The sequence below is a fragment of the Serratia sp. GW822-FHT06E05 genome, from assembly GCF_058799445.1.
In genome coordinates, this window is sequence record NZ_JBXALM010000012.1 from 113559 (window position 1) to 170232 (window position 56674).

Sequence of the window (56674 nt, forward strand, 5' to 3'; positions counted from 1 at the left end):
CTCGCTACCTTGCAGCAGCAGGGGCGAGTGCTGGCGGTTGAAATGGCGGAACGCCTGAACACCACCGAAGCCACCATTCGGCGCGATCTGCGCCAGTTGGCGGCACAAAACCTGTGTAAACGCATTTATGGCGGTGCGCTGGCACCCACGCCGGCAACCGGCCCTATCAGCGCAAGGCTGCAATTGAGCGGTGACGAGAAGCAGGCACTGGCGCTGGCTGCGCTGGCATTGGTCAAGGAAGGGCAAGTTATTTTCCTCGATGCCGGCAGTACGCACCTTTATTTGGCCGAGCTGTTGCCGCGTGATTTGCGGCTGACGGTGGTGACTAACGCATTGACTATTGCCGGCAAAATGCTGGAACAGCCGGGGATCCGCACGATTTTAATCGGCGGCGAGCTGGATGCCGACATTGGCGGCTGTGTGGACGCCAAGGCGGTACAGGAAATCGACGATTTTTACTTTGACCTCGCTTTCGTCGGCATTTGTGCTTATGACCCGGGCTGCGGTTTCTCGGCGCTGAATTATCAGGATGCCCAGTTCAAGAAGCGTCTGCTGGCGCGGTCAGGCAACTTGGCGGTGCTATGCACCGGCGACAAACTCAACACCTATGCCCCCTACAGCTTTTTGCCCGCCAATCGGGTCGATTATTTAGTCACGCCACCTGGCCGTCATCCGCAGCTCGAACAGCAGATCACGCACAGTGGCGGCAAAGTGTTGTACAGCGATTCACCCATTGGAGACTGAGATGAAAATAGCCCATGTTGCACTCTGGACCCGCGATATTGATGCCCAGGTGACGTTCTGGCAGCGGTATTTTGACGGCGTTGCCGGGGAACAATACGTTAGCCGGAACCGTCCGGGGTTTGTTTCCCGCTTTGTCAGCCTTGCGGCGGGGCCAACGCTGGAAATCATGAGTTTGCCGGATCTGCTGTCAGCGGAGCAGGCCAGTGAACGTGTGGGTTGGGCGCATATTGCTTTGTCGGTGGGAGAGGAAAGCCGTGTCGATCAGTTGGCGCAGCGCGCGCAGCAGGAGGGGATCCTGCAGGCGGCGCCACGCTGGACAGGGGACGGTTTTTATGAGGCGATCATCCGTGATCCGGACGGTAACGCCATCGAAATCACCGCCTGATCACTCCTCTTCGATGCTGGCGAACTGATGCCCCAAATAGTCAAGCAGCAGCCGCACCGCAGGCAGCAGGCCGCGGCGCGACGGGTAAACCGCATGCACCACGCCGCCCTGCGGTTGCCAACCCGGCAGCAACTGCACCAACTCACCGCGCAGCATATCGTCACGCATCATCATTGACGGCAATTGCACGATGCCTGCACCGGCAATCGCCGCAGTTCGCAGCATCAGCATATCGTCCGTCACCAGCCGTGGCCTGTGTTCCCATTCCATTTTTTCTCCCTGCGGCCCGGTCAACTGCCACAGGTGCTGTGCGCGTGCCGGACCGAGATCCAGGGTGGGGTATTTATGCAGCTCTTCCGGTTTTTCCACTGGGCCCAGGGTTCGAACCAGCGCCGGGCTGGCGGCGATGCACCAGGTGCGCTGCGCCAAAATTTTCAGTACCAGATCGCTGTCTTCCAGCGGCGGCGGCCGCACGCGGATGGCCAGATCCAGGCCTTCACCCACCACATCTACCCGGCGATTAGTCGCTTCCAGATGCACTGTGACCTTCGGGTAATCGGCCATAAAGGCCGCCACCATGCTACCGACCCGGGTGTGCAGAATGGCCACCGGGCAAGTCATGCGCACCGTGCCACAGGGTTCGGCGCGGGTTTGTTCGATGGCTTGCTGTGCGGCATCGGCTTCTACCAGCATGGCCTTGCAGTGCGCATAGTAATTCAGACCGACGTCGGTGACGGAAAACCGTCGCGTCGAGCGTTGGATCAGGCGTACGCCCAGGCGTTCTTCCAGTAGCGCTATGCGTCGACTCAGTTTGGACTTGGGGATACCCAGCGCCCGGCCGGCGGGGGCGAAGCCCTGATGGTCGACTACGCTGGCGAAATAAAACAGATCGTTCAAATCGGTGAACATTGCCTGCCCTTACCATCGTTCTATATCTAGAACACTGAGTGTACATCTTGCCTACTACTGCGGCAAACGCCGCAGGATTAAACTTCTGACATCAACTTAAGGTCGTGAGACCTGAAACAGGAGTTCAAGATGAAAAAGATCCTCGGTATTTACAACAGCCCTGAAGCCCACTGGGTCGGCAACGGTTTCCTGGTGAATTCGCTGTTCTCCTACAACGATTTGGGGGCAGAAATGAGCCCGTTCCTGCTGTTGGATCACGCTGCGCCAACCAAGTTCCGCTCTGCCTCCGGCACCCGCGGTGTGGGTCAGCATCCGCATCGTGGGTTTGAAACGGTCACCATCGTCTACCAAGGCGAAGTGGAGCACCGTGATTCCACCGGCAGCGGCGGGGTGATTGGTCCCGGTGACGTACAGTGGATGACCGCCGCCTCGGGTATTTTGCACGAAGAGTTCCATTCACGGGATTTCTCGCGCAACGGCGGCACCATGGAAATGGTTCAGCTGTGGGTAAACCTGCCGGCCAAGGACAAAATGGCTGAGCCGGGTTACCAGACGCTGCTGAATGCGGATATCCCGGTGGTTCCACTGGCGGATGGCGCAGGCCAGGTGCGGGTGATTGCCGGTAACTTCGGCGGCCACGCCGGTCCGGCGCGTACTTTTAGCCCGCTTAATGTCTGGGACATGAAGCTGAATGCCGGTCACACCACCACGTTGACGGTGGAAGAAGGGCATACGCTGGCGCTGGTGATACTGCATGGCGCGATTCATGTTAACGGTGAGGAAGTGGTGCGCGAAACCCAAATGGTCAGGTTTGACCGTGCAGGGGATTCAATCACCCTCGAAGCCAACAATGATGTCAGCTTGCTGGTACTGAGCGGCGAGCCGATCGATGAGCCTATCGTCGGTTATGGCCCGTTCGTGATGAACAGCGACGCGGAAATCCAGCAGGCTTTCCGTGACTTCAACGGCGGCAAGTTCGGCAGCATGACGGCAGAGAAGCACGCCGGCTAAGCCCTCACCGCATATCTTAGAGCCGATCCGGAAAAACACCTCCGGATCCGGTTCTACACTTAGGTAACCTCTGCACTTTGGCCTCTTGGCCAAGGCAACCTTTAACCGCAATAATCAACACCCCACAGGAGTAAACCATGACTGCAAATTACAAACGCCTCGATAAGGATCAGGCTGCCGTTTTGCTGGTGGATCATCAGGCAGGGCTGCTTTCACTGGTACGCGATATCGATCCCGATCGTTTTAAAAACAACGTACTGGCACTGGGTGATTTAGCGAAGTATTTTAACCTGCCGACTATTTTGACCACCAGCTTCGAAGACGGCCCCAACGGCCCGCTGGTCCCTGAACTCAAAGCTCAATTCCCCGATGCACCCTTTATTCCACGCCCTGGGCAGATAAATGCCTGGGATAACGACGACTTCGTCAAGGCAGTGAAAGCCACCGGCCGCAAACAGTTGATTATCGCCGGTGTCGTCACCGAAGTGTGCGTGGCCTTCCCGGCGTTGTCTGCCCTGAGCGAAGGTTTCGAAGTGTTCGTAGTCACCGATGCTTCCGGCACCTTCAACGAGCTGACGCGTCAATCGGCCTGGAGCCGTATGGAAGCCGAAGGCGCGCAACTGATGACCTGGTTTGGCGTCGCTTGTGAGCTGCACCGTGACTGGCGCAACGATGTCGAAGGGCTGGGGGCCTTGTTCTCCAACCACATTCCCGATTACCGCAACCTGATGACCAGCTACAGCACGCTGACCAAAGGCAAGTAATCAAAATAGATAGAAAGAAAAGCCGAACGACCTTTACACAATCCTTAACCTTTCATCACGTTAGCGGAGGGATGTAAGCAAAGATCATCGGGATGCAAAGGTCGTGAAAAGCGGCTTTCTCATCGGCCGGGGGCGGGGTAGGTTAGGTCCAATCCCGGCAAATGAGATCGACAACATGAAAAATGCAATCAAAGTACTGACGCTTCCTGTGCTGGCTGCCGTGACGCTGTTCAGCGTTAGCGCACTTTCCGCTCCGGCTCCGGTAGAAAAAAACGTCCCCCCTGCAGAACAGCAGTTCCGATTACCTCCTTTCCCTGGTGGGCATATGCCTAAACCGGGCTTCTGCCACGGCGGTGAGCTGTTCTGTGCGACTTCCGCCAGCGATAATCCCACTGAAACCATCAATAAGCTGACTTCGGTGATCCCCGCCGGTAACGCCAAGCATTACGAAGTACGAATCTCGGTAGTGGCATTGCCGGATACGCCACCTGCGTCCCCAGCGCCGTAAGCGGCCCCGCTGGTTCTGAAGGGGAATGCGCGTTAGTCTGGGGTAAACCTCAGGAGGCAGGATGAATCCGTCAACGCTCCCCCCTTATCTCCAGCCCGGTGACCGGGTGCTGTTATTCGATGGCGAATGTAATTTGTGTCACGGGCTGGTGAGATTTTTGATCCGTGCCGATCGGCAGGGCAAGATCCTGTTGGCCACGGTGCAATCCGAAGAAGGTCAGGCAATCCTGAATTGGCTGGCCTTGCCCACCGATCGTTTTGACTCCATCGTTTATCTTGAACCGGGCCGACAGTGGTTGCGTTCGGCGGCGTTTTTTCAGGCGTTGCGTCAGCTTGGCTGGCCATTTCGCCTGTTGGCGCTGGCGCGCTTTTTGCCGCAGCGGCTGGCGGATGGGTTTTACAATGCAGTGGCGAGCAATCGCTATAGGTTATTTGGCCGCAATGCTGGCACGGCGTTGCCTGGAGAGGTTTTGCCGGGGCGTTATCTGCGTCATCGTCGTGAGCAATCTCGCTGAGCTTTACGCTTCTTTACCCTTTAATCGATTGAATTATCATCATTCCGCCCCAATATAGTGGAACGTTCAGCTAAAAAGGAGCGCGTATGGGGATCAGTGAAGAAGAGTACATCCGCCGTTTGAGTCAGGAGAAGAATGCGGTGGGAAATACGGCAAAATGGGTGGCGATTGTCTCCGCTATTTATTTCGCCCTTATGGTGTTTTACGGCCACCCGATCGGCGTGCTGACCATGTCCGGGCTAATTTTTATTGTCTCAACCACCACCTGGTTGAAGAAGCGCCAAAAGGTTAAGTCCTACCGTCGGGCGCTGGCGAAGATCAATGATGAACCGCCGGTTCAGCAGCCCTGATACTCACTGCGCGTAATGCTGTAAACCAGGCTTGGCGTATCGCCGGGCACGTCATCCAGAGTATCGACCACACGTAACCCCGCTTTTTCCAGCACGCGGCATGAGGCCAGATTTTTTTCGCGCACAATAGCCGAAATTTCTGTCAACTGCAGATGCTTGAAACCATACTCCAGCGAGGCCTGCGCCAACTCAGTGGCCAAGCCGCTGCCCCAAACCTGCGTATCAAAACGATAGCCCAAGTTCACCGTGCGCTGTGCCCCTAGCGGCCGCCAGGACAACCCGCCAAAGCCAATGACCCACTCCGGCTGCTCACGCAGTGCAATTGCCCAGGATCCATAGCCGTGTTGCGCCCAATTTTCGATCCGCCCCGTCAGCGCCAATCGTGCCTGTTCTTCGCTGGCGATGGGGCCTGCGGGATTAAATCGCTGGGTGTCGGGATCGCCAAAAATGGCGTAAAAACGCGGCAAATCGTCGGCCACCGGCGGACGCATCAACAGGCGAGTGCTTGCATAGGGGGCGATAGGGTTCATCTTCGGCATAGCTTGCGTAACCTGCTGTGATTGGACAGGTTTAACTGTAGACCAGCGGTGCGGAAGAAGAAACAGAAACCCCCTCTCCGGGTGGAAAGGGGGGAAGGATCAGATAAACGAATCGTCGTCGCTGTAGTCGTCGTCGGCGAAATCGGTGTTATCGTCGTTTTGATAATCCGCGTTCTGGAAGCCGTTATCTTGGTTGAGGAAGCGGCTATCACCGCCGTTGTTAAAGGTATCGAGATTGTTGGACGCGTCGAAATTATTCATCGCGCTGTCATCCACCGGTGTTGCCGGCGTTTCATCGATAATATTAACAATTTCCTGTGGTTGTGAATGGCGGAACATACCGGTCAACATGTCGGCCAGCACCACACCGCCTGCCACGCCGGCGGCAGTCTGCAATGCCCCGCCGAGGAACCCGCCGGCACGTGAAGGTGCTGCCTGCTGCGGTTGGCTGTAGGCCGGTTGCTGCTGTTGAGCATAGCCTCCCTGCGGCTGGTTGTTCCATGCCGCGTTATTCTGCTGTTGCGCCTGATACTGCTCGCGCGGGCTTGGCGCGTTGCGATTACCGCCACCAAACAGCCCGGCCAGAAAGCCGCCGCTGTTTTGTTGGTTAGCGTTATTTTGCTGTTGTTGGGCAATCTGGCTCTCCAGATCCTTCACCCGCTGGTCGAGCTGTTTCAGCGCCGCTTCCTGAATGATCATCGCCTGAGCCATGTAATAAGGCGCGGAAGGCTGTTCGCGGATGTGTTGGTTGATTTGCTGCTCTGCCTGGAGATCCCTCTGGCCCGTCTTGGTCTCGGCTTCTTTCAAGCGGCCAAACAGACCATCGATAAGACGTTGTTCTTCGGATTGCATAGGATTACCTCTAGGAGATGAATAACGATACTGGATGATAGATATCATCGGTAACTGTCACCCTAGCGCGTTTAGATGAACCAATAAATAAATGGCAGGTAAACCTGTTTATGAATTTGTTACCCGTTACGTCAGAGGGATCAGCATCACCAGTTTCAGACCGCTATTTTCCGATGGGTTAAACGTCAGTTGACGATAGCGCAGCTCCCCGTGTTGCACATGAGAGAAGGTACGCTCGCCCCCCTCGCGTGCCAGTACGTCATGCTGTTTCCACCAGTGATGGAAGGCTTCGCTGTTGTGCGTCATGTTGCGGACGAAAGCGCGCATCTCTTCGGTATTTTGATGGTGGCTGGTTTCGGCACGAAACTCGGCGACCACGCGGCGTGCCCGTTCCTCCCAGTCGCTGACCAGCGTTTTGGCTAACGGGTGGAAAAACATAAAGTGCAGCAGATTGGGCGTAGCGGCTTGGCCCAGCCAACCACAGAACAGGCTTTCCGCCGCCGGGTTCCAGGCGACGACATTCCAGGTGATATCCAGCAGGTAGCAAGGCACCGTCACCTGGTTAACGCTTTGCAGCACCGCGCTGTTGTCGGCTTCGTGAGGCTGTTCCTGTTCGGGGTCTGCGACTCGCGCCAGGGTAAACAGGTAGTGGCGCTCGGCATGCCCTAACCGCAGTGCTTTGGCGATGCGCGCCAGCGTATGCGGCGAGATGGATACCTCGCGGCCTTGCTCGATCCAGGTATACCAGGTGGCGCTGATACCGCTGATTTGCGCCAGCTCTTCACGGCGCAGACCGCTGGTGCGGCGGCGTGGTGCGGTGGGTAAACCCAGCATTTCCGGCGTGATGCGTTCACGGTGCGCACGCAGGAAAGCGCCGAGGGCTTTGGGGCCGGATAAGGCTTCAGATTGCATAGGCTGGTATCTGCTCATACTAGGATAACTGCTCATATTGTACCCGTATATTAAGCTGATTATAGTAATAAAAAAGCCATCCGGCACCGGCGCAAGCCAGACAAAAAAGGAAGCACATATGAGCAACAGCAACAGCCATAAAAATGCGGTCGACCGTCAATTTGGTGAGCAGGCCAGCGCCTATCTGACCAGCGCAGTTCATGCACAGGGGAAGGATCTGCAGCGACTGGCTCAGTTGCTGGAGCCTTATCCCGATGCCAGGCTGCTGGATCTGGGGTGTGGGGCCGGGCATGCCAGCTTTAGCGCCGCAGCGAAAGTGGCTCAGGTTGTGGCCTACGATTTGTCGGCGCAAATGCTGGCGGTAGTGAGCCAGGCTGCGGTAGAGAAAGGTTTCAATAATATTCAGATGCAGCAGGGCGTCGCGGAATCACTGCCGTTTGAGGACGCCAGCTTCGATCTGGTGATTAGCCGTTATTCGGCCCACCATTGGCATGATGTCGGCCAGGCGCTGCGCGAAGTGCGCCGGGTGTTGAAACCGGGCGGCAGAGCGATCTTTATGGATGTGGTCTCACCGGGGCATCCGCTGCTGGATATCTATCTGCAAACCGTTGAGGTGCTGCGCGACACTTCGCATGTCCGCAATTATGCGCCGGGCGAATGGTTGGGGTTACTGACTGAATCAGGGCTGCTGGTACGGGAAGTGACGTCGGACAGGTTATACCTGGAATTCAGCAGTTGGGTCGCGCGTATGCGTACGCCGGAGCATTTCGTTACCGCGATCCGAGCGTTGCAAAAGGGGGTTTCTGAAGAGGTGCTGCAGCATTTTGCCATTCAGCCGGACGGCTCATTCACCAGCGATATTATGATGTTTGAGGCGGTCAGAGGATAAATAATTTCAGGGCAGCCTATATACCCTTTATCTTTACGATTACCGCGTGATTAGCGATAACCGGAAGTCCATTGGATATAGCGGCTGCCCTGACAGAACATTACCGGGTATAAATTACTTCTTGTCTTCCAACAGGCAGCGATAAATCAGGCCGCCGATAGCACCACCGACTAATGGCACCAGCCAGAATACCCAAAGCTGTTGCAATGCCCAGGTTCCCTGGAATATTGCAACACCGGTACTACGTGCCGGGTTAACAGAAGTATTGGTTACCGGAATACTGATCAGGTGGATCAGCGTTAATGTCAAACCAATGGCCAGCGGAGCAAATCCTGCCGGTGCACGTTTATCTGTCACGCCATGAATAACGATCAGGAAGAATGCGGTCAATACCAATTCAATAACAATTGCGGATTGCAGAGAATAACCGCCCGGTGAATGTTCACCGTAACCGTTGGAAGCAAAGCCGCCGCCGGTAGGATCAAAACCTGCTTTGCCGCTGGCGATCAAATACAACACCGCCGCTGCAGCAATCCCGCCAATCACTTGAGCAATCACGTAGGGAATAACGTCTTTCGCGGCGAAGCGACCACCGGCAAATAAACCTACGGTAACGGCCGGGTTAAAGTGCCCGCCAGAAATATGGCCAACGGCATAAGCCATAGTGACTACAGTCAGACCAAAAGCGAGTGCGACACCAAGAAAACCAATACCCAGTTGTGGGAATGCAGCTGCTAATACTGCGCTACCACAACCACCGAACACCAACCAAAATGTGCCAAAAAATTCGGCAAAAAGTCGCTTTGACATAGATTCCATCCCACGGAAAATACTAACGGGCGTTAGCACTAAAAACTATAGAACACCTTTTTAAATTAATGCAGGTTTCTATAAGTAATTTCTTAATGCACCTTGAGTAACAGCGGGTATTAAATCCCCGGGAATTAATTTTGTCTATGCGACTTCATCCCTATTCTTAGGTTTTTCGTGCGTTTGCTGTTTTTTTTATCGCTGTTATAAGAATTTACCCTAAGCTTAGGTGGTATAGGTATTTTTAGCGGAAAATAGCTATGGTTAAATTTGATTTTCTATCTGTTTTTTCCATTCGAATTGTCTGCGTTAATTGCTAATTCCTATTTGCCATATTTAATTATTGCTGCAATTCATAGCATTAGGTCCGTTTGTCATCAGGCTGTCATGTAAGACTAATACCTTAGCAAGCTGCCAACTCTACCCCCATAACACTGAGCCAACATCATGAAAATAAAATCAGTTTCGCTGTTAATCAGCGCGTTGTTCCCCCTGTTTTCTTATGCTGCCACCGACGTTGAAGTGGCTCGTTATATTGTCAGTTTTCCGGGTGGCGAGCATGTGAGTTATCAGGGAGCATTCGCCAAGAATTTCCCGCAAGGATTACCGGTGGGTATCGGATCGGGCCTGGTATTCAATGGGCGCGAGGGTAAGGACTTGCTGTTAACGACGTTGACCGATCGCGGCCCGAATGCCGACGCGCCTGCGGTAGGCGATCAGGAAGCGAAAATCTTCGCTAATCCGCAGTTTGTGCCGTTGCTGATGGATATTCGCGTTGGCGACGGCAAGGCGGTCGCCAGCAACTTGCGTCCGCTGCATGACCAGCAAGGCCCTATCAGCGGATTACCGCTACCGGCGGGGTTGATTGGTTCAACCAATGAAGTAGCGCTGAGCGACACGCTGAAAACGTTGGAAAGCGATCGACGTGGGCTGGATACCGAAGGCATCACGCCGGACGGTAAAGGCGGCTATTGGCTGTGTGATGAATATGGTCCATTCCTGATCCATATCGACAATCAGGGCAAGATCCTCGCCAAATACGGCCCGACCCCGGAGCAGGGGGAGCAAGCAGTGGCCAGCGGGTTACCGAATATCATCAAGTGGCGCCAGCCGAACCGGGGCTTCGAAGGGATCACTCGTTTGCCGGACGGCCGTATTCTGGCTGCGGTGCAGAGTACGCTCGACGTCGATGGCAAGAGTAAAAACAAGGCGCAGTTTACGCGGTTGGTCAGTTTTGATCCGGCCAGCGGCAAAACGGCCATGTACGGCTATCCGATCGATATCGACAGCTATAAAAAAGCCAAAGACGCCAAGGTGGGTGACATCGTGGCGGTGGACAACCAACATATCCTGCTGGTTGAGCAGGGCAGCGATAAAGACAAGCAGATGATCAATAAGATCTATCTGGTCGATCTCAGCCAGGCGAGCGATCTGACGGCTTTCGACGGCCAAGGCAAGGCGCTGGAGTTTGACGATGCCAAAGATCTCGCCAAGCGCGGCGTGAAGCTGGCGCAGAAACGTGAAGTGGTGGATCTGCGTAAATTGGGTTGGCAACAGGAGAAGGTAGAGGGCCTGTCGCTAATTGACGATCGCACCCTGGCGGTGATTAACGATAACGATTTTGGCCTGCAGGCCAAGCTGGTGGACGCACAACCCAAGGCCAAGAAAATCGGCGATTATCAGCTGGATAAACAGGGCAGCCTGAGCCTGGACGGCAAAGCGGTATCCACCCGTATCGAGCTGCAACCGCTGGAGAAACCGGAATCGCTTAGCGAGCTGTGGGTGCTGACGCTACCGCAACCGCTGAAGTAAATAAGGCAACAGGGGGCGACGTCTCAATAGCGCGCTGCCCCCTGTTTTCTGGTTTATCAGTGAACGCCGCCGGCCTGTGGCGTTCTGCCGCGTGAAATACTCTCCCACACCGCGACGGCCACCATAATCAGCGTGGTCAGGCCATTCACCATCAGTAAATCGGTGAGGTAAGCTATCGGCGCCAATACCGCCAAAGCGATCAATCCCACCAGGTGCGAAAGCGGGAACCGACGATACACCAACCGCTTGTAAAGTGCGTTGGCGAGCAGGTAAATCGCCGGGCCCAGCAGCAGCACTGCTGCCGTCACATTGTCGATATGGCCGTCAGGGTGGGCGATCACCAGTTCATTGGCAACGGCGCAGACGATGATCGCGCCAACCAGCACCACGTGTACGTAATGGAAGTTAGCGCCCAGTTGGCCGGGGTTTTCCGCCTGGCTGATAGCATGGCTGCCGGCTTTGCTGCTGGTATCAAAATAGACCCACCACATCGCCAGGCTGCCGAGAAACGCCACCAGTGAGGCAATCAGCACCGGTGCGCTCCAGGACTCCATTTCGCTGAGGGTCGAACCGGTAATCAGAATGGTTTCCCCCAACGCTACGATCACGAATAGTTGGCAGCGTTCCGCCAGATGATGGCCTTCGATAGTCCATTCGCTGCTGCTGTCGGAGCGACCCAGCACCGGTAAGCGGAAACCGAACATCGGCGAAACGTATTCGCACAATACGGCCAGGGCCCACAGCACCAGTCGGTTATGACCTTCCGCCAGGCCGCCAAGGATCCAGAACACCGCTGAAATACACATCCAGCCAAGAATACGGCGGAAGTTTTGTTTCAGTGGATGGTCGGCGGGCAGCAGGTTCAGCACCACGCACGATCGGCCCACCTGGATCGCCACGTAAAACAGCGCAAAAGTCAGCCCGCGTTCGCCAAAGGCCTGTGGCAGAGCAGAAGAAGCGAACAGGCCCAACAACATGATGCCAAACAGCAGAATACGGATAGGACGGGTATCCGGGTTAAACCAGTTGGTGACCCAGGCAGTGTATTGCCAGGCCAGCCAAACGGCGAACCACAGCAGCAGCGTTTCCACCGCGCCGGTCAGCGTCAGATGGTGCAGCAGGTAGTGGGAAAGTTGGGTAACGGCAAAAACGTAAATCAGATCGAACAGCAGTTCCGAAAACGAAACCGAAGCACCATGACCATCACGAACACGCAGTAAGGTTTGCGACATAGGGAGTCCTTCCATAATGATAACCTTCAGAAATAGCGTAGTTCAGTCGCGGTTGCGGGGAGAAGAATCTTAAAAGGGGCGGTTTTTATATTCCCTGGCCAAACGGACTTTAAATTGTCATCTCTCAGGGGTAGAGTGACGGTATAGACCCGCTTTGTCCTGTCAGAGACATACCTGCACGTACTTCCTCCTTATTTTCATCACAATGATTGATGTTCTTTACATTGGATTACGTCTGCTTTCATTGCCTGGTAGATAATTAACTCCACTGATACGAGAAAATAAACAAAAACATCTGGAGTTCATTATGAAACTATTACCTGGCATCGCAGCAGTTCTTTTGGCAGCCGCTTCATTCTCTTCCTTTGCAGCGCCGCTGTCATCGGTAAAACAGATCAATACAGAGCAGGCCAGCGGTATGCAAAGCCTTGGCGTAGTGTCGGTTTCCGGCGTTAGTGGTTCTCCGGGCGATGCGGTTCACGCACTGAAAGAAAAAGCTCAGGCGGACGGCGCCAGCAGCATTCGTATTATCGGGTTGGACACCCCGGGGGATTCCAGCAACTGGCGCGGTAATGCGGAAATATACCGTTAATCGTCTGCAGTAAATAAAATTCGGCCACTGTAACAGGTGGCCGATAAAATAAACGGGTGTGGATAATAATCTGACCGGTAATGCAATTACTTGATTACCCGATGATGATGTCCACACCCTTTTTTATCTGCGCTCGGTTGCATTTTATTACAACTGTGTCGGCGGTTTTAGGAAACATGTTAATGAATACTTAAGGAATTGGGGTCAGATTGGTGACTACTCAACCTAAGGAGGCCCCAATGTTAAACGCGACACGGCTGCAACTGAAAAACCACTTTTCCTACCTCCAGCAGTTTATGGCTTCGCCGCGCACCATTGGTACGCTGGCACCTTCCTCCCCCTGGCTATGTCAGGCGATGTTGAATCAGGTTGAATGGACCGGGGCGCTGTCGATCGCCGAACTGGGCGCGGCGGACGGCGTGCTGACCAAGCGGATATTAGGCCGGATGCGTGCAGATGCTTCGCTCGAGGCCTTTGAAATCCAATCTCATTTTGTTCATCAGCTGCGGAAAATTGACGATCGTCGCCTGCAGGTGATGGATCGCTCGGCTGAAGAGATGGCCGGCGATTATGACGTGGTGTTCTCTTGCCTGCCGTTGCTGTCGATCCCGCTAAAAATCAGCATGCGTATTTTGCAGCAGGCCCAGCAGCGTTTGCTCGCGCGCAACGGAACCTTGGTGCTGTTTCAGTACAGCCACCTGTCGGAAAAGCTGCTGTCCCGCTATTTTCACTGGAAGCGGCTGCGGGTGGTGCGCAACTTCCCGCCGGCGTTGGTTTACATTTGCACGCCGCGTTAGCCTAGCTTTTTTTCCATCACCACCACTTCGCCATCATATTGCCGTCGGCGTTCGATGGTCTGCCAGCCCCAACCCGCATACAGCGCCTCGGATTTATCAGTGATCAGGTGCAATACGGGGTGATTGCGCTGGCGTGCCAACAACACGATGGCCGCCTCAAGCCGCTGTGCAATGCCCTGGCGACGGTGATCCGGGTGGACGAATACGCCGGCCAGCCAGGGAGAAAGGTCCATCCGATGATGATCGTCGCTCGGCCACAGGCTGGCCATGCCCAGCGGGCGTTCGTCCTCGATCGCCAGCAGGGTGGTGTAATCTTCGCTCGGCTGCGCGCACTGGGCAAAGCGTTGGCGCGTGCGTTCCAGTGAACCGCCGCGTTGCGAACCCCATTGACCAAACGCCCATGCGGCGCAAACGTCGCTGAACTGTGGGCACTCCGCCAATGGAATAATACGTTGGGTCATCTCGGTACCTCCTGAATTATCTGTAATCTGGCTTGCCACAGATCGCATTATCGACCGATTTTTTAACTTTATAAAACGGCATTTATAGCGATTTTTCACGTATCAGCGCCGAAATAGCGTGATTCAGCGGATTTAACCGATCCGCCAAGCGTTGTGATTGAAAGTGTTAATGAGAGTGATTATCATGCGCGCATATTTTACCGATCCGGCTTACCCATGCGCAATTCCCTCATGTTACTGCTGTTTTCCTTGCTGCTTGGCGTTTTTAACGTTCAGGCGAAAATGGTCACCGACATCACTGGTCGCCAGGTTGAGGTGCCGGATAATCCGCAGCGCATCGTGGTAGGTGAAAGCCGCATGCTGTATACCCTGGCGTTGCTGGAGCCGGGTAATCCTGCGCAACGCATTGTCGGCTGGCCGGAAGACATGGCGCGTTTCGATGCGCAAAGCTGGCAGCTGTATACGCAGAAATTTCCTCAGATCAAAGCCATACCCTCTATCAGCAAGGGCAACTTCCGCCAGGTTAACATTGAAAATCTGATCCAGTTGAAACCGGATCTGGTGATCCTTGCCCGCTATGCGAAGGAGGAGGGCGACAGCGATTTGCTGCTAACGGCGCTGAGTAAGGCGGGTATTGCCGTTATCTACGTCGATTTACGGGTCGACTTGCTGCATAACACCGTACCCAGCGTTCGACTGCTGGGTGAGGTGCTCAACCGTCAGCAGCGTGCGGAGCAGTTTATCGACTTCTACCAGCAGCATATGGGGGTGATCCAGCAGCGCCTGGCTGGCTATCGGGGGCCAAAGCCCAAGGTCATGCTGCATTTGCACCTCGGGCGGCGTGAAACCTGCTGCACCACCGCGGCTCATGGCAATCTCGGCGATCTGCTGGCCTTTGCCGGCGGCGACAATATCGCCAGCGCCAGTATCAAAGGGGTTTATGGCGAACTGAACCCCGAAACCATTCTGACCGCCAATCCTGATATTTACATTGCCACCGGCATGGCCGGTCCACAGGGTAAGCGCTTTTCCGATTTGCGTCTGGGGCCGCTGGTTACCCAGCAGGAAGCGGATGAAAGCTTCCGTCAGATCATGCAAAAACAGCCGATGCTCGCCAACCTGAAAGCGATAAAAAATCATCAGGCCTGGAGTATCTGGCACAACTTCTATCTCAGCCCGTACCACGTCGTGGCGGTCGAAATGTTCGCCAAAGCGTTTTACCCGGATCTGTTTGCTGACATCAACCCGCAACAGACCTTTAAGCAACTCTATCAACAATTTTTGCCGTTACCTTTTTCAGGGACCTATTGGAGTCAGTTACAAAATGAATAATACCCAGCGCGGCTGGTGGTGCGCACTGCCTCTGGCGGCCTGTGCGTCTGCACCGGCGATCGGCGCCGACAAAACCGCCGAAAAAGAACCAGGGGAAACGCTGGTGGTGGTCGGCCAGGCCTCTGCGAAGGGCGTGCAAAGTTATCAGCCGCTGACCAGCGTGACCGGCACCCGAACCGAGACCAGCCTGCTGAACGTGCCGCAGGCAATCGACGTGGTGCCGCAGCAGGTGATTACCGATCAGGCGGTCAGCAGCCTGGATGAAGCGCTGTATAACGTCAGTGGCATTACCCAGGCGAACACCTTGGGCGGTACCCAGGACGCGGTGATGAAGCGCGGTTTTGGTGATAACCGCGACGGCTCCATTTTGCGTGACGGCGTTCGTTCGGTGCAGGCGCGTAATTTTACTCCGACCACTGAGCGGGTTGAGGTGCTGAAAGGCCCGGCTTCGATGCTTTACGGCATGGGGGAACCGGGCGGGATGATCAACATGATCACCAAAAAGCCGCAGCTGCAGCAGCACACCCATGTGGAAGGCTGGGGCAGCAGCTTCAAGGGCGGCGGCGGTCAGTTGGACGTCACCGGTCCGCTTGGTACCTCCGGGTTCGCCTACCGGATGATTGTCGATCACGATGAAACCGATTACTGGCGTAACTTTGGTCGTAACCGCCAAACGGTGATTGCGCCGTCGCTGATGTGGTATGGCGAGAGCACCACGGTACGCGTTGCCTACGAACATATGGAATATCTGGTGCCGTTCGACCGCGGCACCATCATTGATTCGCGCACCGGCAAACCGGTAAATACGCCGAGCGACCGCCGCTTCGACGAAAGTTATAACGCCACGCGGGGCGATCAGGACAGCGTCACCCTGCAGGTTGATCAGGTGCTGAATGAAAGCTGGAAAAGCTCTCTGACCTACGCCTATAGCCGTAACAGTTACAGTGACAATCAGGCGCGCGCGCTGGCTTTGGATCCTGAAACTGGCGTGCTGTCGCGCCAGGCCGACTCCACCGCCCATGCTGTCAGCCATGCCAACGCGGTACAGCTGACGCTCAACGGTGACGTTGACTGGGGCAGCATCAACCACCAGATGCTGTTTGGCTTTGATTTTGAAGATAACCGTACCTACCGCGGCGATATGATCCGTGGCAAGAAGAACAGCGATTTCAATATCTATGATCCGGTGTATGGCCTGATGCCAACCTCGAACGCCGTCAGTGCCAAAGACAGCGATCAGCGTGAAAACCTCACCAGCTACGGCTGGTTTATGCAGGACTCCGTTCAATTGACCGATAAATGGTTGGTGATGGGCGGGCTGCGTTATGACGCTTTTGACGTTTTTGCCGGTAAAGGGCGGCCGTTTGTCACCAACACCGACAGCTCCGACGGCAAATTAGTGCCGCGCGCCGGGGTGGTCTACAAACTGACGCCCTATGTGTCGCTGTACAGCAGTTACACCGAGTCCTTCAAGCCAAACTCGTCCATTGCCAGCCAGATTGGCTCATTGCCGCCGGAGCAGGGTAAGGCCTGGGAAGTCGGCAGCAAGGTCGAATTGCCCAACGGCGTTACCGGGACCCTGGCGTTGTTCGACATCACCAAACGTAACGTGATGGTCAGCGAACTGGTGGATGGTGAAACCGTCACCCGAACCGCCGGACGCGTACGCTCGCAGGGCGTGGAGTTGGATGTTGCCGGCAACATCACTGATTCGTTAAGCATGATCGGTTCTTACGCATACACCGACGCGCGGGTGGTAGATGACCCGGACAACAAGGGTAAGGAGATGACCAACGTGGCGCGCCATACCGCCTCGCTGTTCCTGACGCAGGATCTGGGTTCCCCAGGGCTGTATAGCGGCGACAACGTACGCATTGGCGCAGGGGCGCGTTATGTTGGCCGTCGTCCAGGCGACGCTGCCAACAGTTTCAGTCTTGATAATTACACCGTTGCCGATGCCTTCGCCGCTTACACCATGCCGGTGCAGGGTTATCGGGTGAAGTGGCAATTGAACGTGAAGAATCTGTTCGACAAAACCTATTACCCTTCCAGCGGCGGCAATTTGCGCGTGGCGGTAGGGGAACCGCGAGAAGTGGTGCTGCGCGCCAGTGTCGACTTCTGATTTTTCGTACAGGAATACGTCCCGGCGAGCAGGTATCTGCCGTCGGGGAAATCTGGTTAAATAGCCGGCCCCGTTGTTAAGGAGAACCCGATGAGCCTGCAAATCCGTTTGGCGCAGCCGCAGGATATCGCTCAACTGATAGCCGTTGAGCGCTCGGCGGCGCAGCTGTTCCATCAACAACCGGCCTGGCGTTTTATCGCTGAAGGTCCGGTGATGAGCGCAGAGCAGCATGCTGATTTTATTCAGCGACAGAATGAATGGCTGGCGGAAGGTGCGGCGGGGGAGGTTGCCGGCTTTATCGCCGTCGTGCCACAACAGCAGGATTGGCATATCGCCGAACTGTCTGTGGCTGCCAACTGGCAACGTCAGGGCATCGGGCGCCACCTGCTCGTTGAGGTTGCGGCACTGGCCGCGTTATCGGGCGCGCAGCGCCTGACGCTAACCACTTTTATTGACGTGCCCTGGAATGCGCCTTATTACCGGCGTCTGGGGTTCAGTCCGATAGCCGCCGAACGGCTCAGCCTGTCGTTGAGGGCAAGGTTGGCGGAAGAGGTGGCGCAGGGTTTTGCTGCAGGCAGCCGCTGTGCCATGGAATTTACACTATCGTAAATATTGAAATACAGGCTGATGGCGGTATGATGCAGCAACTACGCCATCGCACGATCTGCACGCTGGATTTTGGCGTGCTAACGCATTCAAGTCACCGTATAAGGGACAACCCGTAATGACACAAACCATTTTTATGGTGGGCGCGCGCGGCGCCGGTAAAACCACGGTGGGCAGTGCACTGGCGTTGGCGCTGGGCTATCAATTCACCGATACCGATCTGTTTATGCAACAGACCACGCAAATGAGCGTGGCGGAAATGGTCGCAAATGAAGGCTGGCTGGGATTTCGCCGCCGTGAAAGCATTGCTCTGCAAACCGTCACCCAACCGTCAACTGTAGTTGCCACCGGTGGCGGTGCGATCCTGGCGGAAGAGAACCGTCAATTTATGCGTCAGCACGGCACCGTCATTTATCTGCGCTCACCGGCCGAGGTGTTGGCGCAGCGGCTGGAAGAGTACCCGCAAGACGCGCAACGCCCCACGCTGACCGGTCGTCCGATCGCTGAGGAGATGCTGGAAGTGCTGGCCGCCCGCGAGGCCTTGTATCAGGAGACCGCGCACTACGTGATGGACGGTACCGGTAACCCACAGCAGGTGGTTGAAAAGATCCTCGCCGTACTGCAATTGGAAACGGTAAAGTAATCCCCTCTGACATTTTCGGGCACCGTGCCGCGTGCCCGAGCGCTTCGTATCTTCCCTTGGTTTTTGCCTTCGCCGCAGATTGCGCTTGCTTTTATAAATGATGAATGACATATATAAAATAATGATGACCATCATCTATTTTGATAAATGCAACGTAATCGTGAGGTTTTACCATGAAATACACCACCTTTGGCCGCAATACCGGCCTGCGCGTTTCTGAACTGGCATTAGGAACCGGCAACTTTGGCACCGGCTGGGGCTACGGTTCGGAAAAAGAACAGGCCAAACAGGTTTTCGATCGTTATGTCGACGCCGGCGGCAACTTTATCGACACGGCTGATACTTACCAATTCGGCCAGTCAGAACAGATGGTAGGGGATTTCATCGCCGCCGAACGCGACCGTTTCGTGGTCGCCACTAAATACACCTTGGGTGCTGCGCCGGACGCGGGTATTGCCTCTACCGGCAACAGCCGCAAAAACATGATTGCCTCGGTAGAGAGCAGCCTGAAGCGGCTGAAAACCGATCGTATCGATCTGCTGTGGGCGCATTTTTCCGACAACCTGACGCCGCTTGAAGAGATCGTTCGCAGCTTTGACGATCTTATCCGCGCCGGCAAGATCCAATATGCCGGGTTGTCCAACTTCCCAGCCTGGCGCATTGCCCGCGCAGATACGCTGGCAGAACTGCGTGGCTGGGCGCGCATTGCAGGTATACAGGTGGAATACAGCCTGGTAGAGCGGACCGCAGAACGTGAATTGCTGCCGATGGCCGAAGCGCTGGGGATGGCCGCCACCCTGTGGTCGCCGCTGGGCGGTGGTTTGTTGACCGGGAAGTATCGCCATAGCGATGCTGGTCGATTGAGTGAGTTGGGGCGCCTGGTGCATCGCGAAAAAGACACCGCGTTGCTGGATGAAGTGCTGGCGATTGCGCAAGAACACCAGGCCCTGCCGACCCACGTTGCTATCGCCTGGCTGCGCAACAGGGCCGCGCATTCCAGCACCAGTCTGATCCCTATTCTGGGTTCGCGCACGCTGGACCAGTTAGAGGATACGCTGGCGGCGCTTGATTTGACGTTGGACGAGCAGCAGATGGCGCGTCTGGATCGGGTCAGCGCGATTGAACCGGGCACGCCTCACCGGCAGATTGCCGACACGCTGGCGCGTGCGCAGGGCGGTGACAGTTCCCGCTTTGCCGCGCCGCGTACCCCGCGCGCCTGACTCTTTGGATGAAAGGCATCATCTATTGAGCGCTGTCGGTGGATAGCCTAAGATGATGCCTGATTGATAAGGAGAAAATGCCATGGCACGGGTTTCAAAGCAGCAGATGGAGCGCAATCGCGAGGCGATTGAGCAGGTGTCTTCACAGCTTTTCCGCGAACGCGGCCTGAATGGCGTCAGCGTTAACGATCTGATGGCGGCCGTGGGGCTGACGCACGGTGGTTTCTATGGCCATTTTGCTTCCAAGGACGAACTGGCGGCGGTGGCCAGCCGCAGGGCGGCAGAGGAATCTGCTCAGCGCTGGGAAGCAGCCAGCCGTCAGCCCGACCAGCACAATTTACAGACTCTGGTTGACGCCTATCTGAACGTCAGGCACCGCGACTGCCCGGGCGAAGGCTGCATGGTTGCCGCTCTGGCCGGTGACGTGGCGCGCGAAGAGGCGGATAAACCCGTGCATCAGGCTTACCTGAGCGGTGTGAAAGCCATGTTGGCGCGGCTGGAGTCGCTTTCGCCAGATGAACAACAACCCCAACGACAACAGCAGGCGCTGGTGCAGATGGCGATGCTGGTGGGGGCACTGACGTTGGCAAGGGCAACGCAGGGCGATGCGCTGTCAGAACAGTTTCTTAACGCGACGCGTCAGGCGCTGTTACCGACTGAGGCTGACTAAAATACAGCCCCGGCGTGGTGCCAAAACGCTGACGGAAGGCGGCAATATAGGCGCTGACATTGTCATAACCGTATTCGCCGGCGATTCGACCGACCGATTCACCACGCGAAAGCGGCTCCAGCGAGCGAATCACCCGTGCTTGCTGGCGCCAACGGGCGAAGGTCACACCGGTTTCGCTGATAAAACGGCGGCTGAGGGTGCGTACGCTCACCCCGGCCCAGGCGGCCCAGTCACTCTGGGTACGCGCGCTGGCGGGTTCATTCAGCAGGGCGCGGGCGATTTTCAACAACCTGGCGTCCTGCGGTAGCGGTAACTGCAGCGGTACGCTCTCTTCCACAGAAATCTCATCCAACAAGACCCGCAATAGGCGTTGTTGCGCCGGATCCAGCTCTTGTCCGGCAAAAGGAGCAATACGTTCCATTAACGCCTGAATCAACGCGGAGGCAGGGCTCAGATGCGGCTGCGCCGGCAGCGTCGCACAGTAGGACTCCGGCAGATACAGACTCCAGCCGACGACGTTGCCGCATGCCAGTGCCTGGTGCGCACAGTTGGGTGGCAGCCAGCCGATACTGCCGGCGGTCATTGCCCATTGGCGCTCCCGGGTTTCCAACGCCATCATGCCATGGGTCAACAGGTAGATCTGTCCGCTGGCATGCTGGTGCCAGGGCGTCAGGTGTTTTTTCTCATGCCAAAGTCGCTGGCTCTGCAGGATCATAATGATTGGCCGATTTGCAGTATTAAAAGTCCGAGTGTGGTTATTATGCCATGCCTTGTTCGTTTTATGATCTCCGCGTCATTCACTTCTGGAGATCAACCATGACCCCGAAAACCCCCACAGCCCTGGTGCTCGATGCCTTGCAAAAGGTTGTCGCCGCCCCGCAACATCAGCCGACGCTGATCGCTGAGCTTTTCAGTGCGGATTACCGTCAACAGGTGGACGGCAAGACGCTGGACTACATGCAGTTTGTGCAACACATGGCGTTGCTCAAGCAGTTGACTCGCAGCATGACGCTGGAGATGGTCGCCATTGCCGGACAGGACGATTCGGTGTTGACGCATCATAGGGTGCGGGTGGAAAAGCGCGATGGCAGCCTTAGTCTGGTTAAGGTGCTGGCGCATTTCACCGTACGTGACGGCAAAATCTGCGCCTGCGATGAACTGACGCAACTGCTGGAAGGCGATCACGCCGATCGCGATCTGGGGTCACGCATGTCGGTATAAATCGCGCTGCTATACTTAATCCTGTGGAATCACACGGGAGATCAACATGCGCGAAAATAACCGACCAGGCTATCCGAGAACCGCCCGAGTGGTCGCCGTTGACCGGGGCGATCCCAGCTTGCATATGCACCGTTTCGAGGTGCGCACCGACGATATAGAACCCAATACGCTGCTCAGCGAGCACGCAACCGAGCAGGAAGCGTTGGATGCCAAGCACCGCTATGAGGACCCTGCGTTGGAAGACTAACCGTTATCCCTCAGAAACCGGCGTAAAGCCGGTTTCTTGTTTTTACCGCTATAGTCTCTGTTTTCCAGTCTTTTATTGATCATCATTTTGTGATTTTTATCGCCCCTATGGGTGTTTCACTTCTGGGAAAAGAGATGTCCAATTCCGAGTTACAGGCGTTGTTTCAACGCCATATGCTGATGTTGTTGCAGCAGGCGTAGTCGTCTCAACCGCCTTAAACGTTACCCCAAAGACGCGTTTCGTTTTGCCTACGCTGCCGGGCGACACTTTCTATAACGGTGTGGTGGAGTTAATTGTGCCGATCGATTTCAGTCTGCATAACGCTCGCTTCTGATTCTGGGGCGGCAAAGCGTATTTTGTTTGCTCAGGTGAATGGCGTTTTCAGCAGCTTGTGCTGATATTTCCCCCAGCTTAAGTAGATGTGCAAATTAATTTCCCTCATGACTTTGGCGATCTTTCCGCTATTTTATTTTCAAAAGCATCATTCTCTTTAATTTTCCGCAGCGTAAAAAATAAACTGCTTGACGATAAGTTGTGCGAGTTTTAGTTTCTAATTATCGAACAGGAACTAAGTTCCATATAGTGGAACAAGGCGTGCCATGACAACCCTGGAAAATGCCGCAGCGGTATTAAAGTTATTTTCACAACAACGAATGATGCACGGACAACCCGGTATTTCATTCAGCGATGTGGTGAACCAACTGGCGCTGCCGAAAAGTACCGTATCGCGCCTGCTGCAGACCATGGAAACACAGGGCATGCTGGAGCGCGATCCCGACAGCAAGCTGTATAAAATCGGTCGCTTGCTGTTATCGGTTTCCAGCCATTATTTGTCGACACCGCTGGTGGACAGCGTGGCGGCCAGCATGGTGCAGCTCAGTCAACTGACTTGCTGCACGGGTTATGTTTCGGTGCTCGAGGGGCAGGAGATCATGGTGATGCGCATGTTCCCGGGCCGTCACTTCCTCCAGGTAGTGACGCCGGCGGGCAGCCGTTCACCGGCGGCGGAAACGTCGGTGGGCAGGGCAATTTTGGCGCGTGACAGCGATGAACAGGCTATTGCGCGCTATGCCGCGGGTTACCGTGTGGCTTCGCCCAATGCCCCGCAATCGCCGGATGCGTTGTTGAGCAAGCTGGCGCAGATTCGGCGGCAGGGCTGGTCCCTGGCGCGTAACGAAACCTTGCAGGGTATCAGTTCGTTGGCGACAGCGGTGACCAACAAACACCGCAATGAGACGGTGGGGCTCTGTTTATCCTTTGCCACCCAAGCGGACGAACAACCGTTTTCTCCTGCCGTATTAGAAGCGTTGATGACGGTATCTCGGCAATTAGCGGAAAAGTTCGGTGATGATTATTGGCAACAGATCAAATAACGCATCGAAATAGTTCTGCTAGCACGGAGTAATTAATGAAAGCCAACACCAGGGAATTCGTTAGTTATTTCACTTAAGGTTACGGGTCAAAAAATTATTAATTCAAATCGTAGTTCCAAATACCGGAACTACGACGGCAGCCTGACGCCGAAAAATGACCTTTGCCATGCGCCAGCGAATATTCAGGGAAATTGACTCTATGAAATCCAATACCACCATAAATCCGTTGAAAGATATCGGTACGCTGCTGGTGATGGTGATTCTGTCCATCGTTGGGGCGATCATCGGTGTGCAGCTAATCACTACGTTGGGCGTGACCCCCAATACGTCGATCATCGGGGCGCTGTTCGCGATGCTATTGGCGCGCATTCCGCTGCAAATGTTCCAGCGTTATCGATCGGTACATACGCAAAACCTGGCGCAAACGGTGATTTCCTCCGCCACCTTTGGCGCTGCCAATTCATTGCTGATGCCAATTGCCGTGCCTTATGTGATGGGGCAGCCGCAGCTGATCCTGCCGATGTTTTGCGGTGTGGCCGTGGCAATGTTGCTTGACGCCTATCTGCTGTATCGCATGTTTGACACCAAAATCTTTCCTGCCGCCAACGCCTGGCCGCCTGGCGTTGCGGCGGCGGAAGCCATCAAGGCCGGCGATCGGGGGGGCAAACAGGCCTGGTTACTGGTGGTGGGCGTGGCGGTGGGGATCGCCGGGTCGATGCTTAAAATCCCGATGGCGGCCTTCGGCACCGCATTTATCGGCAATATTTGGGCTTTGGGGATGTTTGGCGTCGGCCTGCTGCTGCGCGCCTACGCAGAACCTATGGCGGGTTTCGACATCAATGCGCATTTTATTCCTCATGGGGTAATGGTTGGCGCCGGATTGGTGGCGTTGATCCAGGTGGTGCAGGTGATCCGTAGCAAAAACGTCGACGCAGCCGGTTACAGCCAGGCAGATAGCGAAGTCAGCAAGGCGCTGGGGCTGGGAGCCGTTGGCTATATCGTTATCGCTGCGTTGCTGGCGTTGGCCGGCGGGCTGTATAGCGAGATGTCGCTGACCATGCTGGTGTTGTTTGTTATTTATGCCGCGTTCGCCGCCTTTGTGCATGAGTTGATCGTCGGTATCGCCGCCATGCACTCTGGCTGGTTCCCGGCCTTTGCGGTGGCGCTGATCACCCTGATCATCGGCATTTTGATTGGTTTTCCGCCGGTGGCACTGTGCGTGCTGACCGGGTTTACTGCCGCCACTGGCCCGGCGTTTGCCGACATGGGGTTTGATCTGAAAGCCGGCTTTATTCTGCGCGGCTACGGCAAAGATTTGCAGCAGGAGCTGTTGGGGCGTCGCATTCAACTGTTTGCCGCCTTGATCGCCTTTGTTATTGCCATCCCGGTGGTGTACTTCGCTTACAGCAGCTACTTCCTGCAGGACCTGATCCCACCGGTAGCGCGGGTGTACGCCAAAACCATCGAGGCGGGCGCTCAGCCGGGCATTGCCTTCAGCTTGCTGATCTGGGCCATTCCCGGGGCCATCGTGCAGCTGATTGGCGGGCCCAAACGCCAGCTCGGCGTGCTGTTAGCTACGGGCCTGCTGATCAACAACGCGTTGGCGGGGTGGGCGGTGCTCCTTGGCATTGCGCTGCGCATCCTGATTATCCGTCGCTGGGGCGACAAGGGCCGCACGCCGATGGAGATCATGGCGGCCGGTTTTATTGCCGGTGACGCGTTGTACAACTTTTTCAATTCGATTTTTTCCAGCAAAGGGAAATAACCCCCCGGTTAAATTGTGAGGTCAGCCGATTATGAGTTTGCAACAAACGCTGCAGGTTTTTGAATTAATAGATAATGCCTACGTGAGCGGTCAGGACGTCGTCGATCTGTTTGCGTCTTATCCCGGCATCCGGGCCAGTACGTTGCGTGCCAGCGGACCGAAAGGCGCCACCGATTTCGTGCGCATCGATATCCCCGGCAGCGCCGGTAAAAACCAGGGTGGGGATGCGCCAACCCTGGGCATTGTCGGCCGGTTGGGCGGCATCGGTGCGCGGCCTACGCGCATCGGCTTGGTGTCCGACGGCGACGGGGCAATTGCCGCGATTGCCAGCGCGTTGAAGCTGGCAGAAATGCAGCGTAAAGGGGACGTGTTGCCGGGGGATGTCATTATCACTACCCATATTTGCCCTGACGCGCCAACCCGCCCGCATGATCCGGTCGATTTTATGGATTCGCCAATCGACGACGTGACGATGAACGACAATGAAGTGGTGGCGGAAGCCGATGCAATCTTGTCTATCGACACTACCAAAGGCAACCGCATCATCAATCACAAAGGTTACGCGCTGTCGCCGACGGTGAAAGAAGGCTACATCCTGCGGGTGGCGGAAGACTTGCTGCGGATTATGGAGATGACCAGCGGTCGTCCGGCGGTGACGTTCCCGATCACCACGCAGGACATAACGCCGTACGGCAATGGGGTGCATCACCTGAACAGCATCCTGCAACCTTCCACCGCGACTTCTGCGCCGGTGGTTGGCGTAGCGATCTGTACCGAGTCGGTGGTGCCGGGCTGCGGTACCGGTGCCAGCCATGAAGTGGATATTGCGCTGACCGTGAAGTTTGCGGTGGAAGTGGCGAAAGAGTTCGGGCGCGGTACCTGCCAGTTTTACCAGGCCGATGAATACGCGCAGCTTCTGGCGTTGTACGGCAGCCTCAGCCACCTGCAAAAAAGGAAATAACCGGATGAATGCCTCATTTGCCACGCTGACTATCGGCCAGGCGCCGCGTAACGACATCATGCCGCTGCTGTCGGCTTTTCTGCCCGCGGATCAGGTGAGGCATGTCGGGCTGTTGGATGGACTGAGCTTCGGCCAGATTGACCAAGGCTACGCTCCTATGGCCGGTGAGAAGGTGCTGGTTTCACGATTGTTGGACGGTACGCAGGTGAGGCTGGGCGCCTCGCGGGTCGAAAAGGGATTGCAGCAGAAAATCCGTGAGCTGGAAGCCGAGGGCTGTGAAGTGATCCTGCCGCTATGCACCGGAGAATTTGGCCGACTGCACGCCGAACGCGCGCTGTTGCTGGAGCCGGATCGCATTATTCCGCCGCTGATTTCCGCCATTGTCAGCCAGCATCGGGTCGGCATTGTGGTGCCGGTAGCGGAGCAAATCAGCCAGCAAGCAGGCAAATGGCAACGGCTGGCGACGCCGCCCTGTTTCGCCGTGGCCAGTCCCTATCTGGCGGACGACGCGGTGCTGGAACGGGCGGCAAGTGAGTTGCAGCGACAAGGGGCGCAGGTGGTTGTGCTGGATTGCATCGGCTATCACCGCCAGCATCGCGATTTCCTGCAGGCGCGGCTTGAAAGACCGGTGCTGCTGTCCAACGTGCTGGTCGCCAAGTTGGCGGCTGAGCTAATTAACTGATTTAATATAGAATAAATCCTTAGTCTGGCGAATGACAGCGGCTGTCTGGCGCGTTTTTATCAGCGGATCCAGAGTGCCAGGCTGAGGAGCCATTGCCCGGCAGAATTTTACTCTGCGTCGCGATCGCATTTCGCGTGAAAAACCAGTGACAGATCAACCACAATCCCCCAATATGGATTTCCCATAAAGTTGATTACGCGGGTGCCAGTCTATGCTGAAAGTGAACGAGTATTTTGCCGGAAAAGTGAAGTCTATCGGTTTCGATAGTAGCAGCATCGGCCTTACCAGCGTCGGTGTGATGGAAGAGGGTGAGTACACCTTCACCACCGCCCAGCCGGAAGAAATGACCGTGATTACCGGGGCGTTGAAAGTCCTGCTGCCGGGCTCGCCGGACTGGCAGGTGTTTATGCCGGGTGAGAAGTTCTTCGTACCGGGCCACAGTGAGTTCAACCTGCAGGTTGCCGATGCAACCGCTTATCTGTGCCGTTATTTGAGCAAGTAATTCATACCCTTCTTACTTGAAGCTGCTGCGTTGTTGGCTGCATACGCACACCCCAGTCACTTACTTGAGTAAGCTCCTGGGGATTCCCGCACTTGCCGCCTAGCTGCAACTCCAATTAATTTGGGTATGCTATCTGTGTTGCGAAGCTACTCATGTGGAACAAAGGCGCAGCGATTTGCGCCTTTGTGTACTTAACGCTGGGCTTCGCCACCCAGAGCTTCGATGGTGTTTTTGATTAACGCCGCCAATTCGCTGGTCATCAGGATGAAATCGGCATCAAAACGCTGGGCGAAGTCGTCACGATCGATATCGTCATTCTGCTCACGCAGCGTATCGGCGAACTTCAGACGCTTCAACGAGCCGTCATCCGCCAGCACCAGCTGAATGCGCTCTTGCCAGTCCACTGCCAGCTTGGTTACCAGTTTGCCGGCTTCAATATGTACCGCAATTTCATCGCTGATCAGGTTCTGCTTTTTGCAGCGGATCACGCCGCCGTCTTCCAGAATCGCTTTCAGTTCCGCCTCGTCCTGAATAATAAAGCCGGCCGGCAGCTCACCTGAACGCACCCATTCGGTCAGCGTCAGCTCGATCGGGCTTTCCATGGTCAATGGCACTACCGGCAGAGAGCCCAGGCTTTTGCGCAGCAGCGCCAGGGTATCTTCCGCGCGCTTGGCGCTGGCGGCGTCAACCATGATCAGATCGTTAACGGTGTCGATCCACATAAAGGTTTGGTTAAAACGGCTAAAGGCGCGCGGCAGCAGGCTGTGCAGCACTTCGTCTTTCAGCGCGTCTTTTTCGGTTTTCTTCAGTTTACGGTGCTGCTCGCCTTCGAGGCGTTCAATTTTGGCCTGCAGCTCTTGCTTGATGACCGGCGACGGCAGGATTTTTTCTTCCTTACGTGCGCAGATGACGATCTGGCCGTTAACCGCATGCGTCAATGCGTCGCTGTGGGAGCCCATCGGGGAGACCCAGCCGGTTTTCGCCATGTCCTGGCTGCCGCACGGGGTGAAAGCAAAAGCGCTGAGCTGTTTTTCCATTTCATCCGCGTTTAGCGCAACTTCGCGGCTCAAACGGTAAACCATCAAATTCTTAAACCACAGCATAATGTTATCCCTGGCTGGGCGTGCACCTGGCACGCTTATTCATCAAAAGCAGGGCGGCATAATAACGAATCAGAGGCGAAAAATCGCCTCATTCCCTCCGAATTGCGTCGCCGTCCGCGTTTGAACGTCGTGCTCGTTGCAGCGCCAACGCCAGTTGCCTCTGGCTGAAAGGCTTACGCAGCAGTTCAACGTTTGGCAGATTTTCTTCGTGCTGACGGCGGATGTCCTGGCCGCTGATCAGCAAGGCGGTAAGCAGTGGGTTAATCTCTCGCGCCAGCCCAATCACCTGCACACCGTCCAGTTCGCCCGGCAGCATCAGGTCGCTGATCAGTATGTCTATATCCGGCGTCTGGCGCAGCAGCGCCAAAGCTTCCTGACTGTCCGCGCTGTCCAGCGTCAGGTAGCCGAGCTGGTGCAAGTGTTCGCACAGCGTATGGCGAACGTCATTTTCGTCTTCCAGTACCAGCACCAGATTATCCGTGTTCTTGCATTCTTCGAGCTGCGGGGCGGGAACTTCCTCTATCGCCGCCGTAGGCGCTCGCGGGAGCTGCAGGCGCACCAACGTGCCTTTGCCCGGCGCGGTTTCAATCTGGACCCGTCCACCGGACTGGCGGACAAAGCCGTAAACCATCGACAGCCCCAGGCCACTGCCGCTGCCTACCGCCTTGGTGGTGAAGAAGGGTTCGAACACCTGAGCCTTCACCTCTTCCGACATGCCGCAGCCGGTATCAATCACTTCCAGCGCCACCATGTCCTGCTTTTTGCCGCCGCTGCGCACCACCCGTTGGTTGTAGATGCGAATATTCACCACGCCGCTGCGGCCTTCCATCGCATCCCGCGCGTTGACCACCAGGTTGATGAGCGCGTTCTCCAACTGATTGGCATCGATCCAGGCAGGCCAGCCAGGGCGCTGTGCCTCGATGCTCAGCGAGAGCGTGCTGGGCAGTGAATGGCGCAACAGCTCCTGCAAATTTTCCACCAGCGATTGCAGCGTGATGGCCTGCGGGTGCAGCGCCTGTTTTCGGGAAAAGGCCAGCAGCCGCTGGGTAAGCTGTGCGCCGCGTTCGGCGGCCTTCAGTGCCCGAATAATGCGCTGTTCGGTCTGTGCGTCCTGCGTTTGTTGAGTGGTCAGTTCCAGGCTGCCGATAATCACCGCCAGCAGGTTGTTGAAATCATGCGCCAGGCCGCCGGTGAGCTGGCCGACCGCCTTCATTTTCTGGCTGTGCAGCAGCGCTTCTTCCAGCGCTTTGCGCTCGGTGCGTTCCAGCACCACGTTGACTACGCCACGGTTCGGTACCGGACTGAAGCGTAGCTCTACGGTACGACCATCGCTCAGGCGCAGTTCCTGCGGCTGTGGCAGTTCGCTAGACAGGTTGGCCAGCACCGCTTCCCAACGTTGACCCGCCGGTGGCGTAACCTGTTGCAGTAGCTCGCGGTAGTGCAAGCCGCGGTGCAGCTGGTGTTCGTTGAGCCCCAGCAGCACGGGGTATTGCGGGTTCCACACCACCAGTTGACCGTCGTTATCAAACAGCGCAAAACCGTCGCGCATCGCCAGAAAGGTGGTTTCCAACTGGGTGCTTTTTTCTTTCAGCAGGCGGGAGGTCTGCTCCAGCGAGGCGGTGTTACGGGCAAAGACGTTAAATGCCCGAGCCAGCTCGCCCAGTTCGTCGCGGCGTTGCAGCGCCGGTACGCTGACGTCACGTTCGCCACGCGCCAGCCTCGTCATGGCACCGGCGATCGCCGTCAGGTTGGAACCGAGATTGCGGTAGATATACAGTCCGGCGAAGCCGGTAATCACCAGTGCCAGCAATGCGAACAGGCCGATAAACCAGCTTATGGAACTGAGCTCATGATGGGTCTGGTGGGTGCGCAGCTCCGACTCGTTGGCCACCTTTTGCACGTAAAGGTTGATATCGTCGTTGAGCATCGCGACTAACGCTTTGATATGGTAGGTGTAATAGGCCAGGGCCAGGTCGCTTTGCTCCAGCTCCAGCGTTTCGGGCAGCAGGCGCTGTTCGCTGAGCCGAAACTGCCGCATTTTCTCGTCTACCAGGACATCCGGGCTGTGTTGCGGCCAGTAGGCCATAACGTTGTCGAGCTGCTGGGCTGCGGCCTTGGGAGTAGGGGTCTGTATGGCGATCGCCAGCAACCGGTCGATCTGGCTAAGCAGCGGCTGCGAGGGCTGGTTAAGGTTATTGCGCTGATTGAGGGTGGCGATATGCCGCAGCGTGCTCTGCGACTGATACAGCCCGCTGAGCAGGATATTGCGCTGCAGATGCCGTTGGTGTCCCAGATCCAGCATGCGCGTTACGCTGCTTTCCAGCGCGTTGCTGCGGCTGATGATGCGCTTGACCAGCGCCGGTTCGCTGTGGGCCAACGGGGCGTCTGCCAGCCGGCTGAGTGAGGTTTGCAGCACCAGTTGCGTTTGCTTCAGCCGGGCGGATTCGCTCTGGTATTCCAGCGCACCCACCACTTGCGAGAGTCGAATAGCCGCGGTCGCCACGTTGGAGGTATCCCGGCTCAGCGCCATGCTGCCGTTCATTTCTGCCAGGGTTTGCGCCTGCATCTGTTCCTGCAGCTTGCCCGCATGGTAGAAACCGAAGATCGCCACGCCGCTGACCATCAGCGTCACCGCCACCACCAGCAGATTGAACATCAACAGGCGCCCACGCGCGCCGGCAAGGAAAGGCAGTCTGCGCATCGAATCCCCCGTAACTGACTGTTCGCAGTATAAATCCCCGTCCCATTAACAATATGACAAAGATGAACGGGCGCTGACATTTTGCATTTATTTATGCGTGGTTAACTGCATGCCATCCGAACCGCAACCTGAGGTATGACGATGAGCGCGACCCCGATTCTGGAAATGCACAACATCGCCAAGAGTTTTGGTCAGTTCTATGCGCTGAAAGGCGTCAACCTGACGGTGTATCGCGGTGAGATCCACGCGCTAATGGGGGAAAACGGCGCGGGTAAAAGTACCTTAATGAAAATATTGGCCGGCGCTTATATCGCCAGCAGCGGGGAAATTTTTATCGATGGGCAGCCGTTCGCCATCAAGGGGCCAAAAGATGCCCTGGCGGCAGGCATCACGCTGATTTACCAGGAAATGAACTTGGCTCCGAATCTGACGGTGGCGGAAAACATTTTTCTGGGCAGCGAGATCCAGCGTGGCGGCCTGGTGAAGCGCGGGCAGATGTTGCTGGAAGCGCAGAAGGTGATCGATCGTTTGGGGGCGCAGTTCAGCGCCGGCGATCGCGTGATGAAATTAACCATCGCCGAGCAGCAACAGGTGGAAATCGCGCGTGCGCTGCACCGTAACAGCCGCATTCTGGTGATGGACGAACCTACAGCGGCGCTTTCTTCACGCGAAACGCATCGACTGTTCGAGCTGATCAAACGGCTGCGCGATGAAGGCATGGCAATCATTTATATCAGCCACCGCATGGCGGAGGTGTACGAGCTGTCGGATCGCGTCAGCGTGCTGCGCGACGGTCAGTATGTTGGCAGCCTGATGCGCGACAAGCTGTCCGCCAGCGAGTTGGTGCGCATGATGGTGGGCCGCCCGCTGAGCGACTTGTTCAATAAGGAACAGGGCATCCCGGTGGGGGAACCTCGCCTGACGCTGCACGGCCTGACTGACGGCAAAAAGGTGAAGCCGGTCAGCCTTCAGGTCCGCGCCGGTGAAATTGTCGGCCTTGCCGGGCTGGTGGGCGCCGGGCGTTCCGAACTGGCGCAGCTGATTTTCGGCGTGCGCAAGTCCAGTGGCGGTACGGTGGAAGTCGACGGCAAGCCGGCCAGTATCCACTCGCCGCGCGATGCCATTGCTCTGGGCATCGGCTTCCTCACCGAAAACCGCAAGGAGCAGGGGTTGTTTCTCGATCTGGCCGCGCATGAAAACATCGTGATGGCGACGCTGGAACGTGACGGTCGCTATGGCCTGCTCAATCGCCGCAAGGCGCAGCGTATTTCCAGTGACGCTATCGGCCTGCTGAATATCCGCGTGCCGCATGCTCAGGTGCGGGCCGGTGGTCTGTCCGGCGGTAATCAGCAAAAGCTGCTGATTTCACGCTGGGTAGCCATTGGCCCACGGATCCTGATCCTCGATGAACCGACACGCGGTGTGGACGTGGGGGCCAAGAGCGAGATCTATCGCATCATGAGCCAGATGGCACAGCAGGGCGTGGCCATCCTGATGATTTCCAGTGAATTGCCTGAGGTGGTCGGCATGAGCGACCGGGTTTACGTGATGCACGAAGGCAGCATTGTCGGGGAACTGGGCGGCGGTGAGATCAGCCAGGAAAACATCATGACGCTGGCCACCGGCGTTGACACCACCCAACCGCAGGCGACTACCGCATGAATAATTCCATCCCTACGCTCAAGGAGCCGACCATGACTTCGAATCCATTGCCGCCAGGCGCAAAAAATCCGACGCTGAAACGGGCACTGTTGGGCGATATGATGCAAACCGTCGGTATCTTGCCAATATTGATCCTGATCGTCGCGGTTTTCGGCTTTGTTGCCCCGAATTTCTTTACCGATGCCAACCTGCTGAATATCGCCCGGCAGGCGTCGATCAACATCGTGTTGGCGGCGGGCATGACCTTTATCATCCTGACCGGCGGCATCGATCTTTCGGTCGGTTCGATGCTGGGCACCACCGCGGTAGTAGCGATGGCGGTGTCACTGATGCCTGGCATGGCTGAAATGTCGATCCCGCTGGCGCTGTTGGCCGGTTTGGGCATGGGGCTGTTTAATGGTTTTCTGGTGGCTTACGCCAGCCTGCCGCCGTTTATCGTCACCCTCGGTACCTACACCGCACTGCGCGGTGCCGCTTACCTGTTGGCGGACGGCACCACCATCATCAATTCCAATATCAGTTTTGAATGGATCGGCAACGCCTACCTGGGGCCTATCCCCTGGTTGGTGATTATTGCCTTTGCGGTGATTGCCGTGTGCTGGTTCATTCTGCGCCGCACCACGCTGGGGGTTCATATCTACGCGGTAGGCGGCAACATGCAGGCGGCGCGCCTGACCGGGATCAAGGTCGGTGCCGTGCTGCTGTTCGTCTATGGCATGAGCGGCCTGCTGTCCGGGTTGGGTGGGGTGATGAGCGCCTCCCGGCTTTACAGCGCCAACGGCAACCTCGGCATGGGCTATGAGCTGGATGCGATCGCCGCAGTCATTCTTGGCGGCACCAGCTTTGTCGGCGGCATCGGTACCATTACCGGCACGCTGGTAGGGGCGTTGATTATCGCCACCCTGAACAACGGCATGACGTTAATGGGCGTTTCTTATTTTTGGCAGTTGGTGATCAAAGGGGCGGTGATCATCATCGCGGTGTTAATCGACAAGTACCGCACCCGCAATTATCAACACTGATCTACCCGTCCTCTTTCAAGCCGCAGCGTTGTGACTTGCACTCGCTGCCACTGGAAATCCATAGGGCAAGGTTGAGTGAGAAAGAAAGGTTGGTTGGCGCCCACCGGGGCAGGTTTTTCGTATCTCAGAAAATAATGAGGAAAACACTATGCGTTTCAAACCATTGATTACCGCTTTGCTGGTTACCGCCGCGCTCGGCAGTGCTTCGTTGGTGCAGGCGAAAGAGTTGAAATCGATAGGGGTGACGGTGGGCGATCTGGCCAACCCGTTCTTTGTGCAGATCACCAAAGGTGCGGAACTGAAAGCGCGCGAACTGGCCGGTGACAAGGTTAACGTGACGCTGGTGTCGAGCGGTTACGATCTCGGTCAACAGGTGGCGCAGATCGATAACTTTATCGCCGCCAAGGTTGATATGATCATCCTGAACGCCGCAGATTCCAAGGGTATCGGCCCGGCGGTGAAACGCGCCAAAGACGCCGGCATCGTGGTGGTGGCGGTTGACGTAGCGGCCGAAGGTGCCGATGCCACCATCACCTCGGACAACACCCAGGCCGGCGCCATGGCCTGTAAATACATCAGCGATCGCCTGAAAGAGAAAGGCAACGCGGTGATCATCAACGGCCCACCGGTGTCCGCGGTACAGAACCGGGTAGAAGGCTGCATGACCGAACTGAAGAAACACCCGGAGATCAAGCTGCTGTCCTATAACCAGAACGCCAAGGGCAGCCGTGAAGGCGGGCTGGAGATCATGACCGCGCTGTTGGCGGCCAATCCGAAGATCGACGGCGTATTCGCGATTAACGATCCTACGGCGATCGGTGCCGATCTGGCCGCCAAGCAGGCGCAGCGCAGCGAGTTCTTCATCGTTGGCGTAGACGGATCGCCAGATGGCGAAGAGGCGCTCAAGCGCGGCAACTCGCTGTTTGTGGCAACCCCGGCACAGGATCCGCAGGTGATGGCAGCCAAGGCGGTCGAGATCGGTTACGAAATCCTGCAGGGTAAACCCGCACCAACCGGGCCGGTGCTGATCCCGGTCACCATGATCGATAAAAACAATATCGGCAGCTACAAAGGCTGGACGGTGAAATAACCTGCTATCGGCGGGGTCTGCTACTCAGGCCCCTCATTTCATCCCCACTTTCGGAGGCGATATGAACCGTTCCGCCGTGAACCAGATTCTGCAACAAACCCAGCATTTTTTTGCCCGCTTCGACGTCCATCTGCCGCCCTTTGCGCACTTTAGCCCAACCGTTTGGCGTCAGCTCGATCGTCAGCCGTGGCAGGAGGTATTCGACCTGAAGCTGGGCTGGGACGTCACGGCGTTCGGCGGCGAGGATTTTGCTCACAAGGGGCTGACGCTGTTCACGTTGCGAAACGGTTCGCCCGGCGGTCAACCTTATGCCAAATGCTATGCGGAGAAAATCATGCATTGCCGCGAAGCACAGGTGACGCCGATGCATTTCCACTGGCGCAAGCGGGAAGACATCATCAATCGCGGTGGCGGCAACCTGATCGTCGAGCTGCATAACGCCGATCAGCAGGAAGGGCTGGCCGACAGCCCGGTGAGCGTGACCCTGGACGGTTGCCGACAGACTCATGCCCCCGGTTCACGCCTGCGGCTGGCACCGGGGGAAAGCATCTGCCTGACGCCGGGTATCTATCACAGCTTTTGGGGCGAGGAAGGTTTCGGCGACGTGTTGGTGGGTGAGGTTTCGACGGTGAATGACGACGACAACGATAACCGTTTCCTGACGCCGCTCAGCCGCTTTAGCCAAATCGAAGAGGATCAGCCGCCCCAGTGGTTGCTGTGTAACGAATACTTGCGCTTTATCGATTAAGGAGATGCACCATGGCATTGATTTCACTGGCACAGGGGTTAGCGCACGCGCGTCAACACGGCTATGCGCTGGGTGCGTTCAACGTGCTCGACAGCCATTTTCTGCGCGCGTTGTTTGCCGCGGCGCAGGCCGTGCGATCGCCCTTTATCATCAATATTGCCGAAGTCCACTTTAAGTACGTATCGCTGGAGTCTTTGGTCGCGGCGATCAAAAGTGAGGCGGCGCAGCACGACATTCCGGTGGTGTTGAACCTCGATCACGGTCTGCATTTTGAGGCGGTGGTGCAGGCATTGCGTCTCGGATTCAGCTCGGTGATGTTCGACGGTTCCGGCCTGAGTTATGAAGAAAATGTGCGCCAAACGCAGGAAGTGGTGCGCATGTGCCATGCGGTGGGCGTCTCGGTGGAGGCCGAACTGGGTGCCGTCGGCGGTGACGAAGGCGGTGCTCTGTATGGCGAGGCCGACAGCAATAAATTTACCGACCCGCAGCGGGCGCGCGAGTTTGTCGAATTGACCGACATCGATGCACTGGCGGTGGCGATCGGCAACGCGCACGGTAAATACAAGGGCGAACCTAAGCTCGATTTCGAACGTCTGGCGGCTATCCAGCAGCAGGCAGGCATTCCTTTGGTGCTGCACGGCGGTTCCGGCATCAGCGATGCAGACTTCAAGCGGGCCATCGGCCTGGGCATTCACAAAATCAACTTTTATACCGGCATGTCACAAGCGGCGCTGGGGGCGATTGAACAGCGGATGACGCAGCGTCACGCGATTTATGATGAGTTTGCCGAAGTGCTGTTGGCGGTGGAGCGGTCGATCAGCGAAGTGGTGCAGCAGCAGATGCATATTTTCGGCAGCGCCGGGCGGTTGTGATGAGCCGGTGTGGCATTGTTTCTGCCGGTAACATGCTGGTGGATCATGTCCATCAAATTGCGCATTGGCCTCAGCCGGGCTGGCTGGTGGAGATTGAACATAGCCAGCGTGCCACCGGCGGTGCGCCGCTTAATGTATTGCTGACGCTGGCGCGCATGGAAACCGGGTTGCCGCTGGCGGCGCTGGGGCTGATCGGCTGCGATGCCGATGGTGACTATATTTTGCAAATGCTGGCGCAGTACCAAGTCGACAGCGGCCGGGTGCGTCGCAGCGAAACGGCGATGACCTCGATGTCGCAGGTGATGACCGAGCCGGGTGGACAGCGGACCTTTTTCCATGCGCCGGGCGCGAATCGGTTGTTGGACCTCGGCGATTTTGACGCGCTGCACAGCAATCATAAAATTTTCCACCTGGGCTATCTGCTGCTGCTCGACAGCCTGGATTGTCCGGACGAGGAATTCGGCACCTGTAGCGCACGCCTGCTGGCGCAAATGCAGCAGCGTGGTTACCAGACTTCGTTGGATCTGGTGTCGCGCCAGGGCGATCCTCGCTATCGGCCTTTGGTGTTGCCAGCGCTGCGCTGGCTGGACTATCTGGTGATCAACGAGCTGGAGGCCGGTGAGTTTACCGGACTGGCGCTGCGTACGGCTAATGGCTCGTTACAGCAGTCACTGATGGCGCAGGCCGCAGAACAATTATTGCAGGCCGGTGTGCGGCGGCGGGTGGTGATCCATTGCCCGGAAGGGGCTTACGGGCTGGAGAGCGGTGGCGAAGCGCGTTGGCAACCCTCATGGCGGGTGAGGCAAGCTGAAATCGTCGGCAGCGTCGGCGCCGGTGATGCGTTCTGCGCCGGCGTGCTGTACGCCAGCCATGAAGACTGGCCTTTGGTGGAGACTCTGCAGTTGGCGCATGCCTGTGCGCGTTTCAACCTGCTGTGCGCCAATGCTATCGACGGTGCTCGGCCGCTGCCGGAACTGCAGGATTTTATCAGGCGGCAGCCACCGGCTGGCTGACGTCGGCGGCAAAGACGTAACCCAGCCCGCGAATGGTGCGGATCAGTTCGGGCTGGTGCGGATTGATTTCGATCTTGCGGCGCAGCCGCATGATCAGCACGTCGATAGTGCGATCGAAGACCTCCAGCGTTTCGCCGTGGGTCAGCTCCAGCAGGCGATCGCGGGTCAGTACTTTACGCGCATGTTGTACCAGCGCCAGCAACAAGCCGTATTCGCCCTGAGTCAGATCGACAGCCTGGCGCTGAGGGTTGTGCAGCGTGCAGCGGTTGGTGTCCAGACACCAGCCGTTGAACTGCCAGCCCTCCGCTCTGGTCTGGCCGACAGCGGCAGGTTCCAACGCCAGCGCACCGGTACGGCGCAAAACCGCCTTGGCGCGAGCGACCACCACGCGTGGATTAAAGGGTTTGGCGATGTAATCGTCGGCGCCCATTTCCAGGCCGACCACCACGTCGGACTCGGCGCCGAGACCAGTCAGCATCACCACCGGCAGATCCGGACGCAGGCGGTGGATCTGCTGCAAAACCAGCAGGCCGTTGGTGTCCGGCAGGATCAGATCCAGCAGCACCAGCGCAATATCCGGCTGCTGGCTGAGTAGCGTCAGCGCCTCGCTGCCCCGGTGGCAGGCATGTACGGTAAACACGTGCTCATTGAGCACGTCACAAAGCAGATCACAGATAGCGGGATCGTCGTCGACGATCAATATGGCAGGTTTCATCGCTGCTCTCCGAATTTTATGATGCGTAAAAATGTTATCAATAGGTTAACTGATAAAATCCAGTGTACCCGATGGCTAATTAATAAGCGGCAGCCGGTGCGGTTCTGATGCGGAAATTGCCATCGCCGTCACACTCGGCGTTAATGGGGTGATCCCGAAAGCCGGTTACATTAGGCTGTAGCAACGTTGTTGTGCATTGAGGAGAAAAATCGTGCGCATTGGTATCGACCTGGGTGGCACCAAAATTGAAGTGATCGCGTTGGCCAACGACGGACGGGAACTGTTCCGCCATCGTATTGCCACGCCGCGCCATGACTATCAGCAAACGCTGGAGGCCATCACCGGTCTGGTGAAACTGGCGGAAGAAAATACTGGGCAGCAGGGATCGGTCGGGGTGGGCATTCCCGGTACGCTGTCGCCTTATACCGGCTTGGTTAAAAACGCCAACTCGGTGTGGCTCAACGGCCAACCTCTGGACAAAGACCTGTCGGCGATGCTGGCGCGTGAAGTCCGTATCGCCAACGACGCCAACTGCCTGGCGGTTTCGGAAGCTACCGACGGCGCAGCCGCCGGCAAACAAACGGTGTTTGCGGTGATTATTGGCACCGGCTGCGGCGCAGGGGTGGCGATCAACGGCCAGGCGCATTCGGGCGGTAACGGCATCTCTGGCGAATGGGGGCATAACCCGCTGCCGTGGCTGGACGATGACGAACTGCGTTTTCGTGCAGAGGTTCCCTGCTACTGCGGCAAGCAGGGCTGTATCGAGACCTTTATCTCCGGCACCGGCTTTGCCACCGATTATGCGCGCCTGAGCGGTAATCCGCTAAAGGGGCATGAGATCATGGCGCTGGTGGCGCAGGGAGATACCCTGGCGGAGCAAGCCATTAGCCGCTATGAGCTGCGGTTGGCCAAATCGCTGGCGCACGTGATCAATATTTTTGATCCGGACGTGGTGGTGTTGGGCGGCGGTATGAGCAATGTGGACCGTCTTTATCAGCGTGTGCCGCAGTTGGTGAAATCCTGGGTTTTCGGTGGCGAGTGTGAAACCCCGATCCGTAAAGCCGTTCACGGTGACTCCAGCGGCGTACGCGGTGCAGCCTGGCTGTGGCCGCAAGTGTAACTGTTGCAAAAAAGCGCGGGCCTGCTCGCGCTTTAATCCATTCACCGTATAAAAACCAGACGCGCTCTATGCTTTAGCTAACTTAGCTGATGAATGAGGCGTCTGCTGCTGGATACCCATGCGCTGCTGTGGTGGCTGACAGACGATGCCTGCCTGGGGAAAAGGCCAGAAAGCAAATCGCCGACCCCGCTAATCTGGTGTTTGTCAGCGCGGCCAGCATTTGGGAGATTTCGATCGCATGCTGCTCGCCCAGGCACAGGCCGAAGGGTTGACGTTGGTTTCCGCCGTACGGCATTCGGGTGTTTGACGCCCGTCGCTAAACCTATCTTGCCTCGCTTTCGCTGCGCACCCGTTCGATATGAATGGTCAGAAACATCATCTCTTCCCGCGTGAGTTGATGCTGATAGTTTTTTTCGATGTGTTGATTGATCTTGCCTGCGCAGGCGAAGGAGTCAGGGTACTTTTCTTTGACCACCAGATAGAGTGAGTCGTCATCGCTGTCGACGTAGTTTTTACCCAGTAGACGCTGGGCGAAGAACTTCAGGTGAGTGATAAAGCGGTGATAGCTCAGGGCTTCTTCGTTGTAGTCAAAACGGAAATGGTATTTGACGATATTCAGGATTTCCTGCATGACGCGAGTGATATGCAGGGTGTTGTGCATTTCATCGTTCAACTGGGCGTTGACCAGGTGCAGGGCAATAAACCCGGCTTCGTCCTCCGGCAGCGTGGTGCCCAGCCGTTCGGCGATCAGCGTCAGTGCCTCCAGCCCGACGGCAAATTCGGCCGGGTAGAGCTTCTTGATTTCCCACAGCAGCACGTTTTTGATGTCCAGCCCCTGGGCATGGCGCTGCAGCGCAAAGTGGATGTGATCGGTCAGCGTGATATAAACGATGTTATGCAGCTTGCCCGGCAAGCGCTGGCGGGCGAGGGTGATGATTTTGTCGGCCGTGGTCACGCAGGCCAGGGGGATCTCCGACAGCAGCGTTTTAAAGCGCTCAGCCATTTCGCTGCCGTTAAGGGTGAAGACCTTCTCGATCAGGTTTTCGTCCAGCAGATCGCCAGCCTTCTTTTTAAAGCCGATACCTTTTCCCATAACCACCGTCTCTTCCTGACGGTCGTCCAGCGTAATCACCACGTTATTATTAAGTATTTTTGCGATCTTCATGGTTTTTCCCGGATGTTTCAGCATGCTGAAAACGAAAAAACCTGACGTCCAGGAGCGATCCCGTGCGTCAGGTTTTGCCTGTATATTTACAGTAACAATCCTGTTATCGATAGCATCATAAACCTTGTCAGCGGCGGCTCAATGTTTTTGACCGGGGAGTGACGCCACGGTCACATTTCCGAGCTCAGGGTCACGTTATTCCAGCCGGAACTGCGGCTCCAGCCGGCTGATACCCAGGCCGTTCACCTTTTTCACCTTAATCTGCACTGGAATACGATCTTTCATGGCTTCAACGTGGCTGATCACGCCGATGGTTTTGCCGGAGGCGTTCAGGCTGTCCAGTGCGTCCAGCGCGGTGTCCAGAGTTTCCGCATCCAGCGTACCGAAGCCCTCGTCAAGGAACAACGAATCGATACTGGTCTTGTGGCTGACCAGATCGGACAGCGCCAGCGCCAGCGCAAGGCTCACCAGGAAGCTTTCACCGCCGGACAGGGTTCGAGTGTCGCGCAGTGCGTCCGCCTGCCAGGTGTCCACCACCTGCAATTCCAGTGCATCACTGGTTTTGCGCTGCAGCAGATAGCGGCCGTGTAACCGGCCCAACTGGTTATTGGCCAGGTACACCAGATGATCGAGCGTCAGTCCTTGGGCAAACTTACGGAATTTATCCCCCTCTTTGGAGCCGATGAGCTGATTGAGGTAGCTCCAGTCGTCGTACTGTTGCTGACTTTGGCTGATTTGCTCAAACAGCGACTGCTGATTGAGACGGCGCGCGGCATCACTTTCCAACTGGTTGCGAACTTCACCCTGTCGGAGCTGCAGAGTTTTGAGCTGCTGCGCCAGCGCGGCCAGATCCTGGCCCAGGGTTTGGGGATCGGCCTGGCTTTCATCCAGCCCTTCCGGACGCTGTTGGCGTTGCTGTTCCAGATTGGCTACGGCCTGGGTCAGCAGGGCGCTGGCTTCAACCTGCCGTTGTTTCAGCTGCTCTTTGCGCCGTTGCAATTGTTGGCGCTGATCGTCATTCAATAGCGCTGCGTTGAAGGCCGCTTCGTCGTCGAATTCGCTGGTGGACAACGCTTGCAGCCAATCTTGCTCCGCCTGTTGCAGCCGTTCGGCCAGGTGCAACAGCTGTTGCTGCAACCCGGTGAGTTGCCCGCCAAGACGATCGCGTTGTTCCTGCGCCTTCTGCCAGTGCTCTGCGGCCAGTTGTATAGCCTCTTCGCAGGCCGTCTGCCGGGCACGCAGCTGTTCACGCACCTGCACGATTTGCTGTTCGCCAAACAGCGCCAGCCGCTGCGTACGTTGTTCGCCCAGAGCTCGCTCTGCTTCTTGACGCTGTTGCTGCAGGCGTTGCTGCTGCGATTGGGCCTCGGCGTGGCTTTTTTCCAGCAGTTTGAAACGCTCGTCCAGCAGTGCCTTTTCTTGCTGCGCCTGTTGCTGCTGTGTCTGCAGTGCGGCCAACCGGTCTTTAGCCTGCTGTACCGCCTGGGCTGCCTGCTCGTGTTGCAGCAGACCGGCCTGAGCCTGACGCTCCTCATTGTCGCAGTCGCTTAACCACTGGCTAAGGCGAGCGGTGTCCTGCAGATCAAAATCAAACGCCAGAGGCGTGCTGAGGGTTTGCCATTGCTGACGATGAGCGGCCAGCTGTTGTTCATCTTGGCCGATAAGATGTTGCTGGCGCTGCAGTTGCTCTTTCAGGCTTTCGCAGCGGGTGCGCAGCTCGGTGCCCTGGGTGTACAAAGCCTCGGTTTTGACGCGCATATCGGCCAGACGCAGTGCTGTCTCAGAGGGTTTTACCGCCTGATACTGTTCGATGGCCGGATGTTCGGCTGAGCCGCACAGTGGACAAGGTTCGCCAGTTTGCAGGCGAGCGCGTTCCGCCTCCAGGCTGACGATGCGTTGCTCCAGCTCAAGGGCTTTCTCTACGTCCGTCTGATGTGCTTTTTGCTGTTTGTACTGCTGGCGTGTTTCTTCAAGCTGCTTTTCAAGCTCGCTGAGCTGGGTCTGACGGGCCGTGAACTCCTTGCGTTGTTGTTCCAGACGTTCGCTGACCTGGCCAAACAGCGAGGAGAGGGTAAATAATTGCTGGCGCACCGGACGCAGCTCGGCCAGTTCGGTCTGACGTTGGCGCAGCGCTGTTAGGGGGGCTTGAGCTTCCAGCGCATTTTGCTGCTGTTGCTGCGCTGCCAGTGCGGCAGTGAGGCCGTTAAGCTGCTCCTGCTGCTGTCCGGCTTGGGCGGTGAGCCGGGCTCGTAAAACCTCAAGTTGTTCCAGCTCCGCTTGTTGCTGAGCGTACTGTTGCGTGGCGGCATCGCAGGCCTGTTGCAGTTCTGTCTGCGTTTTTTGCAACTGGGTTATCTGGTGGTCGAGCGGGACGATCTGCTCGTCGATCAGACGTTGTTGGATCTGCTGGTGTTCGACATGCGCCTGCAGTTGAGCACGTGCTTGTTCCACTGCCTGCTGCAACGGGGTCATCTGGGCAAGCTGTTGCTCCTGTTGCTGCGTCAACTGGGCAATCTGCTGTTGTAGCGCCTGTTGATCGCTGCGGTAGCGGTTGCGTTCGTTGAGCAGTGGGCGCAGTTTCTCTGCCGGCTCGCTGCGCGCCAACTGCTGAAGTTGCGGTTCTGCCTCAGCCTGCTCCTGTTGTACGGCGCTCAACTGACGCTGGTATTCCTGCTGTTTCTGCTGCGTCTGCTGCCATTGCTGTAGCCAGTTTAACGCCCGTTGCTGACGCTGGGTCTGTTCGCTGAGGGCATTTTCCTGCGAACTGAGCTCCACGAGCTGGCTTTCCAGCTGTTGGCGCTGTTCTTCGTTCAGCAACTCAATGCCGCTGGCGCGCTGATGCAACGCGTCCAGATCGGTTTTGGCCTGTTTGTGCTGCTCGAAAACGCGCTCGGAAAGCTGGCCGTAAATCTCGGTGCCGGTCAACTCTTCCAGCAGTTCGGCGCGATCATTGGCATCGGCATTCAGGAAGGCAGCGAACTGCCCCTGAGACAACATCATCGATTTGGTAAAACGACCGAAATCCAGCCCGGTGATCGCGGCGGTAAGATCCAGCTTGTCGCGGACTTTATCGGCCAGGATTTTGCCGTCATCGCGCAGCGCCAGTTCCACCTTCGGCGCCTGCAGGTTGCCGTCCGGGGAGTTTTTGGCACGGCGCTGGCTCCAGAACGCGCGGTAACCGACACCTTTAACCTCAAACTCGACCTCCGCCAGCGACTCGGCGGTGTGGCGGGTCATCAGCTCATTTTGGCTTGGCGTGACATTCAGGCGCGGCGTCTGGTGGTACAGTGCCAGACAGATGGCGTCCAGCAGGGTGGTTTTACCCGCGCCGGTGGGGCCGGTGATGGCAAATAATCCGTTGCTGGCGAAGGGCTCGGCGGTGAAGTCTATCTTCCATTCCCCCTGCAGCGAATTGAGGTTTTTTAATCTCAGGCTGAGAATTTTCATTGGTTCGGCTCCTGATCCTGGTGCCGTACGGCTTCGACCACCTGTTGGAACATCTGACTCATTCGCTGTTTGCGCGCTTCGGCCATCTCGGGTTCCTGCGCCAGCCGCCGCTCAAAGACCTCGGTGACGCTTAGTTCGTTGAGCGTTTCTTTGTCTTGTTGTTCAATGGCCTGGTGACGCTGCTCCTTACTGCGGCGCAGCAGCACGACCTCTACCGGCAGTTGATCGGCCAGCAGCTGAATGCGACGCTGAATGTCGCTAAGGTAATCCTGGGTCGCCACTTCGATATCCAGCCATACCGGTAATTCACCCTGATAATCGGCGAACAGCCGTAATTGCTGCTCGATCTGCGCCAAATCTCCCTTAATGAGCTGCATCGGTTGGAAGCTTGGGATCTCCAACGCGCTGACCTGTTGCAGGGCACCCGCCGCGAAATCCACCATAAACACGCTTTTGGCCTTGCCCAACTCGTCAAAACTGAGCGGGATAGGGGAGCCGCTGTAGCGAATATGTTCAGATTTGGCGACGTTTTGCGCGCGATGAATATGCCCCAGCGCGATGTAATCGGCCGGCGGGAACGCCTGTGCGGGGAAGGCGTCCAGCGTACCAATATAGATGTCGCGCACCGAGTCGGACGTGGTGACGCCGACGGTGGTCAGATGGCCGGTAGCGACGATGGGCAGCGGCAAGCCCAGCGCATCACGGCGCGCACAGGCGGCCTGGTACAGGGTGTGATAGTGGTCGGCGATAGACTCTTGCAGCGCCTGCTGTTTTTGCACCCCGGACTCACCGGCGCGGCTGGTGAGCAGATCGCGCGGGCGCAGAAAAGGAATGGCGCACAATACCGCACCCGGTTGGCCGTCGCGTTGATTCAGCACCAGCACCTGTTGTTCGATTTCGCTCTGCGCATTGGCGATCACGGTGGTATTCAGACAGGAAAGTAATTCACGCGATTCATTTAAGGTGGCCACGGAGTCGTGATTGCCGCCCAACACCACCAACTGGCAGCCGGTACGCTGCAGTTCCACCACGAAGCGGTTATACAGCTCGCGGGCGTAGCTTGGCGGCGAGCCGGTATCGAACAGATCCCCGGCGACAATCAGCGCATCCACCTGGTGTTGTTCAATCTGTTCGATCAGCCAGTGCAGAAATGCCTGATGCTCGGCGGCGCGGCTTTTGGTGAAAAAGTACTGGCCAAGATGCCAGTCAGAGGTGTGGATCAGGCGCATGACACTCCCGGGGCGATAGGGTAATGGCGGTGATTATAAAGGGCGTTGCGGCGGCTGTCGTGACGCAATCATTATGACAACTGAATGATTTTTCTTTGACGTTGGAAATAATCGCTATGCTTACTGCCTATAACAGCCCGCTTTTTTCATAAAAGTGTCACAAAACTGACGCATAATGGCGCCCGCAATCAACTGTGATCGCTAACACATTGGCAGGATTGACGATGGCAAGACGCATACTGGTGGTGGAAGACGAAGCGCCGATCCGTGAGATGGTGTGCTTTGTGTTGGAACAGAATGGTTACCAACCGTTGGAAGCTGAGGATTATGACAGCGCCGTGACGCGCCTGTCTGAGCCGTTCCCTGATTTAGTGTTGCTCGACTGGATGTTACCCGGGGGATCCGGCATTCAGTTTATTAAACATATGAAACGTGAAGCGCTGACCCGCGATATTCCGGTGATGATGTTGACCGCGCGCGGTGAAGAAGAAGACCGGGTGCGCGGCCTGGAAGTCGGGGCGGATGATTACATCACCAAACCCTTCTCACCGAAGGAACTGGTGGCGCGCATCAAGGCGGTAATGCGCCGTATTTCACCGATGGCGGTGGAAGAAGTGATTGAAATGCAAGGGCTGAGCCTGGACCCTTCCTCACACCGCGTGATGGCTAACGAACAAGCGCTGGATATGGGGCCGACCGAGTTCAAGCTGTTGCACTTCTTTATGACCCATCCTGAACGCGTTTATAGCCGTGAGCAGTTGCTTAATCACGTCTGGGGCACTAACGTTTATGTGGAAGACCGCACCGTTGACGTGCACATCCGTCGGCTCCGTAAGGCGTTAGAGACCAGTGGTCATGACAAAATGGTTCAAACCGTTCGGGGCACCGGCTACCGATTCTCAACGCGCTACTGATCGCGCCGCGCTGGAGAATATGCCGTGTTAGAACGTCTATCCTGGAAGAGGCTGGCCCTGGAGCTGGCCCTTTTCTGCCTGCCTGCCTTACTGTTGGGGCTGATTTTCGGTTATCTGCCCTGGCTGCTGCTGGCCTCCGTGCTGGCGGCGTTGGTATGGAATTTCTACAATCAACTCAAACTTTCCCACTGGCTGTGGGTTGACCGCAGCATGACGCCGCCGCCTGGCCGCTGGAGCTGGGAACCGCTGTTTTACGGCTTGTATCAGATGCAGCAACGGAACCGTCGTCGGCGCCGTGAGCTGGCGCTGTTGATCAAACGCTTCCGTAGCGGAGCGGAATCGCTGCCCGATGCGGTAGTGATGACTACCGTCGAAGGCAATATCTTTTGGTGCAACGGGCTGGCGCAGCATTTGCTGGGTTTCCGCTGGCCGGAAGACAATGGCCAGCACATTCTCAACCTGTTGCGTTATCCGGAGTTCAGTCACTATCTGCAACAGCAGGAGTTCTCCCGCCCTTTGACGCTGCAACTGAATAACGAGCATTACGTCGAGTTTCGTGTGATGCCCTACTCCGAAGGGCAATTATTGATGGTAGCCCGTGATGTGACCCAGATGCGTCAACTGGAAGGGGCTCGGCGCAACTTCTTCGCTAACGTCAGCCACGAGCTGCGCACGCCGCTGACGGTATTGCAGGGTTACCTGGAAATGATGAGCGACGAAGAGCTGGATGGTTCGCTGCGCGGTAAGGCGTTGGGCACCATGCAGGAGCAGACTCGCCGCATGGACGGACTGGTCAAGCAACTGCTGACGCTGTCGCGCATCGAGGCGGCGCCTAACGTTGAAATGAACGAGCGGGTTGATATCCCCCTGATGTTGCGGGTGTTACAACGTGAGGCGCAATCGCTGAGCGGCGGCAACCACGAAATCACCTTCCGGGTGAATGAGCAGTTGAAAGTGTTCGGTAACGATGACCAACTTCGCAGTGCGGTGTCGAATCTGGTGTATAACGCCGTCAATCATACGCCGAAAGGCACCAATATTGAGGTCAGCTGGCAGCAGACGCCAAACGGCGCGCAGTTTCAGGTCAGTGATAATGGGCCGGGTATCGCGGCCGAACATATTCCCCGTTTGACCGAACGCTTCTACCGCGTCGACAAAGCCCGTTCACGCCAGACCGGCGGCAGTGGGCTGGGGTTGGCGATCGTCAAGCATGCGCTCAGTCACCACGATGCGCGGCTGGAGATCCTTAGCGAGCAGGGCATCGGCACCCGATTTATCTTTACCTTGCCTAACCGGTTGATTGTTCCCGCAGCTTTGTCAGAGAATGCGGTGAAAAATTAACGCGAGAGGCTGGCATGATCCGAATCACCCGAGGGCTGTTGCTTTGCCTGGCGCTGTTGGCAAGCCGAGGCGCGCTGGCACAGCCGGATGGCATGTTGTCCGGCAACCTGTCTAGCGTCGGCTCCGATACGCTGGCGAACCTGATGGCGCTGTGGGCGCAGGACTTCAGCCAGCATTATCCCAACGTTAATCTGCAAATCCAGGCCGCCGGTTCCTCCACGGCGCCAACCGCATTGGCGGCTGGTGCAGCGCAGCTTGGCCCGATGAGTCGCCCGATGAAGGCCGCGGAAGTCTCTGCATTCGAGCATCGTTACGGTTATGCGCCGTTGGCGGTACCGGTCGCGGTCGATGCGCTGGTGGTGCTGGTGCATCAGGACAATCCGCTGCGCGGTCTTAATCTGCAGCAGCTCGACCGAATTTTCTCCGCGACTCTGCGCTGTGGCGAGAGCCAGCCTTTGACGAGGTGGGGGGAACTGGGGCTGACGGGTGATTGGCAACAGCGTGCGCTGCAACGTTTTGGACGTAATTCGGCCTCCGGCACCTACGGCTATTTCAAACTGCGTGCGCTGTGTGGCGGCGATTTTATGCCGCGCGTCAATGAGCTGCCGGGCTCGGCTTCAGTCGTGCAGGCGGTGGCCGGTTCGCTGAACAGTATCGGGTATGCCAGTATCGGTTTTCGCGCCAGCGGCGTACGGCTGTTGCCGTTAGCGGAGACCGGCCAAAACTATGTGACGCCAAATGACGCCAACGTGCGTAACGGCAGCTATCCGTTGTCTCGCTATCTGTATATTTACATTAATAAAGCGCCCAACCAGCCGCTGGAGCCGCTGACGGCGGCATTTCTCGATCGCGTGCTGTCGGACACCGGGCAAAATCTGGTCAATCACGACGGCTATCTGCCACTGCCGCCACAGACTCTGCAGAAAACCCGGCTGGCGCTGGGCCTGCAATAAGCCTGCCTCTGGGCACCTTGGGTGCCCAACATGAATTTCTTTCATCCCCTGTGAAAATTCTTCCGTTGCCGCCCGTCAGTCGACGTGACAGCATGCTGATTATAAGTCATCTAGACGTCTGGAAGTCTATTTAATAACCCGGCGTAATAGTTCACACTGTAAATCACTGAGGCAAAGGCCCGAGCTTTTGCCGGCTAGCGGGAGTCATATTATGTGCGATTGCAATTCTGCCTTTCACGCTGACGTTGTCGGCAGTCTGTTACGCCCTGCGGCGCTGAAAACCGCTCGCCAACAGTTTCTGCAGGGCGAGATTGATGCCCTTCAGTTACGGGAAGTTGAAGACCAACAGATCCGTCTGGCGGTGGCAAAACAGAAAGATCTCGGTTTGGCGGTCGTGACGGATGGAGAGTTTCGTCGAGCGTGGTGGCACTTCGACTTTTTGGAAGGGCTGGACGGCGTGGAAGGTTATGACGCGGAGCAGGGGATCCAGTTTAACGGCGTACAGACGCGGGCGCGCAGTATCAAGGTGGTCGGCAAATTGGGCTTCAACCCGCAGCATCCGATGCTGGAGGACTTTCGTTTTCTGAAGGCCATCGCCGGTGATGCGGTGCCGAAGATGACCATTCCAAGCCCGAGTGTGCTGCACTTTCGCGGTGGGCGTAAGGCCATCGACAGCCAGGTTTACCCGGATCTGAACGCCTATTTTGACGATCTGGCGCAGACCTACCGCGAGGCGATCAAGGCGTTTTATGATGCCGGTTGCCGCTATCTGCAACTGGATGACACCGTGTGGGCCTACCTGTGCTCTGACGATCAACGGCGACAGATCCGCGAGCGTGGAGAGGATCCGGATCTTCTGGCGCGCATATACGCGGATGTGCTGAATGCGGCGATCGCTGACAAGCCGGAGGATCTGATCATCGGGTTGCACGTTTGCCGCGGTAATTTCCGCTCCACCTGGATCTCCGAGGGCGGTTATGAGCCTGTGGCGGAGATCCTGTTTGGTCAGGTGAATATCGACGCTTTCTTCCTGGAATACGATAATGAGCGTTCCGGTGGTTTCGAGCCGCTGCGTTTTATCAAGCCGGGCAAACAGCAGGTGGTGCTGGGCCTGATTACCACCAAAAACGGGGAACTGGAAAACCCTGAGCAGGTGAAACAAAGGCTTGAAGAGGCGGCGCAGTTTGTCGATCGTCGACAGCTTTGCCTCAGCACCCAGTGCGGTTTCGCTTCGACTGAAGAGGGCAACAGCCTGAGTGAGCAGCAGCAGTGGAATAAACTGCAAAGCGTGGTGAATATTGCCGAGCAGGTTTGGTAGGGCAAAAAATCGGTTCAGACCGCGCGGAAACTGGTGGTTTATTGGCGGTTTCGCGCGGTCATGAGGCATCTTCTTCACGTTTTGTGAATGCGTTGCTCAAAAATGATACAAATCATGTATTGTATATTTATTGATAGCCCCTATGATCGACTGGTGTCGAAAGATAATCTGGTCGATAGCTCTGCTTTTTGTCATGCGACTTGCCTTTCAACGCTATAAACGTTTAACTTAGCCTCCGTTGTCGGACTAAACCTCCATTTATAACTCCTAAAACTCTGCCCATCATCATGAGTGGTCACTTTCGAATAAGGACAAAACGCCGGACGTTATGCGTTTTCTGCTCTTATTGGTCTCGCGATGAAATGGCAAGCCGGCAACCGGATGGGGCTTAACGCTACCTCCATATCGGGCATTTTTTTTCATTTGAACAGGCAACACGACATCGTATGAGTCATCGTTTAACGTCAAAAGATATTATCGCATTGGGTTTTATGACCTTTGCCTTATTCGTCGGCGCCGGGAATATCATTTTCCCGCCGATGGTCGGTTTACAGTCCGGTGAACACGTCTGGACCGCAGCTATCGGCTTTCTGATCACCGCCGTCGGTCTGCCGGTGATGACCGTGATCGCCCTGGCGCGCGTCGGTGGCGGCATTGACGCCCTGAGCTCGCCGATTGGCCGTCGCGCCGGTCTGCTGCTGGCTACCGTCTGCTATCTGGCCGTAGGCCCGCTGTTCGCCACGCCGCGTACCGCGACCGTCTCCTTTGAAGTGGGCATTGCACCGCTGACCGGTGATGGCGCCATGCCGCTGTTTATTTACAGCCTGGTGTACTTCGCGTTGGTGATCGGCATCTCGCTGTATCCGGGCCGCCTGCTCGATACCGTGGGTCACGTGCTGGCACCGTTGAAAATTGTTGCGCTGGGCGCGCTCGGCATCGCCGCGCTGGTTTGGCCGGCAGGTACGCCTATCCCGGCGACCGACATTTATCAGAACGTTCCTTTCTCTTCCGGCTTCGTCAACGGCTATCTGACCATGGATACGCTGGGCGCGCTGGTATTCGGCATCGTCATCGTTAATGCTGCGCGTTCCCGCGGCGTCAAAGATGCCGGTTTGCTGACGCGTTACACCATCCTGGCCGGGCTGATTGCCGGTGTGGGCCTGACGCTGGTTTATCTGAGCCTGTTTAAACTGGGCTCCGGCAGCGGCGTGTTGGTACCCGACGCGACCAACGGCGCGGTGATCCTGCATGCTTACGTGCAAAACACCTTCGGTGGGCTGGGCAGCTTCTTCCTGGCGGCGCTGATTTTCATCGCCTGTATGGTGACTGCGGTTGGCCTGACCTGCGCTTGCGCCGAGTTCTTTGCCCAATATCTGCCGTTCTCCTACAAGACGCTGGTGTTTATTCTGGGGCTGTTCTCGATGGTGGTGTCCAACCTGGGCCTGAGCCATCTGATCCAAATTTCCATTCCGGTGCTGACCGCGATTTACCCGCCGTGTATCGTGCTGGTGGTGCTGAGCTTCACCCTGCGTTGGTGGAACAGCGCGCCGCGTATTATCGCGCCGGTGATGTTAGTCAGCCTGTTGTTTGGTATCCTTGACGCGGTGAAAGCGTCCGCCTTCCAGCAAGTGCTGCCGGATTGGACCAATCACCTGCCGCTGGCAGAACAGGGTCTGGCATGGTTGTCGCCTTCGCTGTTGATGCTGGTGCTGGTCGCGATTTATGACCGGGTTTGTACGCGTTCCGAAGTGACCGCGCACTCCTAATCCCCCGGCTAAATTTTGGGCCACGGACTTGTCCGTGGCTTTTTTACGTTTAAAAAACACGGGTTATTTTCATGCAACAACAGTCACCCACCGCTCCCACGCCCAATAAGCTAAAACGCGGTCTCAGCACCCGTCACATTCGCTTTATGGCTTTGGGTTCGGCTATCGGCACCGGCCTGTTCTACGGTTCGGCGGACGCGATTAAAATGGCCGGCCCTAGCGTTTTGCTGGCGTACCTGATCGGCGGCATCGTCGCTTTTATCATCATGCGTGCGCTGGGCGAGATGTCGGTCAACAACCCGCAGGCCAGTTCGTTCTCGCGTTATGCACAGGACTACCTGGGCCCGATGGCCGGATATATCACCGGTTGGACCTACTGTTTTGAAATCCTGATCGTCGCGATTGCCGACGTGACCGCTTTCGGCATCTATATGGGCGTGTGGTTCCCCGAGGTGCCGCACTGGATTTGGGTGCTGAGCGTGGTGCTGGTGATAGGCGCCATCAACCTGATGAGCGTGAAGGTGTTCGGCGAGCTGGAGTTTTGGTTCTCCTTCTTTAAAGTTGCCACCATCATCATCATGATTGCCGCCGGTATCGGTATCATCATCTGGGGGATTGGCAACGGTGGGCAGCCGACCGGCATCCATAACCTGTGGTCTAACGGCGGCTTCTTCAGCAACGGCTTTATCGGCATGATCCTGTCGCTACAGTTGGTGATGTTCGCCTACGGCGGTATCGAGATTATCGGTATCACTGCCGGTGAAGCCAAAGACCCGAAAACCTCCATTCCCAAGGCCATCAACTCGGTACCGTGGCGTATTCTGGTGTTCTACGTCGGTACGCTGTTTGTCATTATGTCAATCTACCCGTGGAATCAGGTGGGTACCAACGGCAGTCCGTTCGTGCTGACTTTCCAGCATATGGGCATTACCGTGGCGGCGGGCATCCTTAACTTTGTGGTGATCACCGCGTCGCTGTCGGCGATTAACAGCGATGTGTTTGGCGTTGGCCGCATGCTGCACGGCATGGCGGAGCAGGGCCATGCGCCGAAGATGTTCAGCAAGGTGTCCAAACGTGGGATCCCGTGGGTCACAGTGGTGGTGATGATGCTGGCGCTGTTGCTGGCGGTGTATCTCAACTACATCATGCCGGAAAACGTGTTCCTGGTGATTGCTTCACTGGCGACCTTCGCCACCGTGTGGGTGTGGATCATGATCCTGTTCTCGCAGATTGCCTTCCGTCGCAGTCTGAGCAGAGAGCAGGTGAAAGGCCTGGCGTTCCCACTGCGCGGCGGGGTGTTTACCTCGGTGGTGGCGATCATCTTCCTGGTGTTTATCATCGGTCTGATTGGTTACTTCCCAACGACTCGCGTATCGCTGTACGCCGGGCTGGTGTGGGTGGCGGTGCTGCTGGCGGGGTATTACTTCAAGGTCAACCGCCAGAAGAAGCTGGCGACGCTGGCGCAGCAACAGGATTGAAGATGAAAACACCGGCCATGAGCCGGTGTTTTTTTAATGCTTTTCCTCAGGTTCGTCGTCACCGGAGGCGCGCGCTTCGATACGCAGGCTGCTGTCGCTCAGCCTTTCCTCTTTCCCCTCGCCGGCACAGCGTGCCAGCACTTCGCGAATATCCTGCATGTTGCTGCTCAGGGCGCTAAGCGACGGTTGCAGAGTACGGCTCATGCGGCTTTCATCCAGCGAAGCGCTGTGCAGACAGCCGATGAACAACAGCGTGGCCAGCAGGGTAAACAGCCGATGTTTTACCTGTTTCAGCAATGGCATCTCTTCTTTCCGGTGGCTGGGTGAGCGTATTAACACCGCTTTAGGTGGGCAAGAAAAGAGGCTGGAGATATCTGCTGGCAATTGGCGGAGAATAATTACCAGCAGAAACAGTTACGTCAGCCTGCGTCAGGAAATGTCTGCCGCCTGTCGCAGGGGGTTTAGCATGCTGCGCATGTCGTTACCGGTCGGCGTTTGATGCACCCGCAAATCGAATTCGTTAATCACCGCCAGGATATGGTCAAAGATATCCGACTGAATGCTCTCGTATTCAGCCCAAACCGTGGTGTTGGTGAAGGCGTAAATCTCCAGCGGTAAACCTTCTGGCAGTGGTGCCAACTGACGCACCATCAGCGTCATATTCTGGTGAATGCCGGGGTGAGCGCGCAGATAGGCCACCAGGTAAGCGCGCAGCGTGCCAAGGTTGGTCAGGCGGCGGCCGTTGAGCGGTGAACTGAGATCTACGCCAGTCTGCTGATTATGCTGGCTCAGCTCCTGCGTTTTATCGTTCAGATAGCGTTGCAGCAGCGGGTTACGGTTCAGGCGCTGTTGTTCTTCCTCCGACAGGAAATGCACACTGGTGGTGTCGATATTGATACTGCGCTTGATGCGACGGCCACCGGATTCCGACATGGAGCGCCAGTTTTTGAAGGAGTCGGAGATCAGCGCGTAAGTCGGGATGGTGGTCACGGTATTGTCCCAGTTGCGCACTTTCACCGTGGTCAGGCCAATGTCGGTCACCGCGCCATCGGCGCCGTATTTCGGCATTTCCAGCCAGTCGCCGATGCTCAGCATGTCGTTAGCGGAAAGCTGGATGCCGGCCACCAGGCCGAGGATCGGGTCCTTAAAGACCAGCATCAGCACCGCAGTCATCGCCCCCAGGCCGCTGAGCAGCAGCAAGGGTGATTTTCCCATCAGCAGTGAAACGATCATGATGCCGATCAGGATCGCCGCGACCAGCTTCAGGCCCTGGAAAATACCGCGCAGCGGCAACTGATTGGAGATCGGGCTTTGGCGCAGCATTGCCAGCAGCGTGTCCAGTAAGGAAAACAGCGACAGCAGGGCGAAGCCCATGATCCACACCTGAGCGGCGGTGACAATAATCGCCTGGGTCTCACTGCCGGCGTGCAGCCACAGCACCGCCTGCAGATTAATGATCACCCCTTGCAGCAACAGCGCCATGCGCTGGAACAGCTTGTACTGGGTGATCGCCTGCTGCCAGACACGCTGCGACCGTTGGCCACGGCGTTGGATTGCTGCCAACACCACGCGGTGCAACACCAGGTGGATCACTACCGAAATCAGGACGATCAGTCCCAGCACCATCAGCAGGGACATGACTCCGCTAAATTCCAGTCCGAATTTTTCCAGCCACAGGGTTATCTGTTGTTGCATTGCCGCTCCTTTAAAAAATGCGCAAAAAATATCCAATACACTCAAAAGACGTTAGCCTAATGGTTACGGGTCATAATGTGCGGCTGTTTACCCTTTTTTACATAGGGTTAGCGCTGACTGCTTATCTCCACCCCCCGGCTCCTCCCCGAGTTTACCGGCCAGAGAGGAGGGGGACTGACACTCAACGTGGCATTGTTCGTGGCATTGAATAACGTCGTCGATTTCGTTTTGTACAGCTGGAGGAAAGTCATGCTTAACGCCTGGCATCAACCGGTCCCGCCTTTTGTGGTGAGGAAGGGACAACGCCTGGATATCACGCTGTGGTTACAGGGCAATGAACTGCCTGAACAGGTTTTTTTACGCGCCGAGCCGGACAATGAAGAATGGCTGCTGATCATGAAAGGGCAGCAGGTTGGCGGGTTGCAGCGATATCAGGCCAGCCTGACCCTGAATGAAGGCGAGGCAACCCGCCGTTACTGCTTCAAACTGGTCTGGGCCGACCACCAGCAATGGTTCGGTCCACAGGGAGAGTCTCTGACGCCACCGGGACAATTGGCGCAATTTGCCGTCGACGTGCCCGACAGCAGCCCGCAATGGGTGGCCGACCAGATTTTCTATCAAATCTTTCCCGATCGCTTTGCCAGCAGCGGCGGCGAACACGGCATTCAGAGCGGCAGCTATCGTCACCATGCCGCCGGCTGCGATGTCGTTCGCTGTGACTGGCAGCAGCCGCTGGAGGACCGACACGCCGCGTCCACCTTCTATGGCGGCGACCTGGACGGCATCAGCCAAAAATTGCCTTACTTGCAGCAGTTGGGCGTGACGGCGCTCTATCTGAACCCGATCTTTACCGCACCCAGCGTGCATAAATACGATACCGAAGACTATTATCAGGTCGATCCCTATTTGGGCGGCAACGTCGCCTTGCAACGTTTGCGAGTGAGCACTCACAAGGTGGGGATGAAACTGGTACTCGACGGAGTGTTTAACCATACCGGCGATTCCCACCCGTGGTTTGATCGTCACCAGCAAGGCGACAGCGGCGCTTGCCACCACCCGGATTCTCCCTATCGTGGCTGGTTTAATTTCTACCCGGATGGCCGTGCGCTTGACTGGAAGGGCAACGCCAGCCTGCCGAAGCTCAACTTTGCCGAACCCCAGGTGGCGGAGGCAATTTATCGCGGTGAGGGCAGCGTAGTGCGCCATTGGTTACGCCCGCCCTACAGCATTGACGGCTGGCGGCTGGACGTGGTGCATATGCTGGGTGAAAACGGCGGGGCCACCGGCAACCTGCGGCATCTGGCAGGCATTTATCACGCGGTTAAGCAGGAAAATCCGCAGGCCTATGTACTGGGCGAGCATTTTGGCGATGCGCGGCGCTGGCTGCATGCCGGCGTTGAAGATGCGGCAATGAACTACATGGGCTTTGCCCTGCCGGTGAGGGGGTTCCTCGCCGGATTGGACGTCGCGCATCACCCGGTGCGGATGTCGGCGGCGGAGTGTGCACAATGGATGGACGGCTACCGGGCGGGCTTGCCGCATGGCCGCCAGTTGATTCAGTTCAATCAACTCGATAGCCACGATACCGCGCGCTTTCTGACGCTACTGCAGGGCAACCGGGCGCGGATGCAGATGGCGGCAGTGTGGCTGATGAGTTGGATCGGTGTGCCCTGTTTATATTATGGCGATGAAATTGGCCTGGATGGTGCCAACGATCCGTTCTGTCGTAAACCCTTCCCGTGGGATGAGAGCCACTGGGATCGGCCCCTGCTGGCTTTGTTCCAGCGAATGGCGGCGCTACGCAAACAGAGCCTGGCGCTGCGTCGCGGTGGCTGTCAGGTGCTGCACGCGGTCGGAGAGACCTTGGTATTTGTGCGTCTCTATCAACAAGAACAGG

Annotated in this window: 54 protein-coding genes (2 of these 54 only partly in view); 38 read left to right on the forward strand and 16 right to left on the reverse strand. The window is 56.8% G+C overall.

The genetic code is table 11. The features are described from left to right. Together AC1RKC_RS22270 and AC1RKC_RS22275 are read left to right on the forward strand one after the other, a co-directional pair. On the forward strand, positions 1–744 hold the 3' portion of the coding sequence (locus AC1RKC_RS22270) for a DeoR/GlpR family DNA-binding transcription regulator (protein WP_116691206.1). Its footprint begins 39 nt before the window's first position; the window shows 744 of its 783 coding nt (coding positions 40–783); its start codon lies beyond the left edge, outside the window; the stop codon is at positions 742–744. A gap of 1 nt (position 745) precedes the next feature. Beyond that, positions 746–1129: a VOC family protein gene (locus AC1RKC_RS22275; RefSeq protein ID WP_020825404.1), complete on the forward strand. Its 384-nt coding sequence runs from the start codon at positions 746–748 to the stop codon at positions 1127–1129. On the opposite strand, the gene AC1RKC_RS22280 is transcribed toward AC1RKC_RS22275, so the two are convergent. Then, positions 1130–2038 carry a LysR family transcriptional regulator gene (locus tag AC1RKC_RS22280; protein WP_046374399.1) on the reverse strand — a complete coding sequence of 303 codons (909 nt, stop codon included), beginning with the start codon at positions 2036–2038 and terminating at the stop codon, positions 1130–1132. Positions 2039–2167: 129 nt separating this feature from the next. On the opposite strand from AC1RKC_RS22280, the gene AC1RKC_RS22285 reads away from it, so the two are divergent. From AC1RKC_RS22285 to AC1RKC_RS22305, 5 genes are all read left to right on the forward strand, one after another. Next, the gene (locus tag AC1RKC_RS22285) at positions 2168–3049 is read left to right on the forward strand and encodes a pirin family protein (protein ID WP_046374398.1); all 882 of its coding nucleotides are present in this window, start codon (positions 2168–2170) and stop codon (positions 3047–3049) included. A 137-nt stretch (positions 3050–3186) separates the two neighbouring features. Further along, a complete protein-coding gene (ycaC, locus tag AC1RKC_RS22290) occupies positions 3187–3813 on the forward strand; it encodes an isochorismate family cysteine hydrolase YcaC (RefSeq protein ID WP_020825407.1) in 627 nt (208 codons plus the stop codon). A gap of 175 nt (positions 3814–3988) precedes the next feature. After that, entirely contained in the window at positions 3989–4321 is a 333-nt protein-coding gene (locus AC1RKC_RS22295) for a hypothetical protein (RefSeq protein ID WP_020825408.1), read from the forward strand. Between the two features lie 61 nt (positions 4322–4382). Beyond that, positions 4383–4835 (forward strand): thiol-disulfide oxidoreductase DCC family protein, encoded by a 453-nt coding sequence (locus AC1RKC_RS22300; RefSeq protein ID WP_048759667.1) that lies wholly within the window; start codon positions 4383–4385, stop codon positions 4833–4835. An 86-nt stretch (positions 4836–4921) separates the two neighbouring features. Further along, positions 4922–5185, forward strand: coding sequence for a hypothetical protein (locus AC1RKC_RS22305; RefSeq protein WP_046374395.1), 264 nt, complete (start codon positions 4922–4924; stop codon positions 5183–5185). On the opposite strand, the gene AC1RKC_RS22310 is transcribed toward AC1RKC_RS22305, so the two are convergent. The 3 genes from AC1RKC_RS22310 to AC1RKC_RS22320 all read right to left on the reverse strand — a co-directional run bounded on the left by AC1RKC_RS22310 (position 5173) and on the right by AC1RKC_RS22320 (position 7488). Then, positions 5173–5724, reverse strand: a complete 552-nt coding sequence (locus AC1RKC_RS22310; RefSeq protein WP_020825411.1) for a GNAT family N-acetyltransferase — start codon at positions 5722–5724, stop codon at positions 5173–5175. The two genes, AC1RKC_RS22305 and AC1RKC_RS22310, sit on opposite strands and share 13 nt — an antisense overlap. Positions 5725–5823: 99 nt before the next feature. Beyond that, positions 5824–6576: a DUF2076 domain-containing protein gene (locus AC1RKC_RS22315; protein WP_046374394.1), complete on the reverse strand. Its 753-nt coding sequence runs from the start codon at positions 6574–6576 to the stop codon at positions 5824–5826. 126 nt (positions 6577–6702) lie between these two features. Continuing rightward, positions 6703–7488, reverse strand: a complete 786-nt coding sequence (locus AC1RKC_RS22320; RefSeq protein ID WP_046374393.1) for a helix-turn-helix transcriptional regulator — start codon at positions 7486–7488, stop codon at positions 6703–6705. A gap of 118 nt (positions 7489–7606) precedes the next feature. On the opposite strand from AC1RKC_RS22320, the gene AC1RKC_RS22325 reads away from it, so the two are divergent. Continuing rightward, positions 7607–8377: a class I SAM-dependent methyltransferase gene (locus AC1RKC_RS22325; protein WP_493092521.1), complete on the forward strand. Its 771-nt coding sequence runs from the start codon at positions 7607–7609 to the stop codon at positions 8375–8377. A gap of 114 nt (positions 8378–8491) precedes the next feature. On the opposite strand, the gene aqpZ is transcribed toward AC1RKC_RS22325, so the two are convergent. After that, entirely contained in the window at positions 8492–9187 is a 696-nt protein-coding gene (aqpZ, locus tag AC1RKC_RS22330; protein WP_041414261.1) for an aquaporin Z, read from the reverse strand. 447 nt (positions 9188–9634) lie between these two features. Between aqpZ and AC1RKC_RS22335 the strand changes: the two genes are divergently transcribed. Next, positions 9635–10999, forward strand: a complete 1365-nt coding sequence (locus AC1RKC_RS22335) for an esterase-like activity of phytase family protein (RefSeq protein ID WP_116691200.1) — start codon at positions 9635–9637, stop codon at positions 10997–10999. A 56-nt stretch (positions 11000–11055) separates the two neighbouring features. Here the strand turns inward: AC1RKC_RS22335 and AC1RKC_RS22340 are convergent, their stop codons facing one another. Next, positions 11056–12231 carry a low temperature requirement protein A gene (locus AC1RKC_RS22340; RefSeq protein WP_046374390.1) on the reverse strand — a complete coding sequence of 392 codons (1176 nt, stop codon included), beginning with the start codon at positions 12229–12231 and terminating at the stop codon, positions 11056–11058. Positions 12232–12538: 307 nt separating this feature from the next. Here AC1RKC_RS22340 and AC1RKC_RS22345 point away from each other — a divergent pair, with 307 nt between their 5' ends. Together AC1RKC_RS22345 and AC1RKC_RS22350 are read left to right on the forward strand one after the other, a co-directional pair. Further along, positions 12539–12823, forward strand: a complete 285-nt coding sequence (locus AC1RKC_RS22345; RefSeq protein ID WP_020825418.1) for a YdgH/BhsA/McbA family protein — start codon at positions 12539–12541, stop codon at positions 12821–12823. Positions 12824–13062: 239 nt separating this feature from the next. Continuing rightward, positions 13063–13620: a class I SAM-dependent methyltransferase gene (locus AC1RKC_RS22350; protein ID WP_020825419.1), complete on the forward strand. Its 558-nt coding sequence runs from the start codon at positions 13063–13065 to the stop codon at positions 13618–13620. Here the strand turns inward: AC1RKC_RS22350 and AC1RKC_RS22355 are convergent. Continuing rightward, positions 13617–14081, reverse strand: coding sequence for a GNAT family N-acetyltransferase (locus AC1RKC_RS22355; RefSeq protein ID WP_020825420.1), 465 nt, complete (start codon positions 14079–14081; stop codon positions 13617–13619). The genes AC1RKC_RS22350 and AC1RKC_RS22355 overlap by 4 nt on opposite strands. A gap of 216 nt (positions 14082–14297) precedes the next feature. Here AC1RKC_RS22355 and AC1RKC_RS22360 point away from each other — a divergent pair, with 216 nt between their 5' ends. From AC1RKC_RS22360 to AC1RKC_RS22385, 6 genes are all read left to right on the forward strand, one after another. Further along, positions 14298–15413: an ABC transporter substrate-binding protein gene (locus AC1RKC_RS22360; protein ID WP_046374389.1), complete on the forward strand. Its 1116-nt coding sequence runs from the start codon at positions 14298–14300 to the stop codon at positions 15411–15413. Further along, on the forward strand, positions 15406–17535 hold the full coding sequence (locus AC1RKC_RS22365) for a TonB-dependent siderophore receptor (RefSeq protein WP_115059902.1): 2130 nt from the start codon (positions 15406–15408) through the stop codon (positions 17533–17535). Before AC1RKC_RS22360 ends, AC1RKC_RS22365 begins: the two co-directional genes overlap by 8 nt. Positions 17536–17625: 90 nt before the next feature. Next, on the forward strand, positions 17626–18144 hold the full coding sequence (locus AC1RKC_RS22370; RefSeq protein WP_020825423.1) for a GNAT family N-acetyltransferase: 519 nt from the start codon (positions 17626–17628) through the stop codon (positions 18142–18144). A 115-nt stretch (positions 18145–18259) separates the two neighbouring features. Next, on the forward strand, positions 18260–18784 hold the full coding sequence (gene aroL / locus AC1RKC_RS22375; protein WP_020825424.1) for a shikimate kinase AroL: 525 nt from the start codon (positions 18260–18262) through the stop codon (positions 18782–18784). A gap of 173 nt (positions 18785–18957) precedes the next feature. Beyond that, on the forward strand, positions 18958–20004 hold the full coding sequence (locus AC1RKC_RS22380; protein WP_115059900.1) for an aldo/keto reductase: 1047 nt from the start codon (positions 18958–18960) through the stop codon (positions 20002–20004). Positions 20005–20086: 82 nt separating this feature from the next. Further along, positions 20087–20674 carry a TetR/AcrR family transcriptional regulator gene (locus AC1RKC_RS22385; protein WP_020825426.1) on the forward strand — a complete coding sequence of 196 codons (588 nt, stop codon included), beginning with the start codon at positions 20087–20089 and terminating at the stop codon, positions 20672–20674. Here AC1RKC_RS22385 and AC1RKC_RS22390 read toward each other — a convergent pair. After that, on the reverse strand, positions 20631–21389 hold the full coding sequence (locus tag AC1RKC_RS22390) for a helix-turn-helix domain-containing protein (protein ID WP_020825427.1): 759 nt from the start codon (positions 21387–21389) through the stop codon (positions 20631–20633). The two genes, AC1RKC_RS22385 and AC1RKC_RS22390, sit on opposite strands and share 44 nt — an antisense overlap. 101 nt (positions 21390–21490) lie before the next feature. Between AC1RKC_RS22390 and AC1RKC_RS22395 the strand changes: the two genes are divergently transcribed. From AC1RKC_RS22395 to ppnP, 7 genes are all read left to right on the forward strand, one after another. Further along, positions 21491–21895, forward strand: coding sequence for a nuclear transport factor 2 family protein (locus AC1RKC_RS22395; protein ID WP_020825428.1), 405 nt, complete (start codon positions 21491–21493; stop codon positions 21893–21895). A gap of 46 nt (positions 21896–21941) precedes the next feature. Then, positions 21942–22142 (forward strand): YaiA family protein, encoded by a 201-nt coding sequence (locus tag AC1RKC_RS22400; RefSeq protein WP_020825429.1) that lies wholly within the window; start codon positions 21942–21944, stop codon positions 22140–22142. Between the two features lie 599 nt (positions 22143–22741). Further along, positions 22742–23515: an IclR family transcriptional regulator gene (locus AC1RKC_RS22405; RefSeq protein WP_115059891.1), complete on the forward strand. Its 774-nt coding sequence runs from the start codon at positions 22742–22744 to the stop codon at positions 23513–23515. A 199-nt stretch (positions 23516–23714) separates the two neighbouring features. Next, on the forward strand, positions 23715–25280 hold the full coding sequence (locus AC1RKC_RS22410; RefSeq protein WP_020825431.1) for an OPT/YSL family transporter: 1566 nt from the start codon (positions 23715–23717) through the stop codon (positions 25278–25280). A 31-nt stretch (positions 25281–25311) separates the two neighbouring features. Continuing rightward, positions 25312–26241 carry a DUF1177 domain-containing protein gene (locus AC1RKC_RS22415; protein WP_046374380.1) on the forward strand — a complete coding sequence of 310 codons (930 nt, stop codon included), beginning with the start codon at positions 25312–25314 and terminating at the stop codon, positions 26239–26241. Positions 26242–26245: 4 nt separating this feature from the next. Beyond that, entirely contained in the window at positions 26246–26923 is a 678-nt protein-coding gene (locus AC1RKC_RS22420; protein WP_493092522.1) for an AroM family protein, read from the forward strand. Positions 26924–27134: 211 nt separating this feature from the next. Beyond that, a complete protein-coding gene (gene ppnP / locus AC1RKC_RS22425) occupies positions 27135–27425 on the forward strand; it encodes a pyrimidine/purine nucleoside phosphorylase (protein ID WP_020825434.1) in 291 nt (96 codons plus the stop codon). 191 nt (positions 27426–27616) lie between these two features. Here the strand turns inward: ppnP and rdgC are convergent, their stop codons facing one another. Both rdgC and AC1RKC_RS22435 read right to left on the reverse strand, forming a co-directional pair. Continuing rightward, positions 27617–28528: a recombination-associated protein RdgC gene (gene rdgC, locus AC1RKC_RS22430; protein ID WP_020825435.1), complete on the reverse strand. Its 912-nt coding sequence runs from the start codon at positions 28526–28528 to the stop codon at positions 27617–27619. An 88-nt stretch (positions 28529–28616) separates the two neighbouring features. Beyond that, positions 28617–31229 carry an ATP-binding protein gene (locus tag AC1RKC_RS22435; RefSeq protein ID WP_115059883.1) on the reverse strand — a complete coding sequence of 871 codons (2613 nt, stop codon included), beginning with the start codon at positions 31227–31229 and terminating at the stop codon, positions 28617–28619. A 141-nt stretch (positions 31230–31370) separates the two neighbouring features. Here AC1RKC_RS22435 and AC1RKC_RS22440 point away from each other — a divergent pair, with 141 nt between their 5' ends. The 6 genes from AC1RKC_RS22440 (at position 31371) to AC1RKC_RS22465 (ending at position 37636) form a co-directional block, all read left to right on the forward strand. Next, positions 31371–32891 carry a sugar ABC transporter ATP-binding protein gene (locus AC1RKC_RS22440; protein ID WP_020825437.1) on the forward strand — a complete coding sequence of 507 codons (1521 nt, stop codon included), beginning with the start codon at positions 31371–31373 and terminating at the stop codon, positions 32889–32891. A gap of 32 nt (positions 32892–32923) precedes the next feature. Next, positions 32924–33913 (forward strand): ABC transporter permease subunit, encoded by a 990-nt coding sequence (locus AC1RKC_RS22445; protein ID WP_493092523.1) that lies wholly within the window; start codon positions 32924–32926, stop codon positions 33911–33913. Positions 33914–34061: 148 nt separating this feature from the next. Continuing rightward, on the forward strand, positions 34062–35003 hold the full coding sequence (locus AC1RKC_RS22450) for an ABC transporter substrate-binding protein (protein ID WP_261287329.1): 942 nt from the start codon (positions 34062–34064) through the stop codon (positions 35001–35003). A 61-nt stretch (positions 35004–35064) separates the two neighbouring features. Then, positions 35065–35751 carry a D-lyxose/D-mannose isomerase gene (locus tag AC1RKC_RS22455; protein ID WP_261287328.1) on the forward strand — a complete coding sequence of 229 codons (687 nt, stop codon included), beginning with the start codon at positions 35065–35067 and terminating at the stop codon, positions 35749–35751. An 11-nt stretch (positions 35752–35762) separates the two neighbouring features. Beyond that, positions 35763–36623: a ketose 1,6-bisphosphate aldolase gene (locus tag AC1RKC_RS22460; RefSeq protein WP_261278846.1), complete on the forward strand. Its 861-nt coding sequence runs from the start codon at positions 35763–35765 to the stop codon at positions 36621–36623. Continuing rightward, positions 36623–37636: a carbohydrate kinase family protein gene (locus AC1RKC_RS22465; RefSeq protein ID WP_261287327.1), complete on the forward strand. Its 1014-nt coding sequence runs from the start codon at positions 36623–36625 to the stop codon at positions 37634–37636. Before AC1RKC_RS22460 ends, AC1RKC_RS22465 begins: the two co-directional genes overlap by 1 nt. Here AC1RKC_RS22465 and AC1RKC_RS22470 read toward each other — a convergent pair. Beyond that, a complete protein-coding gene (locus AC1RKC_RS22470; protein WP_046374374.1) occupies positions 37611–38351 on the reverse strand; it encodes a response regulator in 741 nt (246 codons plus the stop codon). The genes AC1RKC_RS22465 and AC1RKC_RS22470 overlap by 26 nt on opposite strands. A gap of 211 nt (positions 38352–38562) precedes the next feature. Here AC1RKC_RS22470 and mak point away from each other — a divergent pair, with 211 nt between their 5' ends. After that, the gene (gene mak / locus AC1RKC_RS22475) at positions 38563–39471 is read left to right on the forward strand and encodes a fructokinase (protein WP_048759636.1); all 909 of its coding nucleotides are present in this window, start codon (positions 38563–38565) and stop codon (positions 39469–39471) included. Between the two features lie 322 nt (positions 39472–39793). On the opposite strand, the gene licT is transcribed toward mak, so the two are convergent. From licT to sbcD, 3 genes are all read right to left on the reverse strand, one after another. Beyond that, positions 39794–40636 carry a BglG family transcription antiterminator LicT gene (licT, locus tag AC1RKC_RS22480; protein ID WP_041415225.1) on the reverse strand — a complete coding sequence of 281 codons (843 nt, stop codon included), beginning with the start codon at positions 40634–40636 and terminating at the stop codon, positions 39794–39796. A gap of 195 nt (positions 40637–40831) precedes the next feature. Further along, positions 40832–44083, reverse strand: a complete 3252-nt coding sequence (gene sbcC / locus AC1RKC_RS22485; protein WP_261287326.1) for an exonuclease subunit SbcC — start codon at positions 44081–44083, stop codon at positions 40832–40834. Then, the gene (gene sbcD, locus AC1RKC_RS22490) at positions 44080–45312 is read right to left on the reverse strand and encodes an exonuclease subunit SbcD (protein ID WP_261278849.1); all 1233 of its coding nucleotides are present in this window, start codon (positions 45310–45312) and stop codon (positions 44080–44082) included. Before sbcD ends, sbcC begins: the two co-directional genes overlap by 4 nt. Before the next feature lie 224 nt (positions 45313–45536). On the opposite strand from sbcD, the gene phoB reads away from it, so the two are divergent. The 6 genes from phoB to proY all read left to right on the forward strand — a co-directional run bounded on the left by phoB (position 45537) and on the right by proY (position 53082). After that, positions 45537–46226 carry a phosphate response regulator transcription factor PhoB gene (phoB, locus tag AC1RKC_RS22495; protein ID WP_020825449.1) on the forward strand — a complete coding sequence of 230 codons (690 nt, stop codon included), beginning with the start codon at positions 45537–45539 and terminating at the stop codon, positions 46224–46226. Between the two features lie 24 nt (positions 46227–46250). Further along, the gene (gene phoR / locus AC1RKC_RS22500; RefSeq protein WP_046374371.1) at positions 46251–47567 is read left to right on the forward strand and encodes a phosphate regulon sensor histidine kinase PhoR; all 1317 of its coding nucleotides are present in this window, start codon (positions 46251–46253) and stop codon (positions 47565–47567) included. A 14-nt stretch (positions 47568–47581) separates the two neighbouring features. Then, on the forward strand, positions 47582–48520 hold the full coding sequence (locus AC1RKC_RS22505) for a PstS family phosphate ABC transporter substrate-binding protein (protein WP_046374370.1): 939 nt from the start codon (positions 47582–47584) through the stop codon (positions 48518–48520). Between the two features lie 211 nt (positions 48521–48731). Next, complete coding sequence (locus tag AC1RKC_RS22510) at positions 48732–49838, forward strand: cobalamin-independent methionine synthase II family protein (RefSeq protein ID WP_116691187.1); 1107 nt, start codon at positions 48732–48734, stop codon at positions 49836–49838. A 446-nt stretch (positions 49839–50284) separates the two neighbouring features. Further along, positions 50285–51604 carry a branched-chain amino acid transport system II carrier protein gene (gene brnQ / locus AC1RKC_RS22515; protein WP_020825453.1) on the forward strand — a complete coding sequence of 440 codons (1320 nt, stop codon included), beginning with the start codon at positions 50285–50287 and terminating at the stop codon, positions 51602–51604. 71 nt (positions 51605–51675) lie between these two features. Next, positions 51676–53082 carry a proline-specific permease ProY gene (proY, locus tag AC1RKC_RS22520; protein ID WP_261286687.1) on the forward strand — a complete coding sequence of 469 codons (1407 nt, stop codon included), beginning with the start codon at positions 51676–51678 and terminating at the stop codon, positions 53080–53082. Positions 53083–53115: 33 nt separating this feature from the next. Here proY and AC1RKC_RS22525 read toward each other — a convergent pair whose 3' ends face one another. Further along, positions 53116–53379 (reverse strand): hypothetical protein, encoded by a 264-nt coding sequence (locus AC1RKC_RS22525; protein ID WP_048759760.1) that lies wholly within the window; start codon positions 53377–53379, stop codon positions 53116–53118. A 132-nt stretch (positions 53380–53511) separates the two neighbouring features. Next, on the reverse strand, positions 53512–54777 hold the full coding sequence (locus AC1RKC_RS22530; protein WP_046374368.1) for a mechanosensitive ion channel family protein: 1266 nt from the start codon (positions 54775–54777) through the stop codon (positions 53512–53514). 249 nt (positions 54778–55026) lie between these two features. Here AC1RKC_RS22530 and malZ point away from each other — a divergent pair, with 249 nt between their 5' ends. Next, on the forward strand, positions 55027–56674 hold the 5' portion of the coding sequence (gene malZ, locus AC1RKC_RS22535) for a maltodextrin glucosidase (RefSeq protein WP_149573582.1). The gene runs 176 nt beyond the window's last position; only the first 1648 of its 1824 coding nucleotides appear in the window; its start codon is at positions 55027–55029; its stop codon lies off the right edge, out of view.

Excerpts from the sequence above, each read along its gene's own strand:
- AC1RKC_RS22365 (WP_115059902.1), top strand. The coding sequence starts at position 15,406 with ATGAATAATACCCAGCGCGGCTGGTGGTGCGCACTGCCTCTGGCGGCC.
- AC1RKC_RS22305 (WP_046374395.1), top strand. The coding sequence starts at position 4,922 with ATGGGGATCAGTGAAGAAGAGTACATCCGCCGTTTGAGTCAGGAGAAG.
- AC1RKC_RS22505 (WP_046374370.1), top strand. The coding sequence starts at position 47,582 with ATGATCCGAATCACCCGAGGGCTGTTGCTTTGCCTGGCGCTGTTGGCA.
- AC1RKC_RS22345 (WP_020825418.1), top strand. The coding sequence starts at position 12,539 with ATGAAACTATTACCTGGCATCGCAGCAGTTCTTTTGGCAGCCGCTTCA.
- AC1RKC_RS22335 (WP_116691200.1), top strand. The coding sequence starts at position 9,635 with ATGAAAATAAAATCAGTTTCGCTGTTAATCAGCGCGTTGTTCCCCCTG.
- ppnP (WP_020825434.1), top strand. The coding sequence starts at position 27,135 with ATGCTGAAAGTGAACGAGTATTTTGCCGGAAAAGTGAAGTCTATCGGT.
- rdgC (WP_020825435.1), bottom strand. The coding sequence starts at position 28,528 with ATGCTGTGGTTTAAGAATTTGATGGTTTACCGTTTGAGCCGCGAAGTT.
- AC1RKC_RS22280 (WP_046374399.1), bottom strand. The coding sequence starts at position 2,038 with ATGTTCACCGATTTGAACGATCTGTTTTATTTCGCCAGCGTAGTCGAC.
- AC1RKC_RS22435 (WP_115059883.1), bottom strand. The coding sequence starts at position 31,229 with ATGCGCAGACTGCCTTTCCTTGCCGGCGCGCGTGGGCGCCTGTTGATG.
- AC1RKC_RS22310 (WP_020825411.1), bottom strand. The coding sequence starts at position 5,724 with ATGCCGAAGATGAACCCTATCGCCCCCTATGCAAGCACTCGCCTGTTG.
- AC1RKC_RS22465 (WP_261287327.1), top strand. The coding sequence starts at position 36,623 with ATGAGCCGGTGTGGCATTGTTTCTGCCGGTAACATGCTGGTGGATCAT.
- AC1RKC_RS22390 (WP_020825427.1), bottom strand. The coding sequence starts at position 21,389 with ATGATCCTGCAGAGCCAGCGACTTTGGCATGAGAAAAAACACCTGACG.
- sbcD (WP_261278849.1), bottom strand. The coding sequence starts at position 45,312 with ATGCGCCTGATCCACACCTCTGACTGGCATCTTGGCCAGTACTTTTTC.
- AC1RKC_RS22300 (WP_048759667.1), top strand. The coding sequence starts at position 4,383 with ATGAATCCGTCAACGCTCCCCCCTTATCTCCAGCCCGGTGACCGGGTG.
- aqpZ (WP_041414261.1), bottom strand. The coding sequence starts at position 9,187 with ATGTCAAAGCGACTTTTTGCCGAATTTTTTGGCACATTTTGGTTGGTG.
- AC1RKC_RS22400 (WP_020825429.1), top strand. The coding sequence starts at position 21,942 with ATGCGCGAAAATAACCGACCAGGCTATCCGAGAACCGCCCGAGTGGTC.
- AC1RKC_RS22470 (WP_046374374.1), bottom strand. The coding sequence starts at position 38,351 with ATGAAACCTGCCATATTGATCGTCGACGACGATCCCGCTATCTGTGAT.
- AC1RKC_RS22295 (WP_020825408.1), top strand. The coding sequence starts at position 3,989 with ATGAAAAATGCAATCAAAGTACTGACGCTTCCTGTGCTGGCTGCCGTG.
- AC1RKC_RS22325 (WP_493092521.1), top strand. The coding sequence starts at position 7,607 with ATGAGCAACAGCAACAGCCATAAAAATGCGGTCGACCGTCAATTTGGT.
- AC1RKC_RS22275 (WP_020825404.1), top strand. The coding sequence starts at position 746 with ATGAAAATAGCCCATGTTGCACTCTGGACCCGCGATATTGATGCCCAG.
- AC1RKC_RS22510 (WP_116691187.1), top strand. The coding sequence starts at position 48,732 with ATGTGCGATTGCAATTCTGCCTTTCACGCTGACGTTGTCGGCAGTCTG.
- AC1RKC_RS22530 (WP_046374368.1), bottom strand. The coding sequence starts at position 54,777 with ATGCAACAACAGATAACCCTGTGGCTGGAAAAATTCGGACTGGAATTT.
- AC1RKC_RS22340 (WP_046374390.1), bottom strand. The coding sequence starts at position 12,231 with ATGTCGCAAACCTTACTGCGTGTTCGTGATGGTCATGGTGCTTCGGTT.
- AC1RKC_RS22380 (WP_115059900.1), top strand. The coding sequence starts at position 18,958 with ATGAAATACACCACCTTTGGCCGCAATACCGGCCTGCGCGTTTCTGAA.
- AC1RKC_RS22385 (WP_020825426.1), top strand. The coding sequence starts at position 20,087 with ATGGCACGGGTTTCAAAGCAGCAGATGGAGCGCAATCGCGAGGCGATT.
- AC1RKC_RS22355 (WP_020825420.1), bottom strand. The coding sequence starts at position 14,081 with ATGACCCAACGTATTATTCCATTGGCGGAGTGCCCACAGTTCAGCGAC.
- AC1RKC_RS22350 (WP_020825419.1), top strand. The coding sequence starts at position 13,063 with ATGTTAAACGCGACACGGCTGCAACTGAAAAACCACTTTTCCTACCTC.
- AC1RKC_RS22370 (WP_020825423.1), top strand. The coding sequence starts at position 17,626 with ATGAGCCTGCAAATCCGTTTGGCGCAGCCGCAGGATATCGCTCAACTG.
- AC1RKC_RS22315 (WP_046374394.1), bottom strand. The coding sequence starts at position 6,576 with ATGCAATCCGAAGAACAACGTCTTATCGATGGTCTGTTTGGCCGCTTG.
- AC1RKC_RS22285 (WP_046374398.1), top strand. The coding sequence starts at position 2,168 with ATGAAAAAGATCCTCGGTATTTACAACAGCCCTGAAGCCCACTGGGTC.
- AC1RKC_RS22395 (WP_020825428.1), top strand. The coding sequence starts at position 21,491 with ATGACCCCGAAAACCCCCACAGCCCTGGTGCTCGATGCCTTGCAAAAG.
- brnQ (WP_020825453.1), top strand. The coding sequence starts at position 50,285 with ATGAGTCATCGTTTAACGTCAAAAGATATTATCGCATTGGGTTTTATG.
- sbcC (WP_261287326.1), bottom strand. The coding sequence starts at position 44,083 with ATGAAAATTCTCAGCCTGAGATTAAAAAACCTCAATTCGCTGCAGGGG.
- AC1RKC_RS22420 (WP_493092522.1), top strand. The coding sequence starts at position 26,246 with ATGAATGCCTCATTTGCCACGCTGACTATCGGCCAGGCGCCGCGTAAC.
- AC1RKC_RS22360 (WP_046374389.1), top strand. The coding sequence starts at position 14,298 with ATGCGCAATTCCCTCATGTTACTGCTGTTTTCCTTGCTGCTTGGCGTT.
- AC1RKC_RS22460 (WP_261278846.1), top strand. The coding sequence starts at position 35,763 with ATGGCATTGATTTCACTGGCACAGGGGTTAGCGCACGCGCGTCAACAC.
- AC1RKC_RS22410 (WP_020825431.1), top strand. The coding sequence starts at position 23,715 with ATGAAATCCAATACCACCATAAATCCGTTGAAAGATATCGGTACGCTG.
- phoB (WP_020825449.1), top strand. The coding sequence starts at position 45,537 with ATGGCAAGACGCATACTGGTGGTGGAAGACGAAGCGCCGATCCGTGAG.
- AC1RKC_RS22455 (WP_261287328.1), top strand. The coding sequence starts at position 35,065 with ATGAACCGTTCCGCCGTGAACCAGATTCTGCAACAAACCCAGCATTTT.
- aroL (WP_020825424.1), top strand. The coding sequence starts at position 18,260 with ATGACACAAACCATTTTTATGGTGGGCGCGCGCGGCGCCGGTAAAACC.
- AC1RKC_RS22445 (WP_493092523.1), top strand. The coding sequence starts at position 32,924 with ATGACTTCGAATCCATTGCCGCCAGGCGCAAAAAATCCGACGCTGAAA.
- AC1RKC_RS22415 (WP_046374380.1), top strand. The coding sequence starts at position 25,312 with ATGAGTTTGCAACAAACGCTGCAGGTTTTTGAATTAATAGATAATGCC.
- AC1RKC_RS22320 (WP_046374393.1), bottom strand. The coding sequence starts at position 7,488 with ATGCAATCTGAAGCCTTATCCGGCCCCAAAGCCCTCGGCGCTTTCCTG.
- licT (WP_041415225.1), bottom strand. The coding sequence starts at position 40,636 with ATGAAGATCGCAAAAATACTTAATAATAACGTGGTGATTACGCTGGAC.
- AC1RKC_RS22405 (WP_115059891.1), top strand. The coding sequence starts at position 22,742 with ATGACAACCCTGGAAAATGCCGCAGCGGTATTAAAGTTATTTTCACAA.
- proY (WP_261286687.1), top strand. The coding sequence starts at position 51,676 with ATGCAACAACAGTCACCCACCGCTCCCACGCCCAATAAGCTAAAACGC.
- AC1RKC_RS22440 (WP_020825437.1), top strand. The coding sequence starts at position 31,371 with ATGAGCGCGACCCCGATTCTGGAAATGCACAACATCGCCAAGAGTTTT.
- ycaC (WP_020825407.1), top strand. The coding sequence starts at position 3,187 with ATGACTGCAAATTACAAACGCCTCGATAAGGATCAGGCTGCCGTTTTG.
- AC1RKC_RS22450 (WP_261287329.1), top strand. The coding sequence starts at position 34,062 with ATGCGTTTCAAACCATTGATTACCGCTTTGCTGGTTACCGCCGCGCTC.